The organism is Embleya sp. NPDC001921, from assembly GCF_053594475.1.
Genome location: NZ_JBSFEO010000033.1, coordinates 1 through 57,068, shown reverse-complemented (window position 1 = coordinate 57,068; position 57,068 = coordinate 1). Strand labels below are relative to the sequence as shown.

49 protein-coding genes and 3 pseudogenes (1 of these 52 running past the window's edge) are annotated in these 57,068 nt (G+C 68.6%); 26 read left to right on the top strand and 26 right to left on the bottom strand.

Annotation, left to right across the window (positions count from 1 at the left end; all coding sequences use genetic code 11):
* The 4 genes from ACWCPW_RS32795 to ACWCPW_RS32780 all read left to right on the top strand — a co-directional run.
* Positions 1-108: the 3' portion of a rhomboid-like protein gene (locus ACWCPW_RS32795; protein WP_449765188.1), read on the top strand. Its footprint begins 1,167 nt before the window's first position; only the last 108 of its 1,275 coding nucleotides appear in the window; its start codon lies off the left edge, out of view; the stop codon is at positions 106-108.
* Positions 109-1,167: 1,059 nt separating this feature from the next.
* Positions 1,168-1,842, top strand: coding sequence for a peptide deformylase (def, locus tag ACWCPW_RS32790; RefSeq protein WP_449765187.1), 675 nt, complete (start codon positions 1,168-1,170; stop codon positions 1,840-1,842).
* 148 nt (positions 1,843-1,990) lie between these two features.
* Positions 1,991-2,182, top strand: a complete 192-nt coding sequence (locus tag ACWCPW_RS32785) for a toxin-antitoxin system HicB family antitoxin (protein WP_449765186.1) — start codon at positions 1,991-1,993, stop codon at positions 2,180-2,182.
* Positions 2,179-2,475, top strand: coding sequence for a hypothetical protein (locus tag ACWCPW_RS32780; protein ID WP_449765185.1), 297 nt, complete (start codon positions 2,179-2,181; stop codon positions 2,473-2,475). The genes ACWCPW_RS32785 and ACWCPW_RS32780 overlap by 4 nt, the downstream gene beginning before the upstream one ends.
* A gap of 306 nt (positions 2,476-2,781) precedes the next feature.
* On the opposite strand, the gene ACWCPW_RS32775 is transcribed toward ACWCPW_RS32780, so the two are convergent.
* Positions 2,782-3,522 (bottom strand): DUF6585 family protein, encoded by a 741-nt coding sequence (locus ACWCPW_RS32775; RefSeq protein ID WP_449765184.1) that lies wholly within the window; start codon positions 3,520-3,522, stop codon positions 2,782-2,784.
* Between the two features lie 749 nt (positions 3,523-4,271).
* On the opposite strand from ACWCPW_RS32775, the gene casA reads away from it, so the two are divergent.
* From casA to cas6e, 4 genes are all read left to right on the top strand, one after another.
* Positions 4,272-6,563, top strand: coding sequence for a type I-E CRISPR-associated protein Cse1/CasA (gene casA / locus ACWCPW_RS32770; RefSeq protein ID WP_449765183.1), 2,292 nt, complete (start codon positions 4,272-4,274; stop codon positions 6,561-6,563).
* Positions 6,564-6,627: 64 nt separating this feature from the next.
* On the top strand, positions 6,628-7,758 hold the full coding sequence (gene cas7e / locus ACWCPW_RS32765) for a type I-E CRISPR-associated protein Cas7/Cse4/CasC (RefSeq protein ID WP_449765182.1): 1,131 nt from the start codon (positions 6,628-6,630) through the stop codon (positions 7,756-7,758).
* 41 nt (positions 7,759-7,799) lie between these two features.
* On the top strand, positions 7,800-8,543 hold the full coding sequence (gene cas5e / locus ACWCPW_RS32760; RefSeq protein WP_449765246.1) for a type I-E CRISPR-associated protein Cas5/CasD: 744 nt from the start codon (positions 7,800-7,802) through the stop codon (positions 8,541-8,543).
* Between the two features lie 4 nt (positions 8,544-8,547).
* Positions 8,548-9,306, top strand: coding sequence for a type I-E CRISPR-associated protein Cas6/Cse3/CasE (gene cas6e, locus ACWCPW_RS32755; protein WP_449765181.1), 759 nt, complete (start codon positions 8,548-8,550; stop codon positions 9,304-9,306).
* A 146-nt stretch (positions 9,307-9,452) separates the two neighbouring features.
* On the opposite strand, the gene ACWCPW_RS32750 is transcribed toward cas6e, so the two are convergent.
* Complete coding sequence (locus tag ACWCPW_RS32750) at positions 9,453-10,058, bottom strand: dihydrofolate reductase family protein (protein WP_449765180.1); 606 nt, start codon at positions 10,056-10,058, stop codon at positions 9,453-9,455.
* An 803-nt stretch (positions 10,059-10,861) separates the two neighbouring features.
* Positions 10,862-11,476 carry a TIGR03086 family metal-binding protein gene (locus tag ACWCPW_RS32745; protein ID WP_449765179.1) on the bottom strand — a complete coding sequence of 205 codons (615 nt, stop codon included), beginning with the start codon at positions 11,474-11,476 and terminating at the stop codon, positions 10,862-10,864.
* Between the two features lie 52 nt (positions 11,477-11,528).
* Here ACWCPW_RS32745 and ACWCPW_RS32740 point away from each other — a divergent pair, with 52 nt between their 5' ends.
* Positions 11,529-12,041, top strand: coding sequence for a MarR family winged helix-turn-helix transcriptional regulator (locus tag ACWCPW_RS32740; RefSeq protein ID WP_449765178.1), 513 nt, complete (start codon positions 11,529-11,531; stop codon positions 12,039-12,041).
* 377 nt (positions 12,042-12,418) lie between these two features.
* On the opposite strand, the gene ACWCPW_RS32735 is transcribed toward ACWCPW_RS32740, so the two are convergent.
* The gene (locus tag ACWCPW_RS32735; RefSeq protein ID WP_449765177.1) at positions 12,419-12,817 is read right to left on the bottom strand and encodes a hypothetical protein; all 399 of its coding nucleotides are present in this window, start codon (positions 12,815-12,817) and stop codon (positions 12,419-12,421) included.
* A 304-nt stretch (positions 12,818-13,121) separates the two neighbouring features.
* On the opposite strand from ACWCPW_RS32735, the pseudogene ACWCPW_RS32730 reads away from it, so the two are divergent.
* The 4 genes and pseudogenes from ACWCPW_RS32730 to ACWCPW_RS32715 form a co-directional block, all read left to right on the top strand.
* Positions 13,122-13,353 (top strand): annotated as a pseudogene (locus ACWCPW_RS32730) (IS110 family transposase); the annotation flags it as partial.
* 113 nt (positions 13,354-13,466) lie between these two features.
* Positions 13,467-14,153, top strand: a complete 687-nt coding sequence (locus ACWCPW_RS32725) for a hypothetical protein (protein WP_449765176.1) — start codon at positions 13,467-13,469, stop codon at positions 14,151-14,153.
* Between the two features lie 210 nt (positions 14,154-14,363).
* A complete protein-coding gene (locus ACWCPW_RS32720; protein WP_449765175.1) occupies positions 14,364-15,122 on the top strand; it encodes a DUF1266 domain-containing protein in 759 nt (252 codons plus the stop codon).
* Between the two features lie 211 nt (positions 15,123-15,333).
* Positions 15,334-15,828 carry a hypothetical protein gene (locus ACWCPW_RS32715; protein WP_449765174.1) on the top strand — a complete coding sequence of 165 codons (495 nt, stop codon included), beginning with the start codon at positions 15,334-15,336 and terminating at the stop codon, positions 15,826-15,828.
* Positions 15,829-15,879: 51 nt separating this feature from the next.
* Here ACWCPW_RS32715 and ACWCPW_RS32710 read toward each other — a convergent pair whose 3' ends face one another.
* The 5 genes from ACWCPW_RS32710 to miaB form a co-directional block, all read right to left on the bottom strand.
* On the bottom strand, positions 15,880-16,590 hold the full coding sequence (locus tag ACWCPW_RS32710) for an LOG family protein (protein WP_449765173.1): 711 nt from the start codon (positions 16,588-16,590) through the stop codon (positions 15,880-15,882).
* A 205-nt stretch (positions 16,591-16,795) separates the two neighbouring features.
* Positions 16,796-18,190, bottom strand: coding sequence for an FAD-binding protein (locus ACWCPW_RS32705; RefSeq protein ID WP_449765172.1), 1,395 nt, complete (start codon positions 18,188-18,190; stop codon positions 16,796-16,798).
* Positions 18,187-19,047: an SDR family oxidoreductase gene (locus tag ACWCPW_RS32700; protein WP_449765171.1), complete on the bottom strand. Its 861-nt coding sequence runs from the start codon at positions 19,045-19,047 to the stop codon at positions 18,187-18,189. Before ACWCPW_RS32700 ends, ACWCPW_RS32705 begins: the two co-directional genes overlap by 4 nt.
* An 85-nt stretch (positions 19,048-19,132) precedes the next feature.
* Positions 19,133-20,068 carry a tRNA (adenosine(37)-N6)-dimethylallyltransferase MiaA gene (gene miaA, locus ACWCPW_RS32695; RefSeq protein WP_449765170.1) on the bottom strand — a complete coding sequence of 312 codons (936 nt, stop codon included), beginning with the start codon at positions 20,066-20,068 and terminating at the stop codon, positions 19,133-19,135.
* Positions 20,069-20,075: 7 nt separating this feature from the next.
* Positions 20,076-21,587 carry a tRNA (N6-isopentenyl adenosine(37)-C2)-methylthiotransferase MiaB gene (gene miaB, locus ACWCPW_RS32690; RefSeq protein WP_449765169.1) on the bottom strand — a complete coding sequence of 504 codons (1,512 nt, stop codon included), beginning with the start codon at positions 21,585-21,587 and terminating at the stop codon, positions 20,076-20,078.
* Positions 21,588-22,186: 599 nt separating this feature from the next.
* Between miaB and ACWCPW_RS32685 the strand changes: the two genes are divergently transcribed.
* The 3 genes from ACWCPW_RS32685 to ACWCPW_RS32675 all read left to right on the top strand — a co-directional run bounded on the left by ACWCPW_RS32685 (position 22,187) and on the right by ACWCPW_RS32675 (position 25,623).
* Complete coding sequence (locus tag ACWCPW_RS32685) at positions 22,187-23,914, top strand: ankyrin repeat domain-containing protein (RefSeq protein ID WP_449765168.1); 1,728 nt, start codon at positions 22,187-22,189, stop codon at positions 23,912-23,914.
* A 154-nt stretch (positions 23,915-24,068) separates the two neighbouring features.
* Positions 24,069-24,776, top strand: coding sequence for a pentapeptide repeat-containing protein (locus ACWCPW_RS32680; RefSeq protein WP_449765167.1), 708 nt, complete (start codon positions 24,069-24,071; stop codon positions 24,774-24,776).
* 424 nt (positions 24,777-25,200) lie between these two features.
* Positions 25,201-25,623 carry a MarR family winged helix-turn-helix transcriptional regulator gene (locus tag ACWCPW_RS32675; RefSeq protein ID WP_449765166.1) on the top strand — a complete coding sequence of 141 codons (423 nt, stop codon included), beginning with the start codon at positions 25,201-25,203 and terminating at the stop codon, positions 25,621-25,623.
* Positions 25,624-25,956: 333 nt separating this feature from the next.
* Here ACWCPW_RS32675 and ACWCPW_RS32670 read toward each other — a convergent pair whose 3' ends face one another.
* On the bottom strand, positions 25,957-26,316 hold the full coding sequence (locus ACWCPW_RS32670; RefSeq protein ID WP_449765248.1) for a hypothetical protein: 360 nt from the start codon (positions 26,314-26,316) through the stop codon (positions 25,957-25,959).
* Positions 26,317-26,605: 289 nt separating this feature from the next.
* Positions 26,606-27,064 (bottom strand): annotated as a pseudogene (locus tag ACWCPW_RS32665) (DUF4158 domain-containing protein); the annotation flags it as partial.
* An 11-nt stretch (positions 27,065-27,075) separates the two neighbouring features.
* On the opposite strand from ACWCPW_RS32665, the gene ACWCPW_RS32660 reads away from it, so the two are divergent.
* A complete protein-coding gene (locus ACWCPW_RS32660) occupies positions 27,076-27,558 on the top strand; it encodes a hypothetical protein (protein ID WP_449765165.1) in 483 nt (160 codons plus the stop codon).
* On the opposite strand, the pseudogene ACWCPW_RS32655 reads toward ACWCPW_RS32660, so the two are convergent.
* Positions 27,546-27,975 (bottom strand): annotated as a pseudogene (locus ACWCPW_RS32655) (transposase); the annotation flags it as partial. The gene ACWCPW_RS32660 and the pseudogene ACWCPW_RS32655 sit on opposite strands and share 13 nt — an antisense overlap.
* Before the next feature lie 1,117 nt (positions 27,976-29,092).
* Here ACWCPW_RS32655 and ACWCPW_RS32650 point away from each other — a divergent pair.
* Positions 29,093-30,088, top strand: a complete 996-nt coding sequence (locus tag ACWCPW_RS32650) for a hypothetical protein (protein ID WP_449765164.1) — start codon at positions 29,093-29,095, stop codon at positions 30,086-30,088.
* 615 nt (positions 30,089-30,703) lie between these two features.
* Here the strand turns inward: ACWCPW_RS32650 and ACWCPW_RS32645 are convergent.
* Positions 30,704-31,891: a serine hydrolase domain-containing protein gene (locus ACWCPW_RS32645; protein ID WP_449765163.1), complete on the bottom strand. Its 1,188-nt coding sequence runs from the start codon at positions 31,889-31,891 to the stop codon at positions 30,704-30,706.
* A 110-nt stretch (positions 31,892-32,001) separates the two neighbouring features.
* Between ACWCPW_RS32645 and ACWCPW_RS32640 the strand changes: the two genes are divergently transcribed.
* From ACWCPW_RS32640 to ACWCPW_RS32625, 4 genes are all read left to right on the top strand, one after another.
* Positions 32,002-33,099, top strand: a complete 1,098-nt coding sequence (locus ACWCPW_RS32640) for a sensor histidine kinase (RefSeq protein ID WP_449765162.1) — start codon at positions 32,002-32,004, stop codon at positions 33,097-33,099.
* Positions 33,087-33,734: a response regulator transcription factor gene (locus tag ACWCPW_RS32635; protein WP_449765161.1), complete on the top strand. Its 648-nt coding sequence runs from the start codon at positions 33,087-33,089 to the stop codon at positions 33,732-33,734. The genes ACWCPW_RS32640 and ACWCPW_RS32635 overlap by 13 nt, the downstream gene beginning before the upstream one ends.
* Before the next feature lie 435 nt (positions 33,735-34,169).
* Positions 34,170-34,895: an ABC transporter ATP-binding protein gene (locus ACWCPW_RS32630; protein WP_449765160.1), complete on the top strand. Its 726-nt coding sequence runs from the start codon at positions 34,170-34,172 to the stop codon at positions 34,893-34,895.
* Between the two features lie 3 nt (positions 34,896-34,898).
* The gene (locus ACWCPW_RS32625) at positions 34,899-37,451 is read left to right on the top strand and encodes an FtsX-like permease family protein (RefSeq protein ID WP_449765159.1); all 2,553 of its coding nucleotides are present in this window, start codon (positions 34,899-34,901) and stop codon (positions 37,449-37,451) included.
* A gap of 178 nt (positions 37,452-37,629) precedes the next feature.
* Here the strand turns inward: ACWCPW_RS32625 and ACWCPW_RS32620 are convergent, their stop codons facing one another.
* The 9 genes from ACWCPW_RS32620 to ACWCPW_RS32580 all read right to left on the bottom strand — a co-directional run bounded on the left by ACWCPW_RS32620 (position 37,630) and on the right by ACWCPW_RS32580 (position 47,218).
* Positions 37,630-38,262 (bottom strand): hypothetical protein, encoded by a 633-nt coding sequence (locus ACWCPW_RS32620; RefSeq protein ID WP_449765158.1) that lies wholly within the window; start codon positions 38,260-38,262, stop codon positions 37,630-37,632.
* 209 nt (positions 38,263-38,471) lie between these two features.
* Complete coding sequence (gene gcl, locus ACWCPW_RS32615; RefSeq protein WP_449765157.1) at positions 38,472-40,259, bottom strand: glyoxylate carboligase; 1,788 nt, start codon at positions 40,257-40,259, stop codon at positions 38,472-38,474.
* A 1-nt stretch (position 40,260) separates the two neighbouring features.
* Positions 40,261-41,163: an NAD(P)-dependent oxidoreductase gene (locus tag ACWCPW_RS32610; RefSeq protein ID WP_449765156.1), complete on the bottom strand. Its 903-nt coding sequence runs from the start codon at positions 41,161-41,163 to the stop codon at positions 40,261-40,263.
* A gap of 108 nt (positions 41,164-41,271) precedes the next feature.
* On the bottom strand, positions 41,272-42,063 hold the full coding sequence (locus ACWCPW_RS32605) for an SDR family NAD(P)-dependent oxidoreductase (protein ID WP_449765155.1): 792 nt from the start codon (positions 42,061-42,063) through the stop codon (positions 41,272-41,274).
* Between the two features lie 12 nt (positions 42,064-42,075).
* Positions 42,076-42,966, bottom strand: a complete 891-nt coding sequence (locus tag ACWCPW_RS32600; protein ID WP_449765154.1) for a polysaccharide deacetylase family protein — start codon at positions 42,964-42,966, stop codon at positions 42,076-42,078.
* 50 nt (positions 42,967-43,016) lie between these two features.
* On the bottom strand, positions 43,017-43,931 hold the full coding sequence (locus tag ACWCPW_RS32595) for an NAD-dependent epimerase/dehydratase family protein (protein WP_449765153.1): 915 nt from the start codon (positions 43,929-43,931) through the stop codon (positions 43,017-43,019).
* The gene (locus tag ACWCPW_RS32590; protein WP_449765152.1) at positions 43,928-45,472 is read right to left on the bottom strand and encodes a purine-cytosine permease family protein; all 1,545 of its coding nucleotides are present in this window, start codon (positions 45,470-45,472) and stop codon (positions 43,928-43,930) included. The genes ACWCPW_RS32595 and ACWCPW_RS32590 overlap by 4 nt, the downstream gene beginning before the upstream one ends.
* Positions 45,473-45,515: 43 nt before the next feature.
* A complete protein-coding gene (locus ACWCPW_RS32585) occupies positions 45,516-46,394 on the bottom strand; it encodes a polysaccharide deacetylase family protein (protein WP_449765151.1) in 879 nt (292 codons plus the stop codon).
* Positions 46,391-47,218, bottom strand: a complete 828-nt coding sequence (locus tag ACWCPW_RS32580) for a hydroxypyruvate isomerase family protein (protein ID WP_449765150.1) — start codon at positions 47,216-47,218, stop codon at positions 46,391-46,393. Before ACWCPW_RS32580 ends, ACWCPW_RS32585 begins: the two co-directional genes overlap by 4 nt.
* Positions 47,219-47,357: 139 nt before the next feature.
* Between ACWCPW_RS32580 and ACWCPW_RS32575 the strand changes: the two genes are divergently transcribed.
* The 4 genes from ACWCPW_RS32575 (at position 47,358) to ACWCPW_RS32560 (ending at position 51,043) form a co-directional block, all read left to right on the top strand.
* On the top strand, positions 47,358-48,872 hold the full coding sequence (locus ACWCPW_RS32575) for a PucR family transcriptional regulator ligand-binding domain-containing protein (RefSeq protein WP_449765149.1): 1,515 nt from the start codon (positions 47,358-47,360) through the stop codon (positions 48,870-48,872).
* A 214-nt stretch (positions 48,873-49,086) separates the two neighbouring features.
* Positions 49,087-49,626: an RNA polymerase sigma factor gene (locus tag ACWCPW_RS32570; protein ID WP_449765148.1), complete on the top strand. Its 540-nt coding sequence runs from the start codon at positions 49,087-49,089 to the stop codon at positions 49,624-49,626.
* Positions 49,607-50,377, top strand: coding sequence for a hypothetical protein (locus tag ACWCPW_RS32565; protein WP_449765147.1), 771 nt, complete (start codon positions 49,607-49,609; stop codon positions 50,375-50,377). The genes ACWCPW_RS32570 and ACWCPW_RS32565 overlap by 20 nt, the downstream gene beginning before the upstream one ends.
* Positions 50,378-50,536: 159 nt before the next feature.
* Positions 50,537-51,043: a DUF6518 family protein gene (locus ACWCPW_RS32560; RefSeq protein WP_449765146.1), complete on the top strand. Its 507-nt coding sequence runs from the start codon at positions 50,537-50,539 to the stop codon at positions 51,041-51,043.
* Between the two features lie 455 nt (positions 51,044-51,498).
* Here the strand turns inward: ACWCPW_RS32560 and ACWCPW_RS32555 are convergent, their stop codons facing one another.
* The 4 genes from ACWCPW_RS32555 to ACWCPW_RS32540 all read right to left on the bottom strand — a co-directional run bounded on the left by ACWCPW_RS32555 (position 51,499) and on the right by ACWCPW_RS32540 (position 56,715).
* Positions 51,499-52,221 (bottom strand): mycothiol-dependent nitroreductase Rv2466c family protein, encoded by a 723-nt coding sequence (locus ACWCPW_RS32555; protein ID WP_449765145.1) that lies wholly within the window; start codon positions 52,219-52,221, stop codon positions 51,499-51,501.
* A gap of 836 nt (positions 52,222-53,057) precedes the next feature.
* The gene (locus ACWCPW_RS32550) at positions 53,058-53,237 is read right to left on the bottom strand and encodes a hypothetical protein (protein WP_449765144.1); all 180 of its coding nucleotides are present in this window, start codon (positions 53,235-53,237) and stop codon (positions 53,058-53,060) included.
* A 1,154-nt stretch (positions 53,238-54,391) separates the two neighbouring features.
* Positions 54,392-55,147, bottom strand: a complete 756-nt coding sequence (locus ACWCPW_RS32545; RefSeq protein WP_449765143.1) for a hypothetical protein — start codon at positions 55,145-55,147, stop codon at positions 54,392-54,394.
* A gap of 518 nt (positions 55,148-55,665) precedes the next feature.
* Complete coding sequence (locus ACWCPW_RS32540; RefSeq protein WP_449765142.1) at positions 55,666-56,715, bottom strand: terpene synthase family protein; 1,050 nt, start codon at positions 56,713-56,715, stop codon at positions 55,666-55,668.
* Positions 56,716-57,068: the final 353 nt, after the last annotated feature.

Below are 57,068 nucleotides of genomic sequence, written 5' to 3'. Positions count from 1 at the left end.
CTGGCGCCGGCATTCGCGCGATTGTTCGAGCGTGAAGTTCGCAAGGATTTGTCTGCCGGGCTCAGTCGAATCAAGTCCATCACTGAGAACGAGGCCGTCGGGGCGTGAGCCCTGCATCCCGCTCGGGGCGGATGTGCCGGCAGTGGTCGGCAGACGCGATTTCGCGAACGCCGACCGCGCGTTCACGGCGCCGAGCGCAATTCGAGGGGCCGTGTCGGGGCGATGTTTGCCTGCCCACATCGTGTGACATCGGCTCGCCGAGGTGGTCGCGGGTGCCCGCTCCGAAGCCGGCCCCGGCACGGTCGCGGTCGCTCGCCGCCCGGGCTCGACGGCTACGACTTCGATGTCTTCGCCGACGATTCGAGCCGTCACCGGTCGCGACGAACCAACAGGACCGAGGGAAGTCACCGGGAGAGAGCGTGCACCTTGGCGCTCCGGGTGCACCAAGTGATAGCTGACACCTCGAACAGACACGGCCCTGTCAACCTGCAGTTCGACTCGCGGTTGCCCCACCCCCGGATCTCCAACAGTTCCCCCTGGTTGGTGTGGGTGGCGTCCAACGGGAACGCGAACCCGACGCCGGCGGCGCCCGCTCCCTCGTCGAGTACCCCGTTGAGGAACCGGTTCGGGTACTGGTGGCTGACGAGCCGAGCGTCCGCACCGAAATGGACTTGTCCTCCGCCAAGTGGGCCCCGATGAGCACTGGCCCGGGCGGCAGCGGAGGCAAATCGATGGTGCTTCTGCCAGACTTGCCCGCAATCTCATGAAGTAGCGCTTCATTACGCATCGGCATCATGTTCGTCACGTTCTCAAGCGGACGCATGCCCGACCATGAATTCGGCGACGACCTGAGCGGCGGTCCATCGGCATCGATTCGTGTGCCACGACGGGTCGGGCCGCCGAGCTACGGCGGACCCGCGGTCCACTGACGCGCACGGCGCCTATTTCCAAGACAGGTGCGCTCGAACGGATTTGAATGAGATCCGAAACCGGAGCCCGTCGGTGATTGCCTCAAGGCGTCGACGTTCGAAGGCGGACATGCGATGGGTGCCCGCGTGTGCCGGCCACGATCCGTATGGCGTTCCTCGAGCGATTCCGCCGGAGAGATCAGCGAGCCCGGTCTTGTAGGCGCTTCTCCCGGAGCAGACATGAAACGGAACAGGTGACATGACAGTTCGGGTTGGCGACAGCGCTGACGTATCTCGGGATCGTCGGACGCGTGTGCAAGGTGAACCCGTCGACCACTACCCGCCTGTCCCTCCGGAGGCCGTGCGCGGAACGTTGCGCCGGATCACCACCGCGGGGGAGGAGATACTGCGTCGCCGGTGTCGCGAGGTCGTCGAGTTCGGCACGTCGGACCTGTCCCGACTGATCGACGACATGTTCGCCACGAACCGTGTTGCGGAGGGCGTGGGACTGGCCGCGAATCAGGTCGACGTGGACATGCAAGTGTTCGTGTGGGACATCACCGATGAGTGGGGCGTGCGGCATGTCGGGCACGTCGCCAATCCCGTCCTGGAGGATGTTCCGGTAGGGCAGCGCACACTGGTCGACGCGCCGAAAGAGGGATGTCTATCGGTACCGGGAGCGGGGCATCGAGCGGTGCCACGCTTGGACCGCGTTGTCATGCGAGGGCGTGACAAGGACGGCGCATCGCTCGTGATCGACGCTCGGGGTTATCTCGCGCGGTGCGTGCAACACGAGATCGACCATCTGCACGGCCATCTGTATGTGGATCGCCTCCCGGCGCGGGAACGCAAGGCCGCACTGCGCGAGATGGACGGGTCGCAGCACGAGGTCTTCGCCCGGCGCGCCGCCTTGGCCGAGCAGTTGGGCAAGTAGGACTCCGTCGCTTTGCTGGTCGAGGCGGGCTGGGCAGCGCGTTGACTGTGGCCGGTTGTGTGCGGGGCGGGAACGACGACTGGCCTGCCTTCCGAGGACTTTTTGCTACCGAGTGCCGCCACCGGACTGTGGTTGCTAGGCTGGTGGCATGACGGTGATGACGCTGCGAATCCCGGATGACCTGGACGCCTCGATCCGTGCCGGTGCGGCGGCGGCGGGCTTGTCCTTGAATGCGTACATCGTCCGAGCCGCCCGCAGGCAAGCCGTCCTGGACGCCGCCCGACACCTGGCCGAGCTCGGCTTGGGTGAGGATCTGTGCGACGAGGGCGACAGCCTGTGAGGCGAGGCGAGATCTGGACTCTCGGCGACGGCCGCGACGTCCTGATCGTCTCCCTTGACGGCCTCGAACAGGCCTATGCGGCGCTCCTGGCGATCGTGCTGCATCCTGCGGGGCGCTACCCGGATACGGCGATGTCCGTCGTCGTCGAGGATCCCTTGCCGTGCACGGCAGTGGCGGTCAACCTCCAACAACTGCGCACCACCCGCTTCGACGATGCGAAGCTCGTCGGTGCCGTCGACCCCGCGGTGATGGAACGCGTCGACCAGGCCCTGCGCGCGGTCCTGGACCTGTAAGCGGTCCTGGACCTGTAAGGCGACGCCCGGCGCACATTCCCACGTCCCGCCGGACGGTGCGCCGGATACGGCCGATCGGCCACGAGCCCACGCGAGAGGTGGAGCACTCGATACCACCGGCTGTGACGGAGTCATCCGTCGCCCTGACCTCGCCCGCTTCGGGAGGTGTCGCGGATTGACGAACCGGGCCGTGGGGCGCCGCATGTTGCAGCCGCCGTGACGGACCCCGTCCGCCGTCTTCTCGGTACGAGGTGGGTCGCCCGGGACGCCACAGTCCCGTTCGCGAGCGCCGGTAGAGGAACGTGCTCAACCTCGTCGGAGTTGCCTCACGAGGAGGAAGGCCACCGGGAAGTTCGGGATTCTTCGGACATGCATCCGCCACCAGGACGACGCCGCTCCCTTGCCCAACACCAGAACGCCGTTCTCGACGTCGGCACGGTGGATTTCATGCCACATAGCGGTGCCCTTGGGCGTGGTGACGCTGTTCCGGTCCATGACGAGTTGGCCGAATCGGAGCTGCTCTCCCCGGGCGAGCGCGTTCCGTGCGATGGGGAACTGCGTTTCCACCAGCCCCTGTTGCAGCAACCCCGCCCATTGTTCGGGGTGTTCGTAGAACCCCGTGAGCTTGAGCAGGGAGCCGTCCGCACGCGAGAGTCTGTAGGTGTGGAAGGTGCCGGTGTGGGAGCCGTCGACCTGTTGGGAGACCACGTCGGCGAACACCGTCACCGAGTCGTACCGGAAGGTGTCGGTGGGTCCTTCCTCGCCGGCGACGACGATGCCGCGTTCGAAGAAGTGAAGCCGCTTCGCCGCCTGTCTGCGGGAGAAGTTGGGGGTGTGTGTCAGGATCCGCCACAGCAGGAGGAGCCCCGGCACCACCAGCATCGCCATGCCGATGAGGACGCCGGTGAACATCAGGACCAAGAGGGCGTTGCCGACGCGTTTCGGCGTGAACGTCCGCCGATGCGCACCGAGTTGCTGCGATGAAGCCGCGGCGGCAATCTCGGGGGAAAGCAATCCGGAAGGAGCGGCTGAGCCGTATGCAGACATGAAGGATTTCGGGTCGAGGCACAGGGGATGAGGATCATGCGCCGGGCCTTCCCATGATCCGTGCGTCGAGCATAGAGCCCATGGTCGGACGGTCGTGCGGTCCCCACCACGTCTGGCCCCGTCGCGACACGTGCGGATAGCCGCATTCCGGTCGGCTGCGTCGTTTGGACCGCCCCAAGTGAGCGTGTGGGAGCGGCGTCGGCACTGGTAGAGTCCCGGGTCGTTCGGTGCCGGCCCTGCGTCTGTGGGGATGTTCCCTCGGCCTCGGCATCCAGGATGGGTGGCCTGTAGTCGGCCCCGCATGTGCGGGGATGCTCCCTCGAACGCGAAATCGCTGCGAGTCGTGGTTGCGTCGGCCCCGCGTGTGCGGGGATGTTCCCTGGTACGGCTGCGTGAGATGGCTGGAAGCCAGGTTGGCCCCGCGCTTGCGGGGATGGTCCCGGTCGACAATCGGCCGGGCCGTTCAACAGTCGCCCTCGGCCGGTGGGAAACCGCCTTCCGGCACGCCCGGCAGGCGCCGCCCGAGACGGTGACCCGGGTCGGCGACGCTGCTGCGCAGGCGCTCTCTCGTCGCGTCGGCGAGGCGAGTGAAGCGGGCTTCGTTCATGCGAGACACATGCTTGGGCAATCCTCGCCGGGGATTTCCGAGGCCGAGGAAGGTTGTCGCGTTCCGCCTATTCCTCCTCACGGATTGCGGCAGGCTTTTCCCGAAACTTCTTTCGAACGGGAACAGTTCGGCGGTCCTTCCCATGCCCACTTTCAACCTGCTCGACGAACCCTGGCTCACGCTGCGCCCCCTGAGCGGCGGAACTCCCCAGGTTCACACCGGCCGTCAGGCCCTGATCCGAGCGGCGGACTACGCCGGACTCGTGGTGGAGCAGCCCACTCACACTCCCGCCCTGCTCCGGCAGTTCTTCCTGCCCATCGTGTGGGCGGCCCTAGGTCCGCCCCGAGACCGCGACGACTGGCTCCGACGCTTTCGGGAGGGGCATTTCACCGACGAAGCGTCGAGCGATCTGGCCGAGTATCTCCGCGAGCACCACGACCGGTTCGACCTGTTCCATGCCGAGCACCCGTTCGCGCAGGTCGCGGGGCTGCGCACAGCCAAAGACGAGACGAAGGGCGCGGCCTTGCTCGTTGCCACGGCCGCCACCGGGAACAACGTGCCCCTGTTCGCGTCGCGGACCGAGGGCGACCCTCTCCCACTCACCCCGGCCGAGGCCGCGCACTGGCTGCTCCACACGCACTGCTGGGACACCGCCGCGATCAAGACCGGCGTGGTCGGCGACGACAAGGTCCGGGCCGGCAAGACCACGGGGAATCCGACCGGGCCCCTTGGTCGACTCGGGGTCGTCACCCCCCTCGGGCGTACCTTGTACGACACCATCCTGCTCAACCTGCCCCACCGCACGGGACGAACCCCCGACGACGAACCGCAGTGGGCACGGGACGCGGGGCCCGAATGGAACGAGCGGGCGGCCAAGGGTCTGCTGGACCTGTGGACGTGGCAGTCGCGACGCATCCGCCTCGTCCCCGAGGAAACCCCGAAGGGCCCGCGCGTCACTCGGGTCGTGATCGCCGCAGGCGATCGCCTCGGGGAGATCCCGGACTACGAACCCCACACCACGTGGTCGCTTCCCCCGGTCGGGAGAAAACCCGAGGGTCCGGCGGTCCGCAGACCTCGCCGGCACCAACCCGGCAAGGCCGCCTGGCGGAGCCTCGACGTCCTCCTCGAAAGCACTCGACATCGAGACGTCGAGGACGGGAAGGAGGCGGCCGGCTACGCCACCAGCGTCCTCCTCGACCAACTCCGCGACGTGGCACGTTATATGCCCGCCGGCTACCCGATCCGGTTGGAGATGACCGGCATCTCGTACGGCACCCAGTCCGCGGTCGTCGACGACGTCCTATTCGACACGATTCCCCTGCCGCTGACCGCCCTGCCTTCCGACGGCCCCACACACAAGGCGCTCTTGGACGCCGTCGACCAGGCCGAGGAGCTGGCCCGCGGCCTGAACCACCTCTCGGGCGACCTGCGCAGGGCCGCGGGCGCCGAACCGATCCCCTGGGACAAGGGCCAACGCCCCGGGGAATCCCTCCTGCACGCCCTCGACCCCGCCATTCGACGACTCCTGCGGAGTTTGCGCGACGCGGGGGAGGAGCCCGACCGGGTCGAACAGCGGATCCTCACGTGGGAGCAACTCGCCTGGCGACACGCGGGCGAGATGGCCGACCAGGTCGTGTCCGCCGCCACACCCGCTGTGTTTGCAGGGCGCACGATCACCGACAGGACCACCACGGGTCGCAATCGCGCGTATCGGCTCGCCACCGCTGACGACCATTGGCACCACCACCTGCGGCGCACCCTCGCCCGCGCCGCCGACACGGCGGCCCGCGAAGCCGCCGAGAGACCCGAGGCAGCCGTGAAGCCCACGGAGGAAACCACGATGCCTGACGCCGAACAGCGCGAGCGGTACTGGGACACCCGGATCGGCGTCGACGGCCGCTGGCGCGTCGACCACGCGACCGGGTACGTCGGGCCGCCGCCCGGCGCGGACCTCGCGGCGATGCGTACCGGCCTCGGGCCGCCGCCCGGGGAGGCATGGGAAGTGTGGGCCTTCTGCGTATCCGAGGTCGACGAACGCCTCGCCCACCAGGACCGCATGTCCCCGGAACAGCGGGCGGAGCATGCCGCGTTGGCCCTGTTCGGGCTGCATCAGCAGGCGCAGTCGACACCGATGCACAAGGCCGGCGTACGTCCGGGCCAAGCCCTGCGCGCGCTGCGGACCTCCCGGAGGTTCAACGAACGGGCGGTCGACCGACGCGTGGACGCAGCCGCGACCGCGGCGGGGCCCGAGGCGCTGCGCGTCCATCTCCGTGGCCTGGTCACCCAACTGCGCACCGCGGGCCAACCGCTCGACTACAACGCCCTGTTGGAGGACCTGCGCGAGTTCGAACTTCCCGACGGTCGACGGCGGGTCCGCCGACGCTGGGGGCGCGACTACTACGGCCGGAAAGCGGGCGCGGAACCCAAGCCTTGAACACCGGCGCCGGCCTCGACCAACCGGCACCCGCCCGCACCCGATCCGAATCCCGGAGCAACCGATGACCCTCGCCCGCACGTACGTCGACGTTCACATCCTGCAGACCGTTCCGCCCGCCAACCTCAACCGCGACGACCAGGGCAACCCCAAGGAGGCCTACTTCGGCGGCGTCCGCCGCGCCCGCGTGTCGTCCCAGGCGTGGAAACGCGCGACCCGCATGGAGTTCGCCTCCCACCAGCCCGAGGGCGGGCGGGGCACCCGCACCAAGCGCATCGCCGCAGAGCTCGCGCACCGTCTGGGCCGCACCGGAGTGGACGCCGAACAGGCACAGCGACTCGCGACCGCACTGCTCACCCCACTGGGCGTCAAACCCGGCAAGAAGGCCGGCGACACCGCCTACCTGCTGTTCTACGGCCACCGCCAGGTCGAGGACATCGTCGACCTGGTCGCCGACGACGCCAAGGCTCTCGTCGCGCTCGACGACGCGGCCCTGGTCGCGGCGGTGAAGAACCTGCCGGTCGCCGACCGCCTCCGCAGCGGGCACCCCATGGACGTGGCCCTGTTCGGCCGCATGGTCGCCGACATCCCCTCCCTCAACGTCGACGCCGCCACCCAGGTCGCGCACGCCCTGTCCACCCACGCCGTCGAACTCGAATTCGACTACTACACGGCCGTCGACGACCAGAACACGGCCGACGAAACCGGCGTGGGCATGATCGGCACCGTCGGCTTCAACTCCGCCACCCTCTACCGCTACGCCACCCTCGGCCTCCACCAACTCGAGGCCAACCTCGGCGACCCCGACGCCGCGATCGAGGCTGTCGGGCTGTTCGTCCAGGACTTCGCACGGGCCGTGCCCTCCGGGCACCAGAACACGTTCGCCCACCGCACCCTGCCCAGCCTCGTTGTCGTGGCGATCCGCGGAGACCAACCCGTCAACCTCGTCTCCGCGTTCGAGGAACCCGTCCCGGGCACAGACGGCATCGCCGCCGAGTCCGCCCTCCGCCTCGCCGACGAATACACCCGCATCAGCGAGAACTGGCAGGCCGCCGACCACGTGAGGGTCTGCCACACGTTTGCCCCCGAATCCACTGCCGGTGTCCGTCTGGCCGAAGTCTTCGGCGACGGACACGCATTCCCGAAACTGCTCGCCGAATTGACCGGCCGACTCGAGGCGAGGAACGCCCGGTGACCGCCGACCGCCGGGTGCTGTTGCTGCGCCTTGCCGGGCCGATGCAGTCCTGGGGCGACCGCAGCGCCTTCAACCGCCGCGAGACCCGCCCCGAACCCACCAAATCCGGAATCGTCGGCCTGCTCGCCGCAGCCGCCGGGCGGCCACGCGAGGCGGACATCACCGATCTCGCCGGGCTTCGAGTGGGCGTGCGGGTGGATCGGGCGGGATCTCTTCTGCGTGATTACCACATCGTCAGCGACTACCGCGGGCAACCGCTGCCCCAGGCGGGGGTGACGGCCAAGGGTGTCCAGAAGCTCACTTCGCCGGTCAAGCACACCCACGTCACACAACGCTTCTATCTCCAGGACGCCGCGTTTCTCGCGGGCGTCGAAGGTCCCACCGAACTGATCACCACACTCGATCGGGTCGTCTCGAAGCCGGCCTTCCCCCTGGCTCTCGGCCGCCGGTCGTGCGTACCCACACACCCGATCACCCTCGGCGTCAGGGACACGACCCTCGAGGAGGCACTCCGAAGCGAGAAGTGGCAGGTCGGCGAATACACCCGCAAACGCCACACCCAGGGCGGAAGACCGCTCCCCACCCACCTGTCGGCGACCTTCGAGGACCCGGCAGGCGACGACGTGGCCCACGACCAACCCCTCTCCTTCCACCCGCTACGCCGTGCCTACACCAGCCGACGCATCCGCCAGGAATGGATCCCGATGCCCACCGACCCGGACACCGCCGAACCGGCGGCCGACGAGAACACGGGCCACGACCCCTTCGCACTCCTGGACCGGTGACCCCATGCCCTACCTGTCCCGCGTCCGCATCAACCCGCTGCGGGGAGAGAGCCGCGCCCTCCTGGCGAACCCGCGAGCGATGCGCGGCGCGGTCATGGGCGGCGTCGCCGACCGACCCATGGACGAGCGCGTCCTGTGGAGACTCGACACGGACAATCCGCGACGACCCACGCTGTTCGTCCTCACCGAGTCGAAACCAGACTGGACCCACATCGTGGAACGCGCCGGTTGGCCCGACGCGGACGGCGAACACGCCGTCGTCCGCGACTACGCACCCTTGCTCGCCCGGATCGCGGCCGGCCGCGAATTCGCCTTTCGCGTCACCGCGAACCCGGTTCAGAACACGAGCACCCCACAGGCGCCCACCACGGCCCAGGAAGGACGTCGATCCGAGACCGGCTCTCGATCGTTTCGGATGGGGCACCGCACCGCTCATCACCAACTGAAATGGTTCCTTGAGCGCTGCGCACGCTGGGGATTCGCCATCCCGGAATCACGAACCGACCCCGTTGCCCCCGGGCTCGAACCGTTGGAAGAGAACCAAGCGGGACACGACGTACGCATTGCGGGCCGGCGACGGCAGTCGTTCGGCAAAGCCGGCCGAGGCGAGCCACCCGTCGTCCTGACGACCGCCACCTTCGAAGGAAGGCTCCGCGTCACCGACGCCGACCTGTTCACCGCACGCCTCCTCGGCGGCCTCGGCCCGGGAAAGGCCTACGGCTGCGGTTTGTTGACCTTGGCCGCCACCCGACAGGACGACTGATGACACGGAGCGCTCCATGCGTGGGCGCCGATCGCCGCAGCCGTCCAGGCAGGATCGCATCGCCGCCCGGCGGCCCCGCTTCGAGCGCATTGCGTTTCGGCGTCGATGCCGTCGCGGCCGACACCGGAGTGTTTGCCTTCCGTGTGTTACTCGGTGGCCTGCGGGAGGTGGGTCTTGACGTCCTCGTACGTGGCCTCACCGCCCGAGTCGGCTCGGGCGTAGATGAGGTGGAGCACGCCGGTCGCGAACGCGCGGGACGAGAGCAGTCGCAGCGGGATCGGGGTGTCGGCCTCGTCGAACAGGCGCATGCCCGAGCGCAGGGCGATCGGGTGTACGAACAGGTGCAGTTCGTCGAGCAGGTGGGCGTCCAGGAGCTGGCGGACGATGGAGACCGAGCCGCTCATGGAGATGTCCCCGCCCGCTTCCTTGCGCAGGGCGGTGACGGCGTCGACGAATTCGCCGTCGAGTTGCTCGGAGTTGCGCCAGGTGAAGTCGAGCTTCCGCTTGGACACCACGATCTTGCGAGCATCGCCGAACATGCGTGCGAAGCCTGCGTCGTCGCCGCCGGCCGCCTCCCGGTCCGGCCACGCGCCGGCAAAGATTTCGTAGGTCTTGCGACCGAACAGCAGAGTGTCGGCCGAATTGGCGATGGCGGCGGCCATCTCGTCGTCGTAGTACGGGAAGTGCCACGTTTCCGGCGCCTCCACGACTCCGTCGAGCGAGATGAACAGGCCGGCGGTGATCTTCCTCATGACGTTCCTCCTGGCGAGTGGCGGACGCTCCGCTTCGTTCGACTGCGTGAGTCGGTCGAACTCATCGGTGCCCGAGGAGCAGGAACTCCGGATCCCCTTGGTCGAGGAGCGGCTCCGGCAACCCGATGGAATCTTGGCATTTGGGAGAAAGGTTCACATTTACCGCCTTTCCTGACAAGAGTCTCGAAGATCAGGCTCCGAAAGGGCGTCGACCCTGTCCGCCCGCAGGGTGGTGTGTGCCCACGGCGACGGAAGTCCTCGTGTGGACCGGCAGGCGAGGTCGGGTCGCTTCCCGCAACGCGTCAGGACAGTGGGAGGGGCGGCTTCGTGGTGGGCGGCTGCACTGGTAGCGCTCCGTCGCCCCGGGGAGTCGCGTATCCAGGGCGGTACGGCCCGGTCCGGGTGATCGTGGCACGCGGACTGTGGGGCCCGGATGGATAAACACGCCGTCTTCGCAGGCATTGGTCGGGGCGCGATGTCGGACAGCCGGCGGCGGCGACGGTGCTCCGCGGTTGTGGGACTCGCCCACCCGGCGCGAAGCCGGCGACGTGCTGGTCACCTGCCTCGTCGATGTGGGGGCGGCGGTGGTCTTCTCCCCACATGGCACCCTGCTCGCATTGCCCCATGTCGACTCTTGATCGACGGGTCGAGGGACCCATCGCGCGTTCCCCGTCCCGGCCTCCGCCCGGAAGAGACCGGCGACGAGTCCCGAGCCGGCTCTCACGCGCGTATATGCCCAGGCGCGCCGTCCCGGAAGGCCGCGTCGGGAATTCGCCCCTTCTTGTCGGCGGCGCTTCGCGATGTCATCCGGTCGTGGGCCGCCACTGTGGCGAGCGCCCCAGGTACAGAAGGATGCGGTTCAGCGTTTCGGCCTGGTCCCAGGTGTCCAGGCTCGGCGCGAAGGCGGCGCCCGGCCGCAGTCGGTGGTCGTCGTCCGGGACGGCCAGGGCCACCGGCAGGCCCGCCGCGACGAGGTCGTCGTCCGGCTCGAACGCGATGTCCAGGGCGCGTGCGACGTCCCAGCCGTGCACGAGATAGTCGATGAAGTGGAAGCCGATCGCCTGGTCCGCCGGGAAGCCGTGGGCGACCCCGAACTCGGGCAGGTCGAACTCCGTCTCCTCCGAGGGTACTTCCGCGAAGGCGGAGATCACCGCGGCCGCCGATTCCCGGTAGGTGGCGGCCGCGTCCGGCCCGCGGGATGGAAGCGCCCAGTGCGCCCGATCCTTGCCGTCCCCGGCCGCGGCCTTCGCGAAGCCCCGGTGTTGGGCGGTCATGTGGGCGAGGAGGTCGGCCAGCGCCCACCCCGCGCACGGGGTGGGGCGGTCGAGATCGTCGGCCGTGACCCGTTCGACCAGCTCGACGCTGTAGCGCACGGCCCGGGCGTCGACCTCTCGGATGTACTCCAATTTAGTGTGCATGAGCTTATGATAAGCACATGACTATCATTGTTTCGACCCGTATCTTCGTGCCATGGCCGACACCGCAACCGACAGCGATGCCGAAGACCGGGGCGACGACCCGCGCGTCGCGGACGACGCCGCTCCTCGCGACTCCGCTCGCCCGGACCTGGCGGCGATGGTCGTACCGCTCGGGCGTGCCCTGATGGCCGCCGAGCTCCCGGTGCTGCGCCGGCACGGTCTGACGATGTGGGCATACACGGTGCTGCTCGGGCTCGACGCCGAACCGGTGCGTTCCCAGGCCGCATTGGCGCAGGCGATCGGCGCCGACAAGACCCGCCTGATCGGCGTGCTGGACGACCTGGAACTGCGCGGGCTGATCCGCCGCCGTCCCGACCCGAACGATCGGCGGGTGCGACTGCTGTCGCTGACCGCCGAGGGACGCGGCGTGCGCGCCGCCGTCCGATCCGGGATCCGCGCGTGGGAGGAACGCCTGCTGGCCGGGCTGCCCGAGACGGACCGGGTCGGCTTCCTCCGAGCGTTGCAGACATTGTCCGAACTGCCCCCCGACAGCATCGGCGACTGATTTGGGCGGCGTTTCGCGGTGGTGCAGGAAGATGCCACAGAGGCGCCTGGGCCCGGGCGGGCGAGCCTGCCGTGTGGGCACTCCGTCGCCCCGGCCGGGAAGCCGGCGCTCGCGCGTAGCGTTCGAGGTCGTCCTCGGAGCGAGCGATGCCGTGTCGGTGCGCGACGCTCGCACATCCGGAATCGCCCCCCGCCGGTCGAAGGAGGAGTGATGACCAGTACGCCGGTATTGGTGTCGTGGTCGGTCGTGCGCCACCGGACAGGGCCTCCACCAGCATGCGACCTCGAACGCGTGGACTGTGTTCGATCGCGCCGGTGGGTGCTCCCATCGTCCGGGTCGACCCGGCCCTGGGGACGCGGCTGGGTTTCCTCCCTTGGTCAATGGCTCAAGAGGACGATCAGTCCACGTCCTGCGTCGACCGCATCCTCCAGCCAGCTTTCTTGTATCCCTACGATGACGCGAAAGTGCTCGATGTCACAGACGTCGTGCCGAGTGATGCGCGCCGGTGGCCGTGCTCGCGTGGCGATGTTCTCCATCGCGGGCCACGGCACCGATCTCGCGTGTGCGAGCACAGCCCTCGCCGTCTCGGGACGCATCGAGTAGAACGTTCCGGAGACCGCGAACTCGATGGCCGCGTCGTCGTCCAAGTCCTGGGAGCGCTCGGGACAGTCCTGCCCAAGGTCGTCGAAGATGCGGCCGAGGAAGGCGTCGGCTTGGGTGCGCAGTCGATCCGGCAACTCGTGACGCAGGATCTCGTAGTAGAAACCGGCCTGCATGAAGTCGTAGCCGCGATAGTGGCGTTCGATTGCGAACGGAAGGTCGTCACCATGCGGATTCTCGGGCGCGTCCCAGAAGAAGTCGGTGCCACGGGACTCTCGATAGGCCGCGACGGCGGGTTCCCATTGAGCGATCAGGCCGAATGCGTCGAAGCCCGCACTTCCTCCGTAAGTTGTTACGTGGCCCGGAAGGGCCGGGTCTGGCTCACGGTTCCTTGCCTTCGGAGCGCCCGGCAGTAGACGCTACTTCAGGAGTTTGGTCGGGGGTCGGCTGCCCTGGACCTCGGTGCGACTCGGGGTTGTCGTCATCGCCGAAACCGCCTGTCAACGAGGGAACTGCGCCACGATCGACGTCCCCGCCCGGCCGGCGGCCGACCTCGCGCTCCCGACTGCTCACCGTAGCGACTCGGTGGCCGGCCGGGTGCGGATGATCAACCGACTGCGGGACGTGCTGACCGGCGTCGTCCCGGGCGCTGGAGCGGGCCTTCGACTACAGCTCCCACAAGGACGCGCTGGTGCTGCCGACCGGATACCGGAGGTCGAGTCAAGGGTGGCCTTCATCCGCTGTTCGTGCGATGGACAGCTTCGTTGGTGGGCGTGATTTTCCTAGCTGTCCACGTCGAGTCGGCATTGATCATGGTGTATGAAAATGCGAATTGTGGTGGCCGCCTCGGTTGCCGTACTGAGTGTGCTTGCCTCCGGCTGTGGGAGTAGTGGGGATGGCGGGAAGCTGGTCGACAAGAGCCACGAGCAACCCGAGGAGACACAGAGTCCGACCGTGGCGGAGCGCAGTGACGCGCCTGCCTCGCCTTCCTCCGTCGCGCCGCCGAGTTCCTCGTTGTCGGTGCCTTCAGGAGGCGCGTCGTCCGGCGACACCACGCTCACCAAGGCCGGAACCCGGTTGAAGTTGGGCGAATCAGCCGTCGCGGAGGTCAAGTCGGGCGCCAAGAAGGGGTCCGTGCGGATCAAACCCATCTCGATCGAAAAGGGATCGATCCAAGATCTCGTACAGGCCGGGTTCGCCCTGAAGGAGGAACAAAAGGGTTCGGTCCCGTACTACGTGCGGGTCTCCTACACCAACGTCTCGGACAGCGACCTTTCCTTCACCTCACCGAATTCCCACGTCGAGGGCCTCGACGATCGCAAGCAACGAATCTCGCCGGTGCTCCTGTTCGGGAGCCTCGAGAAGTGTCCGACCTCCACCTTTCCCTCGTTCACGAAGAACGTCACGCACGAGGACTGCAGAACATTCCTGTTGCCGGCAGCCGCGTCGCTCGACGCGGTCACCTACCGCGGGTCGGATCTCGCGGCCGCGCCCATCGAGTGGCGTCGCTGATCGCCTGGTGATCGGGGCTGTGCTCCAGAGCCCGGTGCCGGTACACGGCCGCGCGTGCCGTGTCCGCCCCTCACGCCGAAACGATTGCCCGTGAGTGGAAGGTATCCGAATACCTCCGCCGGCTCTGCGACATCACACGCTTGTGCCGATCACCCTTCGTGGGGCCCGAAGGTGGCGTGGCCTACCTGGGAAAGAGCGGGAGGAGAGATGATGTTCGGACGAAAGAACAAGCAGCCCAAGCAGGAAGCCGTGATCACCGACGACGACGGGTATCAGCAGGGCCCGGTTGCGTTCGGGCTGGGTTGTGGGGTGCATCTCTCGATCGTGAACCGGGTCGCCTGGAACACGATCGGGCCGCACTTCGAGGGACCGCGCCGTGACCGGAGCTCACTGGAACTCACGTGGGGCGTGCGCGATACGCACGGATGGGAACGGGCGACCGCGAGCCTGTTTCAGGCCAACCACATCCCCAAGGATGCGGAACTGGCCTTGGACCTGCGCAATCGGCACCACTATGCGGATCCGGCGCGCTGGCGACTCGAAACGGAGAGGGTGCTCCCCACCGCGGTACCGGAGGAGTCCGACCGTCAGGAGTCACCCGACCCGATCGGCCGTATCCTTCGCTACGAGGAGCGTTTCCGAGCCGACGGTCTGCTCGCGTCGGGCGAGGTGGTGACCTCTGTGGCGGCGTTCGACTTCGCCCGCGCGGTGACCATGGCCCGGTGGGCGGTGGGCGCGGGCTACTGCACATCAGCCGAGGCAGTGCCCAAGGTGGCCGAGGCGGGTCGTTTGTGCCGCGCCGTTTACGCCTCGTGGGAGGCGTTCTCGGCAGGGTACGCACTCGGGCGCGTGTTGTGGTTCGACGGCGACAAGTACGGATCTTGGTACCAAGAGGTACTCGCGGCCCACCACCGCCTCATGAGCGACCCACGCAGTCCGTGGGTGACCCTGCCGTGGACACCGCTGTGACGAACGGGCGGGTCTCGATCGATGTGGATCGGCGCCACGAGAACGGCCACGACCCCGAAAGTGCAAGGTCGCGACCGACACACGCCGCCGAGCCCGTCCCGCCACTCGTCGAGGGTCTTCCGCAGGCCGCTTGCTCGACGACCGGGAATCGTATGCCGCGACCCTCGACGTTCATCGAAGTGCATCGCGCGGCCTGAGACTTCTCCCGTAGGTGATCGTGGAGGGCGCAAAATGGCAGCCTCGACGATTCCGAGAGGCCATCCTCGCGCCCACGCCCGCCGACTACCTCGAACTGGCACGTACCGCGAAGGACAGCGCTGTCCTGCATCGCCTCGCGCGATGTCCGTACGCCTTCGTCTGGCACGCCCTGGCCGGCAATCCCGACACCCCGCCCGCGGCGCTCCTGGAATTGACCAAGGCCCGCGAGAGTGTCTGGAACGACAACAGGCTTCTCCACCTGTTGGCGGAACATCCCGGCGCTGACCGCATCGTTCTTCGAGCCGTCCTGGACGCCGTGGCGACGAGGCTCGAGTACGGTGAACGGCCCTATGCCGCCGTGCTCGCCCTCGCGGCTCGGCCGGAGCTCGAGACGGACGAGGTGAGCAGGCTCGGGACTCTTCGGGGGGCCTCCGCTCGCCTACGCCGCGGGCTGTCCCTGCGTCTGAGTTCCCGCCTCCGAGGAGACTCGCCGCCGGCGGTGCGCTGATCTCGATGCCGAGTGGCCGCAGGGGAGATGGTGGTGATGAGGCATGCGCACCTATCCACTCGCCTCGCGTTCGTTGCGCTCGGTGAGGAGTTCGCCTATGTGCTGTAGAGGGTCGAGTGTCGGCGCATCACCGGCTGCGGCGGCTCGCGCGAGCATGTCGTCGACCAGTTGTTCCGGTTGCTCTCGGACGATGACGAGGTCACCGGACCGCGGCGGAACGAAACCGGCGTCGACGGCGGATTCGACCAACCGCAGCAGAGGGTCGAAATATCCGTCGACGTTCAGGATGCCCAGGGGACGTTGGTGGAGGCCGAGATGGGCCCATGTCCATATCTCGAACATTTCCTCGAAAGTGCCCAGCCCGCCCGGGAGAACGAGGAAGGCGTCGGCAGCCTCCGCCATCCGTGCCTTGCGTCGGTGCATGTCCGACACCACCTCGAGCCGCGTCAGCCCCGGGTGCGCCAACTCGGCGATCACCAGGGGCTCGGGGACCACGCCGACGACCCGCGCGCCCGCTTCGAGAGCCGCGTCCGCGACCGCACCCATCAGGCCGGCCGCCCCACCCCCGTAGACGAGTTCGGCACCTCGACGAGCGATCGCGTGGCCTGTGCGGCGCGCCGCCTCCAAGTCCGTGGAACCGCGCCCGCGGGCGGATCCGCAGAAGACGCACAGTCGCGGCCTTTGGGGTGTGAGGGAGGCGGGCGCGTGATCGTCGGTGCGGAGTGGCCCCGTGGAAGCAACGGGTCCCGTGTCATTCCTCATTCCGGGCACGGCTCGTCGTCCTTTCTGAAATGCGCACCGTCGCAGGCAATTTCGCGCCGCGGCGGGTGATGACGGCATGCGCACCGAATCTCTTGACGTCGGTGAAGTGGACACGGCGGGGGCTTCGCGGGCCGTGACCCGCGATTCCTGTCCGAGGGGTGCGCCACGCGGGTCTGCCACGTCGGGCCCATCACGTCTCGGAGCGTCACCGGCGTGGCCCGAAATCAGGCCCACCGAAAACGCGATACGGGTCGTATCGCTCTTTTGCCGCGCGGTGTTGCGGCAGGAGCGGACCGAGGTGTCGGCGCTCGTCGGCATCGGTCATCGGCAATGATCCGAAGGGGTAGAGCGTGCCGCCCGCGCGACGGGTGGCGTCGTAGATGAGGCGGTTGCCGGTCAGCAGGGACTGCGTCCGGGCCGAGGTGGGAGGGTGTGTATTGGGGAGAAGGCTGAGTAGTACGTGGTGTTCACCGAAGGGCAGACGCAGGTTCGGGGTCCGCAGGGCGCGATCGGCCAAGACTTGAATCGTGATGGGTCCGTGGTGTTGCTCCGTTGGTGTTCTGATGCCGAGGAAGGTGTTGATCAGGTGTGGTGCCCGGTCGGCGGGTAGGAAGACGCTCAGGTACGGATGCGGAGCCTGCCAAAGCCCGAGGCCACGCATGACCCGGATCTCGGCTGCCATGCGATCCGCGAACTCGAACGTTCTCCGCGTCTCGACCGTCCATCGGTCGGGGGTGACGGCCAAGCCGTCCAGTGAGTCCCTGACCGCTCGATCGGATCCTCTGTCGTTCCACGGAATCGCGATCTTGATCTGGTACAGCCAGGGCTGAGCCTTCGACGAGGGCACCCGGTGGGTGGTTTCGGTGCCGAATCGTCGGCGGAGCAGGGGCCCGCTGTTCGGGACGGCGAAGCCTTGGACGAAGCCGACGCCGTTTCGGGCGGTCAATCTTCGCTGGTCGTCGATCATGTGGCTGATGTCGGTATAGAGCGCCTTGCAGGTGTAGATCGCGTTCGGCGCCGGCACCAGGGGAAGCCGGGCGGACGCGATGACCCCGAACCGGCCGAGGCCGGCGCGGGTCGCGTCGAACAGGTCGCGGTTGTGTTCCCCGGAGCAGGCGAGGGTCTGCCCCGTTCCCGTGACCACGGTCAGTTCGTTGACGTTGTCGGTTTGGCTGCCCGCTCGGAACGAGGATCCCCCGATGCCACCCATCGACAGTGTGCCGCCGACACTGAGACCGAGAAAGTCGGTGAGAACGGGAGGGATCAGGCCGTGCCTGAGCGTATGCCTGGTCAGCGTGTCCCATCGCGTGCCCGCGCCGACGTCTACCTCCCGGGAACCCGCGTCGACGCGAACGTGGTCGAGGCCGGTGGTGGACAGCGCAAGGCCGTCGGGTGCCTGTGCCTGTCCGTGGGTGCTGTGTCGTTGTCCTTGCACCGCGATTCTCCAGCCGCGTTCCGCGGCCAGTCGCACCGCGGCCGGGATCTGATCCGGGTCGGTGACCTCCACTACGGCGGCGGGTCGGTGACGGATGATGCCACCGAAATCCCCTGTGGCGGCGTCCTTGGCGGCGTCATCGGTTCGAATCGGTACAGCGGTCATGGATGGGCCGCCAACCCTTGGACGAGCTCGACGGCGACCGTGTCGAGTGAGCGCGGTGGCCGACGGGTCAGGTCCGCGACCGTGGTGGTGGGCTCCGCCGCCCAGCCCGTCCGGTAGGCGCGATGCAGGTCGGCGAGGGAATCGGCCTGCCACGATGGAAGCCCCCGCGCGAGCCAGTGCTCGCGCGCCCGTGCAAGGGGTACGTCCGAGTAGCGGACCCGGCGACCGAGAGCCGTCGACAGTCGTGCGGCTACATCGATGAAAGACAGGGCCTCGGGGCCGGTCAGCGTGTAGATCCGGTTGTCATGGCCGTCTTCGGTCAAGACAGTGGCGGCGACCGCGGCCACATCCCGATGGTCGATCATGCTGATCCGACCGTTTCCCATGGGCGCTCGCAGGACGCCCTCGTGGAGTGATCGCGTGTAGAGACTCAGGTTCTGCATGAAGAAGTTGGGTCGCAGGTGGGTGAAGGCGATCCCGGTCGCCGCGATCTCGTCTTCGGTCCGCGCGTGCCACCGGCCCTCCTGCTGCGGACAGTCGGGGCCGGCTCCCATCGCCGATACCTTGACCAGCCGACGGATTCGGGCCGCTGCGGCGGCGACAACGATGTTGTGCTGAAGCCGGATCTGTGCCGGTTCCCCCTTCGACAAGAGGAACACGCGATCCACCCCGCGCAGGGCGGCTTCGAGACTTTGCGGATCGTTCATGTCCCCGACGGCGACCTCCGCGCCCCGGGCCCTGGCCGGCTCCGCCTTCGAGGCCGCACGGGTCAGGACCCGAACCGCTGCGCCCAACCCGGTCAGTACGCGGACCAACTCCGTGCCGACTCGTCCGGTGCCGCCGGTCACCAGGATCACATTGCCGGACTGTCCGCGGTGGCCGTCCCGGGCTCGGGCGGTTCGGCACACATTCGCCCGAGTCGGCTGTAGCGCTCGGAGATCGCTATGTTCGACCACGAAGCGGCGTCCCGGCGTCGGCGGTCAGGAGGGACAGCGCGGTGTCGACCAGGTCCGCGCGATCGTAGGCCAGCCAATGGATCCGGGGGTCGCGTCGCCCCCACGCGAGTTGGCGCCGGGAGATGCGCCGTGCCGAGTCGACGGTCTGCGTGTACGCGCGTCGCTCGTCGAGTCGTCCGTCCAGGACGGCCAGCGCCTGCCGGTATCCGCACACGCGCGCGGCGGTGGCACCCCGGCGCAGGCCAAGGGCCGCCAGGCGCCGGACTTCCGTGAGGAGGCCGGAGTCCCACATGCGTCGATGCCGCAGGGCGATCCGCCGATCCAACGCGTTTCGGTCGCCGGTCAGCCCGATCTGCACGGTGTCCCGCATGTACTCGAAGGTGGGCAGGCTCGCCGCGAAGGGACGACCGGTCAACGCGACGACCTCCAGCGCCCGCACGATTCGGCGGCCGTCGGTGCGCGGAATCAACGCGGCCGCGTGCGGATCGGCCTTCCCGAGTCGCCGATGCATCGCGGCAGGGCCGATCTCGCGCAGGATGTCCTCGAGTTCCGCGCGCAAGGACGCGTCCGTGTCGGGGAACTCGAAGCGATCCAGGACGGCCTGGGGATACAGGCCACAACCGCCGACCACGATCGGTGTCCGGTCGCGGTCGAGGATCGCATCGATCTGCTCTCGTGCCCGGTGCTGGACCTCGCCGGCCGTCGCTCTGACGGTGACGTCCCACAGATCGAACAAGTGGTGGGGTACGCCGCCGCGTTCGGCTTCCGACGGTTTCCCGGAACCGACGTCCATGCCCCGGTACATCTGGTTCACGTCGACGTTGACGATCTCCCCGCCCAGCCGCTGGGCCAGGACGACGGCGAGGTCCGATTTCCCGGTCGCCGTCGACCCGACCACCGCGACCACGCGCCGCCGGTTCATCGCGGCCTCAACGGGTGGTGCCGCAGCCGGACGTGGTCGTCGGCCGGGTGCCGGGTGCCGCGGGCATCCCCAGCAGCGTGGCCTGCCGCGACGGTTGGACGGGTGCGACCGGGGTGCGGGCCAGTCGGCCCTGCCAGGCGTCTCCGGAGCGGGTGCGGCGTACCTTCATCAGGCCGCCGTCCGCGAGCAGATGGTGGGGTGCGGCGTGCGTGATGCCCACGGTGACCGCGTCACCGGGACGCAACGGGCCGCGCCCGTCGCCGGCGTCGGCGCCCGGGTCAGGGGGCATGAAATGCACGAGTCTGTTGTCGGGCGCGCGTCCGGACAGGCGTCCGGTCCTGTCGTTCTTGCGTCCCTGGCCCTCCGCGACGATCAACTCGACGGCCCGGCCGACGTGGCGTCGGTTCTCCGCGAGGCTGATCTCGTCCTGCACGGCGACCAGTCGTTCGAACCGCTCCTGCACGACGGGGGCGGGAACCTGATCACCCAGAGTCGCGGCCGGAGTCCCCGGGCGCTTGGAGTACTTGAACATGAAGGCGCGGGCGAAGCGCGCCTCGCGGACCAGGGTGAGGGTGTCCTCGAAGTCGGCGTCGCTTTCCCCGGGAAACCCGACGATGATGTCGGTGGTGATGGCCGGATCCGGCAGAGCCGCCCGACAACGCTCCACGATTCGCAGGTAGCGGTCGCGGCGATAGGAACGCCGCATCGCCCGCAATACGCGGTCCGAACCCGACTGGAGGGGCAAGTGCAACTGCGGCATCACATTCGGGGTCCGGGCCATCGCGTCGATCACGTCGTCGGTGAACTCCGCCGGATGGGGACTGGTGAACCGCACCCGTTCCAGGCCTTCGATATCGCCGCAGGCGCGCAGCAGTTTGGCGAAGGCCATGCGGTCGCCGAACTCGACACCGTAGGCGTTGACGTTCTGACCCAGGAGCGTTACCTCGAGTACACCTTGGTCGACCATCGCACGAATTTCCGCGAGCACGTCACCGGGTCGACGATCGGATTCCTTGCCACGCAGGGCCGGCACTATGCAGAACGTGCACGTGTTGTTGCAGCCCACCGAGATGGCCACCCAGGCGGCATAGGCCGACTCTCGCCGCGTCGGCAACGTCGAGGGAAATACTTCGAGTGCTTCGCGGATTTCCACTTGTGCCGCGTCGGCGACACGGGAGCGTTCCAACAGGGCCGGCAACGAGCCGAGATTGTGGGTTCCGAACACCACGTCGACCCACGGGGCCCGGCGAACGATCTCGTCCCGGTCCTTCTGGGCCAGACAGCCGCCGACGGCTATCCGCATGCCGGAATGCTTCTTGTCACGCAGGGCCCGCAAGGCGCGGTACAGCGTGTTGTCGGCGTTCTCTCGCACCGCGCAGGTGTTGAACACCACGACGTCCCCGACGGTGCCGGCCCGGGAGGCGACGTAGCCGTCGGCTTCCAGCATGCCCGCGATACGCTCCGAGTCGTGCACGTTCATCTGGCATCCGAACGTGCGTACTTCGTAGGTATCGGTCATCGTGAGGACTCCCCTGCCTTCGAACCACCAACCGAACGGTAGTCAACGAGAGCTCTCCACCCGTAGAGCGACGGGGCAGGGAGGTTTTGATCCACCGGAGACGATCGGCTCTTTTGAGAAGCGGATCGCCGTATGTGCTGCCGTTTTGAGCGGCTGGGTGCGAGCCTTTTTTGAGAAGGCTCCGCTCGGCTCTTTTGAGGAGCCGTTCGTCTTGTGTCGAGCCCTTTTGACGGGCTGTGGTCGGGCCTCTTTTGAGAAGGTCCCGCTCGGCTCTTTTGAGGAGCCTGTCATCTTGTGTAAGACCCTTTTGAGGGGTCGTCGGCGGCGTCGTTCGAAGAAGCGCCGCCCGGCTCTTTTGAGGAGCCGGACAGTCGGTCCCTTCAGGGGGCCGACTGTCTTGATGATCCTTTGAAGATCTGTGACGCGAGGCTAGTACGCCCGGAAAATCCTCGTCAATCCCCATCCGAAAGCCGGCGCGATTTTACAGTCGGCAGGCATGCGACGGACCTTCGGCGCTGGTCACCTCGTGCCGAGCCGTACAGCGGGTGCGGGAGGGTTCGCGCAGAGTGTTGTCCGGGCCGGCGGTTACGGTGTGGCCCATGCGTACGGCGGAGCTGTTCGACAGCGGTGAAATGGCAGCGATGTTAAAGATGGAGGCGCCGGGCGAAGTCGGGCGTGTGTTGCAGTCCGCGGCACAGGGTGATCGTCTGGACGTCCTGGAGTTCGTGCTGCGGCACGAGCCGCCGCGATGGCACCTCGATGTCGCGATGTCGCGTGCGGCCGAGCGTCGGGGGAACGCCGTGTTCGTGCGAACGCTCCTGGCCGCCGGGGCGCGACCGGTCGCGGAATCGCACGCGTTCCCGCTGTGGGTTGCGGCCACGGCGGCGGACGAGGACATCGTGGTGCTGCTTCTGGAGGGCGGCGCGGACCCGAATGCGCGCACGGACGCGCGTCCGTACGATCGCGACAGCCAGGACGACTGCCGCCTTCCGTTGATCGCGGCCATCCGCGCCGGGGCACACGCCGTGCTGACGGCCCTGCTCGACGCCGGCGCGGACCCGAACGTCCTGACCCACGCCCTGCGTCGCCCGCTGGACGTGGCGCTGGAGACGGGCGACACCGCGATGGTGGAACTGCTGCGTGCGCGGGGGGCCGAGGTCTTCGCGCCCGAGGATGCCGACCTGGTCCAGGCGACCCGGCGGGGTTTCCTCGCGAGGGTGCGGGAGTTGCTGCCGACACAGGATTCGGGCACGTTGGGCGACGCGTTGATCGTCGCGGTGCAGGAGCGGCAGACCGACGTCGCCGTGGCGGTCCTGGATCACGGTGGCGTCGAGCCGAGGGACCTCTCCGTGGCGTTGGGGCAGGTGATCGCCTTCGACGAGCCTGTGGTCGTGCCGCACCTGATCGCCGCGGGGGTCGACCGGGACGCGCCGGACAATCACTACCGCACCCCGCCGATCGTGCTGGCCGCGGATCGAGGACGTGTTTCGGTGGTGCGGGACCTGCTCGCCGCCGGGGTCGATCTCCAGGCCCGGGACGAGGACGGTCGCAACGCGCTCGCCGCTGCTCGGAAGCAAGGGCGGACCGCGATCGTGCGACTGCTCCGAGCGGCCGGCGCGAGCGCGCGTACGCCCGAGATGATCATGCGGGCCACCAAGGCGAAGCTCGCCGGGGTTGCGCGTCCCGCCTGGAGCCCGCTCGTTGAGGCAGCGCACGGGGAAAACCGGTCGGACGCTTCGCGATTCGGTGGCCCGCCCTGGCTGGGAACGGATGAGCCATGGCCCGTCTGTGGCGATTGCGCGGCCTCGCTGACCTTCTTCGTGCAACTCGACCTCGCGACGGTGCCCAGGCGCGCCCGAGCGGACCTGGGCTCGGGGTTGCTGCAGTTGTTCCACTGCATCGCCTGCAACCCGTACCGGGCCTTCTCCAGGGGTCACCTGGTCCGGATCGTCGACGCGACCGGCGGACGTTCGGGTATACCGCCTGCGGGCGTCGGGCTGTTCCCCGAGCGGCCGATAGTCGGATGGGCGCGCGCGGTCAAGGACTATCCATACCGTGAGGCCGACGAGTCGGCGCTGCTTCCGGAGGAACGCGCCGTGGTGTTCGGGCTCAACCGCCAAGGCGACAAGCTCGGCGGGTGGCCGAACTGGGTCCAGGACCCCGCGTACCCGAAGTGCCCTCGCGGTGACCATCGCATGACGCAGCCGGTACTCCAGATGGATTCCGGGCACGGTGTGCCGCACCGGTGGGGCGACAACGGCGCGGGCTACATCGTGCAATGCCCCACGCACCGCGACGAGGTCGCCTTCCAGTGGCAGTCGGCATGAGCCGCGTCCGCCGGGCCGAGGCAGGAGCGCCCGGCCCGGCGGCGCGAAGGGTGTTGCAGGCCTTGTCGGTCCGCGGGGGTGATGCCGGTGTGGTGTCCGGTGGGCGGCTCCCGGTGACGGGCCGGCCACGCCTCGGCGTTTGCGCGTGCGGCGCATGACGCTCCCGGCCTGGCCGCACTGCACGCGCGAGGCACTCCCGCCCTCGGACTCCGTTCCGTGTCCCGGCGCGCGCGTGCCCGGGCGCGATCGCTGTCTCGCCCACCTCGAGGCTGCCGAGCGCGCCGCGTATCTTGCGACGCTCGGGCCCGGCGTCGCCATCGACCACCGAGGGACCACGTTCGACGACGATCTTCTGTGGCCACTCCTGTACAGGTTCGAGGAGGCGGACCATGCTCGCTTTCGCCTCGGCTCCGCTCGATTCGACCACGCGACGTTCACCGACGATCCGTGGCTCGCCGGCGTGGCGTTCGCCGACGTCGCGTTCACCGGCGCGAGCTTCCTCGACGATGCGTGGTTCGGCAACGCGTCGTTCGGTGGGGAAACCCGCTTCGACGGCGTGATGTTCGGCGGTGACGCGAGTTTCATCTGCGCTTCGTTTGTGGGCAAAACCCGCTTCGACGGCGCCACCTTCGCAAGCGCTGCGCGGTTCGGCGATTGCGAGTTCATCGGTGATGCCAGGTTCGACGGCGCGACCTTCGCGGCGTCGGCCGACTTCGGTATCGCGGTGTTCGCGGCCGGGGCACGCTTCGATGGCGCGAGCTTCGCGGCCGGTCCGGACTTCGACCCTATGGAGGACACCCTGAATGCCCGGTGGGCCTGGATGGACAGTGGGGAACACCCGCCCTGGGCCGATCCACGTTGAGCAAGCCCAACTCGCGGCGGCCGGCGGCGCCGGGACGCCCACCGTGCTCCGGATGTTCGTGATCGGCGTATTGGGCTTCTTGACCTTCCCCCGGGATGCGGAATGCAGGCCCGAAGCCTGACCGCCGCCGAGGCCCACCCTGGCTATGGCGCAGAACGCCTCCGCGTACCAACTCGCCGCACTGGCCCCTGGTACGGCCGATCGGGCCCTCAACGACAGCCCGCCCTGGGCGCGTCCGACCCAGCTCGCGGCCCGGGCACTGACGAAAGGGAATTGCTTGCTTGTGCATGCATAAATTGGCATTATGGGCAACCGGGCTGTCAATAGTGGTCGCATGTTCGGCCGGTCCAACCACCGGAGCCCGCCCGGTCGGCGAGTCGACCGAATGGGTCACTCGCCTGTAGCGACGAGAAGGGACGAGGTCATGGACGTGAAACTGTGGGACCAGGTCGTCGTGTTGCACGCGCGCGTCGAGCACGACCTCGGCCGGACGCTGCAGCGGAGGCACGGGATCGGCCTGTCCGAGTACCGCGCGCTCTCCCGGCTCGCGGTCGCACCCGAGGGCGGGTTGCGCATGCAGGAGCTCGCCGATTCGATCGGTCTGAACCAGAGTTCGGTCAGCCGCCTCGCGATCCGCCTGGAAACCGACGACCTCACCCGACGCGACCTGTGTCCCGGCGATCGCCGAGGGGTACGCACCGCGATCACCGCCGAAGGGCGCACCCGTCTGGTCGAGGCCGACACCACCTACGCGGAGGCGCTGACCATCGCACTGATCAAGGCCGCCGCCGATCCGCACCTGGCAGACGCGGCAACGGCCCTGGGAGCCACGCCGGTCGCGGCCTGACACCGTCGGGCGGGACGCCTGCAGCGCTGCACTCGTCGCTGCCGCCTGGTGCGGGTGAGAATCCGGACGGGGCCCTGCCGTGTACGGGGGAGGTGGGCGGGTCGTGCCGTTGACGGCGGTGCATGCCGGGCTGGGCCTGGTGGACGCGGCGCCGGACGACCTGGGGTGCGGGGCGCGGTGGGACGACATCCACCAGGTGCGGCCGCGGGCGCCGTTGACCTGCCCGGGATTTTTTGGCGCGGTGGGTGCCTGGCGGTCCCCGAAGGGCCTGCGGTATTTCCGGCACGACGCGAAGACCCCGGACCGCCCGCACGCCGGCGAGGGGCCGGCACATCACTTGCTCAAGACCGAACTCGCGGGGATCGCCCGGCGGCGGGGTGGGTGTGCGCGTTGGAGGTCGCCGGCAACGGCCGGCGGGCCGACGTGCCGGCCAAGCACCCCACGACGGGCCGCGCGCCGGCGTGGGAGGCGCAGTTGGCGGAGTCGATGCGGGCGACCATCCCCCGCGGTGGAGTTGACCAGCTCCACCAGGGTGTCGGTGATCTCCCGCTCGCGCCGGAACAGCAACGCGGCGAGCAGCACGTGACGCACCTTGGGGTCGAAGCGCCGCAGGTGGCTCGGGGACGAGGCGAACGCGTGCGCGCCACGCGTCGATGACCTGCGGGCGATGCCGGCGAACGCTGTGGCGGGCACGCCGACCGCGCGGACCCGGCGCAGCCTGGACTCCTCGCAGCGAGTCGAGGCTGACGTTGCCCGGGTGCGCCTTGATCTGCCCGAGCACCGACTCGACATCCGCCTCCGCCGCTTCCTGTGTGTCCACTGCTTCGGTTTCCGCCGCGTCGCCGCTGTCGTCATCGGTAATGGTCGGTGTCGGTGTCGACCAGTGCGTCGAGGCGGCCGGTGAAGGCCGCGTCCGCCGGCCGGGCCGCGCGACCTCGGCGACGGCGAGCTGGTCGGCCTGGTGCAGCGCGCGCCGGATGATCAGCGCGAAGCGGTCCGGGGCGGGCGGTTCGGTGGCGGCCACCCGCAGGTAACCGAGGAGTTCGGCACGGACGACCTCCTCGCGGCGCTCGTCCCACCACAGGGCGCCGACCAGGTGGGCGGTGGCCTTGGCGGCGTCGTCGACCGTGCACTCGTGCCAGCCCGTGCGCCGGCGGATCTCGGAGCGGTGCCGCTGCGCGGTCCGCTCCGCCAGGTCGTGGAAGGCGATCTTCGAGGCAGCCACGTCGACCTGGCCCGCGACGTGCGCGATCGCGTCGTCGGAGATCTCGCCACGGCCTTGGTACCTGTTCCTGATCCCCGACGAATCACGGGACGGGGCATGTGCTGCGGGGTATGGAATGGCACGAGCAGAGCCCTTGATGCACCGGCGTGGTGGAAGCTTGGTGACCGCGGATGTGTCGGATGCCGTTGCTACATTGGCTGCTCGTTGAACACACAAGGGAGCGGCGCGTGCACGACTTCGACGACATGCCCCAGGAGATTCCGCAGCTTGCCCTGCTGAGTTACGGCGTGGACGGAACCACCTTTCAGATAACGGCCTCCATAGCCAAGGGCACCGCGTTCGTCGGGCCGCTGTGCCTGGCTGCGCCGCTGTTGTCCTCGGTCGAGATCGTCGGGCCGGGTGGGCGGATCGCCTGGGCCGAACGCGTCCCGGTGTCCGTTCGGGGCAGTGCCCACGCCGACGACACGATCGAAGTCGGTGGGAACCTGCCTTTGATCTTCGATCTGGTGGTTCCCGACGATGCGTTTCTTGGCGGCTTCACCTCGAGGATGGCCGTACAGGCTCTCAATACATCGGCGACACAGCTCCACGTGACGGTCGAGGACCCGGGAATCGCCCGGTTCCGTTCCGCAGCCGGTGCTGCCAACGGAGAGCGGGACGGTCGCCTGGTGGGTTCATCATGGCTGCCGGGGCCTGGTCAGGTTGCTTGAGTGCCGGCAGAACGAGTGGTTCCGTCACTGGCATGAGGAGCGTCGACGTGGCGAGAACGGTCCGCAAGCGGGCCCGGACGGGTCAACCTCCTTGTCATGAGGGTGATCGCGGCCCACGTGATCAAAGCCTCGCTGTGCTGAGGCAGGCGCTCGTAGTCCCGAGCGTGTCGACGGGCGTGCATGATCCGGCCCAGTGAGCGTTCCACGACCCAACGGCGGGGCAACAGGACGAAACCGACCGCGTTCTTGGGCCTGCTGATGGTCTTGATGGTCAGCCGCAGGTAGGTCTTCGCCCACTCGACAAGAGCGCCGGCGTATGCGGCGTCTGCCCAGACGATGGTGATCTCGGGGTGCATCAGCCTGAGTCTGAAACAGCACTTCCCTGGCAGCGTCGCGGACGCTGATGTCGGCCGGGGTTCGGCGACGATCTGTTCGTAGTGTTGCCGGCTGACGCTTCCGACGTTCGTGATCTCCTCGGTCACGGCATTCACCACCATGTGGGCCGGGGCGCGACGCTTCAGGCCGTGACGGAACTCGGTCCGCCTCACTCACACGGTCGATCCGAAAATCCCATGATCACAACGAATGCACCACAAGTGACCGTAATTGGTGAAAAGTCGCCTGTTCGACGTGTTCGCGATGCGGTTACCGTGACCGTTCGTCGAACGGTTCGGTACGGGATCGCCAAGCCTTCACCTTGCATGCCCCCGAGCAGTAAGTGGCGTTCGATCGCCGGTCCACCCCGGCCGGCCAACGGGCCCCGCAGACCGGGCATTCCCTTTCGCCGGCACCTTCGCGCACGGCTGCCACACGCCTGCGCAACCGTCGCTCCCGACGCCACTGCCTGGCACGACACGCCGATGAGCAGTAGATCGCGTCGGGCCGCGCTCCCCGCGGCAGCCGCTTGCCGCAGCCCCGACAATCCCGCTCCCCGACCCGCTCAATCCTCTCGGACACCCAGCCGGCCTAGGCCGTGAAATCACTCCGAATCCGGGATCGGAAACAGGTTCTTGGGAAACCGGCCGCGCCAGTGCAGGAACAGCAGCTGCACCGCGAAGCCGAGCCTGGTCCCCCGGACTTGTTCCGCAGCAGCGCCCACTGCTCCTCGTCCAGGTGAAGTGGTCGACGACGCCGTCGGGTCCCAAGTCCCGGCCCACCACAACACCCCCGTCCGCTCGGCCGGCCGCCCCCTTGCGGCTGGTGATCGGAGCGACCGTAGAACCGCGGGACGGCGTAGCAGGCGGGGGCTGATCTCCCCATCCTTCGTGGGGTGCTGTTCCCCGGGCGCGTCGGCGTGCGGGCTGTCGGTTCGGTCTGCGGGGCTCAGGTGCCCTCGTGGGAGGAAGGCGTGGATACTTACGCACTGTGGCGGTTGGTGGATCTCAGTGTTCGCGTTGGTGGGCCGGACGAGGTCATCGAGTCCGCCGCGTTGCGTGTTCGACCACCGAGGTAGAACGGATCCATGCACACCACTGTCCCCGCCTCCGCCGGGCACATCGTCGAAGTCGGCGTCGCCGTCGGGTTGGTGGCCGCGATGGATCCGGCCGGCCGATTCGTCGCCATGGAAGACCGCGGCCGGCTCACCGTGCGCGACTCCCACAGCAGCCTCACCGCCGTCATGTCCTGCCCTTACGGCGCCCCAGGCGAAGCGCTGGCGGTCGATCCCGACGGCACACGCGTCGCGGTTCTGCGTGCAGACCTGACGATCGAGCTGCGCGGCCCGGACGAGCACGTCCGCCGCAATGCCCTCCCCGTCGCGGAGGGACAACCCGTCATGAGCGCGCTCCAATTCACCGCCGACGGCTCTTTTCTGGTACTCGCGTGGCAGGCCCGGCGGGACGCGTCCGCACAGCTGATCCTGCTCGACGCCGCGACGCTGGAGCCGGTGGACAGCGCGGCGCTCGAATCTCGCGCGACCCGCCAACCGGCCGTAGTGGACGAAGGAGTCGAGATCGCCGTCCGGCCCGGCGCAACCGCAACGATCGCCTTGGCGGCATGCTGCGGTGACGACACCACCCTGCTGGCCGTCGCGGAGGCGGCGGACGGCGTCTTGCGGTTGCACGGTCTCGAAACCGATCCCGCGGCCTTGGCCGAAGGCGTGGCCGGCGAACGCGTCATGGCGATCGACTTGTCGGACACCGCCGGCCTCGTGGTGCTCGACTCAGACGGTTTCGTCTCAACCGTGCCGTGGCGGACCCCTGGGGTGAGCGCGCGCATCGTTGCGCACAGCGGCGAGCTGCTTCGGGACGAGAACGCGGCATGCAACGGGCCGATCTTCACACGCGGCCGACTGCTCGCCGCGGTGGTCGAACACGAGTACCTGAGGTGCGGCCGTTACGAGTGGGAGGCCACGGCCCTGGCCGTCCTGGACCTGTCGACCGGTCAGTGGCGCGGCCTGCTCCAACTCCCATCGCGGCAACGCGGAGAGGCAACAGTCATCGAACACGGCCTGATCTGCCGAAGCGCCGGGGGCCGGACCCGCATCGCCCGATGGGTCCCGCCCGCTGCGGACGCAGCCTCCCTGTCATGACCCCACGCCGGCCCCTGCGACGCCGACTGTCCGAATCCGCCTCCGCCAGAGGCGGACACGGCCAATGCCGGGGGACTGCAACGAGCCACCGCGCCCATGCTCCCCCTTTCCGTGGCTGCTCGACCAAGTGGGGAATGAGAGCGGAGCCGGCCGAATTCGCGGGTCCTCATCAGTCCCGCCCGTCCCCGGGCCCAAGGTGACGATCGCGCTGTTCGACACCGGCGATGTGTCGGCAAGCACAAAGGTGAGGCCACAACAGGAACTGTGGCCTCGTCGGAACAGTCAACGTTTTTGTGATGCTATTTGATCACCAGCAAGTCGGCTGATACGTCACCTTGAGGTAATACGAAAGCACATATCCGGAGATCGAGCCGTTCCAAACGTAGGTCCGGCCGTACGATCGCGCTCCGAAACAAACGAACGTCCCTCGAGCGACAGACCCCTTGTAGGTCCAACCGGTCGGTGTCCGAAGGAGTGTCGCGTTTCCCGTGAGGACCCCTCCATTTGGCACACGACGTCTTCGCTGTCGATGACGTCCGTGCCGGAGAACTTACCCGTGGGGTGGGTGCCTTGCTGGTTGATCCAGTCTTCGGCGTTCCTTGGGGCAGCTTTCGCTCACGACTTGCACAGGGCGTGGTCGATGAGGGTGGCGGAGGCTTTGTACTGCTGGATCGGGGACTGGTCGGGCCCCAGGTTGCTCGTGTAGAAGACGGTGGCGGCGCGGCGGCCGTCGGGACTCACCGCGTTGTCGCTGATGTAGTTCCAGCCCCCTCCGCCGTGGAACCAGACCCATTCGCCGCAGGACGACCGGCGCTTCATGATGCCGAGACCGTATTCGGTGTCGCTCCAGATGGCCTGGAGCGGTGGGGCCGGGACGGTGCGCTGCATCGCCGCGAGCTGGGCCGGCTGAAGCAGGCGACCGCCGAGGAGTGCTTGGAAGAAGCGGTTGACGTCGCCGGTCGTGCTGATCAGCGACGAGTCGGGCTGGCCTCCGGCGAAGGTGGATACGTTTGTCTCCGGTCCGCCGGGGACGAAGCGCTTGTACGCGGTCATGTGGGGCCGGGGGAGCTGGGCGGAGGTTCCCGGGATGAGCGTGTGGCGAAGGTCGAGGGGCTCGATGATCCTGTCGTGGACCTCCTGCTGCCAGGGTCGGCCGGTGACCTTCTCGATGATCATCCCGATGAGTACGTAGTTGGTGTTCGAGTAGGTCCAGCCCTTGTCCGGCTCGAAGGTCGAGGGGTGCCGCAATGCCATCGCCACCAATTGCTCCGGCGCGTAGGTGCGGAAACGATCGCGCCGGAACTCCTCGGCGTTGTGGGCCTGCTCCATAGGCACGTCATCGGCGTATTCCGGGATACCGCTGGTGTGACCGAGCAACTGCCGCACGGTGATGTGGGTGCCGTCGTTGCCGTTGCCGCGGACCAGGCCGGGCAGCCAGCGGTCCACGGTGTCGGTCAGGGCGAGTCGTCCCTCGCCGACGAGCTGCAGGGCGACGGTGGCGACGAACGTCTTGGTGGTGCTGCCGATCCGGTGATAGGAGTCCGGCTGAACGGGGGCGCGGGTCTCCTGGTCGGCCACGCCGCTGCGGGCCACCGCCCGGTCACCGGCTGTCCGCGCCTCCGCCAGCACCCCACCGGCGCCCGTGGCCCGCAACGCGTCGGCGTCGCGTTGCAACCTCGTCGGCGTGTGGTTGTTGCTCGCGCTGTACGCCGCGGTGCTCGCAGTCACCGCGAGCAGCGTGACAACGGGAACCAACAGGCGCCGCAGTGACCGTCGGCCCGCATTCTTCTGGGAATCGTTCATGTTCGCCACGCTAGATTCGGCGACACCTCGAGATCGATACGGCCTGCTGCCGTACACAGCTACAGCCTGCTGTACCGCCAAACCGGGGCCGCAGGCGCATAATCGCGGCCATGGATGGCTTGAAAGGGCTGCGTGCCTGCGTCTACCTGCTCGGTGGCCTCGTCCCCGCGCTGGGCGGGCTGCTGTTCCTCGCCCAGCCGGCGGTGGCCGGTGAGTGGGCGGACCGGCGTCGGGCCGCCGCCGGCCGATGGCTCGGCGTGCCGGTCGATTCGTCGCCGACCACGCGGCGTTGGTTGGTGCTCAACGCGCTCACCGCGGTCCCGTTGGGACTTCTGGCGGTATTCGTGGTCGGCAACATCGTCGTCGGCGTGGTCGGGATGGTCGCATGGTGGGCGTTCCCGCCCGGGGCCCGACTGCGGTTGTTGCTCGAGGTGCCGATCGACGGCTGGGGTCGCGCGGTGTCTCTCGGCCTGGTGCAGGTGGTCGGTCTCGGCATGGTGACGTGTTTCGTGCTGCCACCGCCGGCACGGGCACAGGCGCGCCTCCTCGCACCGTCGAAGGCGGAGCGGTTGGCTCTGCGCGTGGCGGCGCTGACCAGGACACGGGCCGAGGTACTGGATGCCCATGGCGCGGAGCTTCGCCGGATCGAAAGAGACCTCCACGACGGCATGCAGGGTAGGCTCGTGGCGGTGACCATGCAGCTCGCGTTGGCCCGCCAAGCGGTGCACGAAGACCCGCACGCCGCCGAGGAATCGATCGAACGCGCGCACGACGGTACGGAGGCGGCACTGGCCGAGCTCCGTGACGTGATCCGTACGATCTATCCCCCGATCCTCGCCGATCGTGGGTTGGCCGGCGCGCTGACGGCGGTCGCGGCCCGATCGGGGATGCCCACCGACATCGAGATGGGTGAACTGGGCCGGGTGCCGGCCGCCGTCGAGGCGGTCGCCTATTTCGCGGTCGTCGAGGCGCTCACCAACGCGGCGAAGCACAGCCGCGCCTCCGCCGTCGCCGTCGGGGTCGTTCGCAACGGCGACAACTTGCGCATCGACATCACCGACGACGGCATCGGCGGCGCCCACGAGGCGCGCGGTACCGGTATCACCGGAATCCGGCGTCGGGTCATGGCTCTCGACGGCGATGTCACGGTGGACAGTCCGCCCGGCGGCCCCACGAGGATTGCGGTGGAACTGCCGTGCGGCTGGTGATCGCCGAGGACAACGTGCTCCTCGCGGAGGGGTTGCAGCTCATCCTGGCGAGAAACGGCTTCGAGGTGTCGGCCGTCGTCGATACCGGGGACGCGTTGCTTGCGGCCGTGGACGAACACGAGCCCCAAGCGGCGCTGATCGACGTACGCCTACCGCCGTCGTTTCGCGACGAGGGCCTGCGCGCCGCGGTCGCCCTCCGGCGCCGCCACCCGGGATTCCCCGTCCTCGTCCTGTCCCAGTACGTCGAGCAGACGTACGCCACCGAACTCCTCTCCACCGGCCACAGCGGTGTCGGCTACCTGCTCAAGGACCGGGTGGGGCGCGTCACCGAGTTCCTCGATGCCCTGCGCACTGTGATCGCGGGCGGCATGGCGATCGACGCCGAGGTCATCGCCCAGGTCATCCGCAGACAGGACGATCCCCTCGCCGCCCTGACCAACCGTGAGCGAGAGGTCCTCGGCCTGATGGCAGAGGGACTCGGCAACACGACGATCGCGGCCCGTCTGCAGGTGACCGACAACGCGGTCCACAAGCACATCGGCAACATCTTCACCAAGCTGGGCCTGACCCCCGGCGACACCGGTCACCGCCGGGTTCTCGCGGTGCTCTCCTACCTCGACGCCTTGCCGCGCTAGGCACGTGCGGGCCGGCGCGCCTGGTGACCGGTGCCGATGAACGCGCAGGTGCCGGGGGTGCCACCGCCCCGGCACGTCTTGATGGCGCCAACGGCCGTCTCCTCGTCGATCTGCGCCATGTACGACGCGGCGTGGAACTACGACCGGCTGCGGCCGGGCGGCACGGAGCCCCTCTGGCCGAGCCCATGGGCACTACCGGGTTCCCTACTCGCCTCACACCCACTGCGCGAACCACCGACTCCATGGCTACAGGGGGCAGCGCGCACGCCGGGGAAGGTACGGCCTACTCCACCGATGACCCGGTAGTCCGCTGTATCGACCGGGGCACGCCGGACGGACAGTCTGGTTGTCGGGTCCGGAGTGCCCGGACCGTGAAAGCCGGAGGCCCGCACCATGTCCGAGCGCACCGCACCCGTCCTGGAGTTCCCATCGACGGTGGTGCCCGCGGTGTCCCTTGTCGGCGTCACGAAGGTCTACGGGCGGGGGACGGAGGCCGTACATGCCCTGCGCGGAGTCGACGTCGACATACCGTCCGGTACCTTCACCGCCGTCATGGGCCCTTCGGGGTCGGGCAAAAGCACTTTTCTGCACTGCGCGGCAGGGCTCGACCGACCCACCGGTGGCCGTGTACACCTCGCCGGCAGCGACATCACCGCGCTCTCCGAGACCAAACTGACCCAACTGCGGCGCAGCCGTGTCGGGTTCGTCTTCCAGGCCTTCAACCTGGTCGGTTCGCTCACCGCCGAGCAGAACGCCGCGCTGCCGTTGCGGCTGGCCGGTGAGCGTCCCGACAAGGCGCGGGTGCGTGAGGTACTCGGTCGAATCGGCCTCGCAGACAGGGCGAGACACCGGCCGGCCCAGCTTTCCGGGGGCCAGCAACAGCGCGTCGCGATCGCCCGTGCACTGGTCACACGTCCCGAAGTCCTGTTCGCGGACGAGCCCACCGGTGCCCTGGACACCCGCACGGGGCGCGAGGTTCTGACATTGCTGCGCTCCGTCGTGGACGCGCACGGCCACACGGTGGTCATGGTGACCCACGATCCGATCGCCGCCGCGTATGCCGACCGGGTGCTGTTTCTGGCCGACGGGCGCCTTGTGAACACTCTGGAGCAACCCACCGCCGAGGCTGTCGCCGACCGCATGATCCGGTTGGAAGGCTGAACGGTGCTGCGCCTCGCCTTCGATACCTTGCGCACCCGACTGGCCGGATTCGTCGGAGCGTTTCTCGCCGTCGCCCTGGCATCGGTCCTGATCACCGGTGCGGGGGTGATGCTGGAGTCCGCGCTGCGGACCCACGCTCCGCTGGAACGTCTCCGTGGCACGGACCTCGCGGTGGCAGCCTCCGACCATGTCGAGCGGACCACCGTCGCGCCCGATCCCACCGGCGATGAGGCCGCGGAGTCGGCCCCGCTCGGCCAGGCCGCACGTGTTCCCGCCGAACTCGCGTCCCGCATCGGCGTGTTGCCGGGTGTCGCCGTCGCCGTACCGGATCGCGGCACCGCGGTCGCCCTCCCGGGCGGCAGGGTGGCCCACGCACGCGGCTGGGACAGCGCGCAACTGACGCCGTACCGCGTCGTCGACGGGCACGCGCCACAGATCGACGGTCAAGCCGCGGTCGACGCGCGTACCGCCGCGGCCCTCGGGCTTCGGCCCGGCGCGCGGCTCGACCTCGCGACGCCGCGTGGCACCCGAACGGTAGTCGTCACCGGGATCGCCGAAGGGCGCGGCGCGCCCTCGGTCTTCCTCACCCCGGCCCAGGCCGCCGGAGTGAGCATGGCGACGGACCGCGCCGATTTCATCGGCGTGCTGCTCGCACCCGGTGTGGACGCGCAGCGGGTTCGGGCAGCCGTCGAGGACGTTCTGACCGCGGCCGGACCACAGTTCGGCGACGCTCGGCGGGCACAGCCCCGGCTACAGGTGGTGCGCGGGAAGGCGCTCGCTCGATTGGAGGCGCCCGCGCAGACGGCCGCGCAACAGGCCGCGATTCCCGTGGTCAGCGTCTTCGGCAGCAGCGCGGCCTTCGCGGCGATCTTCGTCGTCGCCGGAACCTTCGGCCTCTCGGTACGTCAACGCGTCCGCGAGATCGGCCTCCTTCGAGCCGTCGGCGCGACGCCCCGGCAGATCCGCCGCATGATCTCGGCGGAGGCGCTGCTGGTCGCACTGGGCGGGTCGGTGATCGGCGTACCGCTGGGTTACGCCTTCGCCCGGGTGCTGGAGACGCTCTTCGACAGGGCAGATGCCTTGCCGACCGGATTTGCCATCGTCAACTCCTGGATCCCCGGTGTGATCGGCGTCGGTGCCGCCGTTGCGACCACGCAGGTCGCGGCACTGGTGGCGGCCGGCCGCGCGGCCAAGGTGAAGCCGACGGAGGTCTTCGGGTCAACGGGCAGACGCCGCATCCTTGTTCCGATGCTGCGCTACGTTCTCGGGCTCGCCGCGACGGCCGGAGGGGTCGCGGTGGTCACGGTCTCGGTGAACATGGGCGGCGACGACGGCGCCTCCGCGGCCATCGGCATCGTGTTCACCTTCATGATCGCGGTCGCGCTGTTGGCCCTGCCCATCGCCCGGTGCGGTGTCGCGGTCATCGGCAGGCTGTTCGCCCCGACGGGTGACGCGATCGGACTGCTCGCTCGGGCCAACAGCGCGGCGGAGCCGGGACGGGTCTCGGCGGTCGCCGTGCCGGTCGCGCTGACCGTCGCCTTCAGTGGTTCGATCCTGTTCATCGGTACGACCGTCGCGGACACCACGATCAAGCACAGCAAGGCCCGGACCACCGCGACGTTCATCGTCGACGGGTCCGACCGCGCGGGGCTGCCGGAGGACGCCCTCGCCCGCATCCGGGGCCTGCCCGGAGTGGCGGCGGCGTCCGGAACGGTGGCCACCACCGTGCTGGACGACTCGTCGGGCAGCGCGCAGGAAATGGACGCACGCGGAGTGGGCGACGACGCGGAGAAGGTCCTGGACCTCGGCATACGGTCGGGCAGCCTGGCCGACCTCGCCCGCCCCGACACCGTGGCCCTCGGTTCCAGGCATGCGGACGCCGGGGGAAGGCACGTCGGTGACCGCATCCGGTACTGGCTCGGCGACGGCACGCCGGTGGAAGCCCGCGTCGTGGCCGTCTACGACAACGCCTTCGGCTTCGGCGACTACCTCGTGCCGCGCGAACTCGCCGCCGCGCACAGCACGGTCGGCGCCTACGACAAGGTGTACCTCACCGCCGCTCCGGGCGCCGACCGCACGGCACTGGCCGACGCGTTGCGCCGCGAGGGCCGAGTTCTCGACCGGGCCGCGTACCTCGACGAGATCGCCGACGAAGCCGGCGAAGACGCCTGGACCAACGCCCTCATCCTGGGCGCCATCGCGGTGTTCACCGCGCTCGGCGTGGTCAACACGATCGTCATGGCCACCCGCTCGCGATCGCGCGAGTTCGCGGTGCTGCGCCTGGCCGGAACCACCCCACGACAGATCACGGCGATGCTCGGGCGCGAACTCGCGATCGATACCGCCTTGGGCGTGGGGCTGGGCACGGCGATCGCGTGGGTCACCCTCGGCGCCTTCGCCAACGGCATCACCGGGTCGTTCGCACCGTTGATGCCCGCGGGCCTGTATCTGGCGCTGGTGGGCGTCGTCGTGGCCCTGGTCTACGGCGCGGGTCTGCTGTCCGTCCGAAGCGTGCTGCGTCTGGACCCGATCGCGGCCCTGGGCTCGCGGGAGTAGCGAACGTATGGCCCGCCGCGTCGTAACCCGCGCCGCCGCCCAGCCGTGCTCGCGCAACCGCGCTGCGGGCCGGGCTGCCTTCGAGAATTCGTCGGTGTGCCGGGATCACCCGTCAGCCGTGCTCGCGCAACCGCGCTGCGGGCCGGGCTACCTTCGGAAAGTCGTCGGTGCGCCGGGATCACCCGTCACTCCCGACCCCTTGTCGACCGATCGCCGAACCGAGTGGGGATCGCACCGCGTTGCGCAAGGCCGCGACGCGACGGTAATGGTACGTGGCCGCGATCCGCCGGCGTATCGCGTGTCCGGGAAGCGACGTCGTCTGGCCCGCGTACTTCCGGTATCCGTACACGGGCTCGCCGTCCAGGTAGTAGCCCTCGTGCACCTCGCTCGCGGCCAGGATCAAAGCGCTGTCCTCACAGGCGGGCAGCGCGGGCCGGCCGCCCATCTCCCACAACGTCTCCGTCCGCCACACCATCGCGGCGCCGACGAACGGGATGAACCCGAGCAGTTCGCTTGCCTCGAACACGGCTCCCGGCGCCACGGGACCGCGGGGCAGGTGATCGGGGAAATCCACCCTGCGCCCGTCGACCAGGTCCACGGACCGTCCGGCGCACCAAGCGGCTCCGGTGCGCACCGCGGTTTCGAACAGAGCGTCGAGGCCGCCGGGGAGCCAGACGTCGTCGGCGTCCAGTACCGCGGTCCACGGTGTCCCGACCCGACCCAGCGCCACGGTGCGTGCCGTGGCCGCTCCGGCCAAGACGGCGATGGTCGAGTCGACGACCGGAAGAACGGCGATTGCGTCGGCGACCACGAGTTCGGTGCAGGCCGACGACGGCCCTCTCGTAGCTCTCGCCCTGCTCGGCTACGGAGCGAGCCGCGCCACAGAGGCGATGCCCAGGCGGCCCATCGCCGCAAGTGTTGTCCACCTCGACAGTGGCGTCGCGCAGTTGCAGCGTGGGGTGCGCGACGAGGTCGGGGTGGGCTTCGGGCGGCGGTACTGGGGGACCGTGCCGACGTGGTTCATCGCGGGGCGCTCCACCGGCCGTCGTTGCCGCCGATGAGGGGTGGATCGGTGTCGGTGAGTTCCTCGAATTCGGTGATGGCGTGCAACTCGCTCCCCATCGCCACGTTGGTGACCCGCTCCAGCACGATCTCGACGACGACCGGGACACGATGCTCGGCCATCAACACGAGGGCGTCTCGGAATGCGGCGGCGATGCGTCCGGGTTCGCGGACCCGCAGTGCCTTGCAGCCGAGTCCTTCGGCGACGCGGACGTGGTCGACGCCGTATCCGTCGATCTCGGGGGCGTTGATGTTCTCGAACGACAGTTGTACCGCGTAGTCCATGTCGAACTGCCGCTGGGCCTGGCGGATCAGACCCAGGTAGGCGTTGTTCACGACGACGTGCAGGTACGGGATGTTGAACTGGGCGCCGACCGCGAGTTCTTCGATCATGAACTGGAAGTCGTAGTCGCCGGACAGGGCGACGACTGTTGCGTTCGGGTCGGCGGTGGCGACGCCGAGCGCGGCGGGTCCGGTCCAGCCCAGCGGGCCGGCCTGGCCGGCGTCGATCCAGTGGTGTGGTTTGTACACGTGGAGGAATTGCGCGCCGGCGATCTGCGACAGCCCGATGGTGGACACGTAGCGCGCGTCCCTTCCGAACACCGCGTTCATCTCCCGGTAGACGCGCTGCGGTTTGATCGGGACGTGATCGAAGTCGGTGCGCCGGTGCATGGTCTGTTTGCGGGCCAGGCACGATTTGGCCCATACGGAGCGGTCGGGGAGTTCATGTCGGTCGCGTTGTTCGCTCGCGATGCGGTGCAGACCCTCGAGGGCGTGCCGCGCGTCGGACACGATGCCCAGGTCGGGAGGGAAGATGCGGCCGATTTGTGTGGGTTCGATGTCGATGTGGACGAAGGTCCGGCCCCGGCGGTACGTGTCGAGGCCTCCGGTGTGCCGGTTCGCCCAGCGGTTGCCGATGCCCAGGACGAAGTCGGATTCGAGGAAGGTCGCGTTGCCGTAGCGATGAGAGGTCTGCAGGCCGACCATGCCGGCCATGAGTGGGTGGTCGTCGGGTATGGCACCCCATCCCATCAACGTCGGGATCACCGGGACGCCCACGGTCTCGGCGAACTCGACGAGCAGGTCCGCGGCTCCGGAGCCGATCACGCCGCCGCCGGCGACGATCACGGGTTTCTCGGCGGTGCCGAGCATCTGCATGACCCTGGCCAGTTGGGCGGTCGAGGCGGTCGGCCTATACACGGGAAGCGGCTGATAGAGGTCCGGATCGAACTCGATGTCGGCCAGTTGGACGTCGAGTGGCAGATCGATCAGGACGGGCCCGGGGCGCCCGGATCGCATCAGGTGGAATGCCTGCTGCAATGCTCCGGGTACTTGAGCGGGTTCGCGTACGGTCATCGCCATCTTGGTGACGGGGGCGGCGATCGCCGCGATGTCGACGGCCTGGAAGTCCTCCTGGTGCAGCTTGGCCACCGGTGCCTGGCCGGTGATGCACAGAATCGGAACGGAGTCGGCGATCGCCGCGTACAAGCCGGTGATCATGTCCGTGCCCGCCGGACCGCTGGTGCCGATACAGACGCCGATGTTGCCCGGCGCGGTGCGGCTGTATCCGTCGGCCATGTGCGCCGCGCCCTCCACGTGCCGGGCGAGGACGTGGCGGATTCCGCCATGGGAACGCAGCGCCGAATAAAGGGGATTGATCGCCGCGCCCGGAAGCCCGAAGGCGTGGCGCACGCCTTCCCGGGCGAGGACGGCCACGGCCGCGTCGACGGCCCTCATCCTCGCCATCTCAGTCCTCCTTCGTCGGGGTGGCAGCGCCGGAGAGGCGTTCGACGGTGCGCAGCAGCGCGCCGTGGTCCAGGGCGCCGTCGCCCTGCGCCTTCGCGGAGGCGATCAACTGGGCCACGTGTGCGCCGAGGGGAATGATCACGCCGGCTTCGCGGGCCGCGGCGGTGACGATGCCCATGTCCTTGTGGTGCAGGTCGATGCGGAAGCCGGGAGTGAAGTCGTGTGCCAGCATCGGTCGTGCTTTGCGCGCCAGCACGGCGCTGCCCGCGAGGCCGCCCGCGAGGACGTCCACGGTGGCGTCGACGTCGACGTCGTGTGCCTTCAGGAACACGAGCGCCTCGGCGACGAGTTCGATGGTGCCGGCGACGATCAGTTGGTTCGCCGCCTTGACGGTCTGACCGGCACCGACGCCGCCGACGTGGGCGACCGTCGCGCCCAGGACGTCGAGAATGGGCCGGGCCCGCTCGACGTCCGGGGTCGCGCCGCCGACCATGATCGACAATGTGGCGTCACGTGCCCCGTCCTGTCCGCCGCTGACGGGCGCGTCCACCGCGCCGATCCCCAAGGGCGCGGCGATGCCGGCCAGCGCGCGGGAGACGTCGGGGCGAATGCTGGAGCAGTCGATGTGCAGCGTGCCCGGGGACAGGCCGGCGTAGATCCCGTCGTCCCCCGTCGAGGCGGCTTCGACATCGGGGCTGTCGGGAAGCATGGTGATCACGACGTCCGCGTCGGCCACCGCCCGCGTGATCGTCGTCGCGCCCCTGCCTCCTGCGGCGACCAGTGCTTCCACGGCGAGGGGGTTGTGGTCGCATCCGATCACCCGGTATCCGGCACGGACCAGGTGGGCGGCCATCGGGGCGCCCATGATTCCCAGTCCTATGAAGGCGATGTTCGTGTCGCTCATCCTGTGTCTCCATTGCTGATGTGGGGGCATTGACGCGCTCGGGCGCCCGGTCAAGGGCGCGTCGGTGCGGGGAAACGGCTCGGTGCCAGGGCCGTCGCGGACGAGGGGTCAGGTGTGGGCGATCGTTCCGACGGAGAAGCAGCCGACGCGTCCGCCGTCGACGAGTAGCTGGGTCCCGGTGATGTAGCCGGCCTCGTCGGAGAGGAGGAACAGGGCCGCCTGCGCGATCTCGAGAGGACGGCCGATCCGCCCCAGGGCGATGGACCGCTCGTTCTCGGCTCGTTCCGCCGCGGGGTTCGGCGCGAGTTCGAACTCCGCCGCGAGCAAGGGGGTGTCGATGGCGCCCGGGCACACGGCGTTGACGCGGATGCCGCTGCGGGCCACCTCCGCGGCCAGTGCGCGGGTCAGGGCCAGGACCCCGCCCTTGGTGGCCGAGTAGGCCGAGTATCCGCCCTGGCCGGTGAACGCCAGTTCGCTCCCGGTGTTCACGATGGCTCCGCGCCGCCTGGGTCGCATTCGTCGTACCGCTGCCCGCTGTACGAAGAAGCTGCCGGTGAGGTTCACGGCCAGTTGGCGGGCCCACTGCTCGTCGTCGGTCTCGGTGATGGGGGCCACGGAGGAGATGCCCGCGTTGTTGAACACCCCGTCGATCGGCCCCAGTTCGCGTTCGGCCAGGTCGAAGGCCGCCTCCACGTCGTGGGAGTTCGAGACGTCGCACGGTGTCGCGAGGGCTCCGGGGTCCCGCTGCCGGCAGGCGTCCGCGGCGGCGTCCAGGCCGGTGCCGGGCAGGGCCAGGAGTGCCACTCGCGCGCCTTCGCGGGTGAACAGTTCCGCGGCGGCTCGGCCGATGCCGGAGCCGGCGCCGGTGACGAGGATGGTCTTGCCGTTCAGGCGTCGCATGACCGTTCCTTGCTACTCGAGGGGGTACGTCCGGGGGTCCACCAGCAGTGGCCGGTGGCTGCGGCGGGTCGCGTGGGGGTCGGCGAGGATCCGGTCGGCGGCCTCGCCCGCAGTCAGGATCGCGACATCGCCCCAGTCCCGTGCCTGCTCGACGAGGGTCCGCAGGGCTTTGACGCGGGAGGCACGCCCGGACAGGAACGGGTGCGCGTTGAGTACGAGCGCGCCGCCGTAGTCGCGCAGGGCGTCCAGTTCCTCCGACCAGACCTTCACGGCGGTGCTCGGTGGAACGACGGTCTTGCCTAGATCCGGCTCCCACATATAGGCGTACTGCGGAAAATCGTCCCAGCTCCAATGCGGAGGAATCTCGGCCAGGGTTCCGCGGTCGGTGTCGAGCAGGTACGGCCGATCGTCGTCCATCTGGTTGGATTCGTAGACCAGGCCGAATCCGGCGACGAGTCCGGCCGTCGTCCACTTGGTCGACCATAGGGCGCTGCGGTGTCCTCGCGGCCGGACACCGAGCCGGTCCAGTGCCTCCAGCCCTTGTTCGAAGTCCCGTTCCTCCTCGGCTTCGGTGAGCAGTTGTGGTGGTCGGTGGCTGTGCGAGTGATGGCCGACCTCGTGCCCTTCGGCATCGATGCGGCGCACGAGGTCGGGATAGCGTTCCGCGGTGACGCCCGGGACGAAGAACGTCGCCTTGACCCCCAGATCGGCGAGCATCTCCAGGATCCGAGGGGCGCCGACCAGGGGACCGAAGGCCTGGTGACTCATGACATTGGGATGTTGTGCGTAGCGTCGGCCCTCGGCGAGCACACACGACTCGGCGTCGATGTCGAAGGTCAGGACCAGCGCGGCTCGTTGCCCGCGCAGCCAGTCGCGGTCGGGGGCGTGGGTGTCGGACGTCATGACTGCTCCAGGGTGGGGCGGGCGTGGGTGGCCCGGGATCGAGGCCCGGTTCAGTGCTCGTGCTCGGTCAGCCAGGACGCGTAGTCCGCCAGACCCTGCTCGAGCGACCACTGGGGCGTGTAGCCGAAGTCCCGGGCGGCGGCGGAGATATCCCAGGGGCCCTGGCGATCCCACCCCGTCCAGTGACCCGGGCCGAGGTCGATGCGGGCGTGTGGATGGTTCCCCCGCACGAGGTCGGCCAACTCCCGCAGCGTCACCTGCCGCCCTCCCGAGACGTTGTAGACGGGCCGCAGCGGGGTGTCGGTCGAGGCGGCCAGCGTCGCCGCGTGCGCCACGTCGCGTGCGTGCACGAAGTGGAAGCGGTGATCCGCGCCCTCGGGCAGGGAGAAGGCCGTTCCACGGACGGCCGCGGTGAGCATGTCCTTGAGGACCTCGGGCATCCGCAACCCGGGCCCGTACACCTCGCTGACCCGAAGGGACACCACGGCCAGCCCGTACAACTCGCCGTAGACCCGGCCCAGATGCTCGGTGGTGACCTTGGTGACCGCGTACGGGGTGTTGGGCATCGGCACCGCGTCCTCGGTCACGACCACATCCGCCGGCTGGTGGCCGTAGGCGCACTCGGAGGAGAAGTTCACGATGCGTGGCGATCCCGCCATGCGTGCCGCCTCGAACAGCTTGAGGGTCCCGTCGACGTTGGCGGCGAACGTGGTGATGGGGAGTTCGATCGAGATTTCGGGATGGGACATGGCCGCCGTGTGCACGATCGCGGTGACGTCGTGGTCGCGGATGGTGCGCACCAGCGCGGGGATGTCGAACAGTTCCCCTTGTACCGAGTGGACCAGCGGGTGCGGGTGTTCGGTGTAGTCACGGTTGTAGCTGACGGTGGCGATGCCCTCGCGGATCAGCGCGTCGACGACGTACCTGCCCACGAACCCTGTTCCTCCGGTGACGAGGATGCTCATGTCAGACCTCTTTCGCGGGCGGGTGTGTCGTCGCCGGAATCCGTGACGTTCACTGGTACGGGCGACCTGTGTTCGTCCGAGTGGCTCCGCAGGCCGGATGATTCGGCCGGCTCGGTTTCGACGTCCGGCGAGGTCGCTGCCTCTGCGGCCGTGGAGCGCCCGGCGATGGCGACGTACACGGCGGCGCTGACGAGGAAGCCGAGGAACCAGCTCAGGTCGGCGCCGTCGAGGGCGCGGCTGAGAGGTCCCTGGTACACGGGGGCGTTGACGGTCAGCAGACAGGCGCCGACGCCCGCCGCGAGGGCTGCCCATCCGCGGGGTTCCACCCCGTGCCACCCCCAGTAGCGGCTGTTCTGCTCCCTGCGGGTGGCGTGCGCGGCGACGGGGTCGTACCGCCACCTGCGCAGCAGTCCGTCGGTCATCCACACGCCGGCGAACGGGCCGAGCCAGACGATCAGCAGGGCGACGAAGTCGCTGAGCACCGTGGTGAAGTCCCGGACGAACAGGACGTACAGCACCAGCGCGGTGCTGAGGACCGTGTCCGCGGCGGTCGCCGTGTAGCGATGCAGCGGCACCCCGACGGCCTGCAGGGCCAGGCCGGAGGAGTAGTAGGTGACGACGTTGTTGGCGATGGATCCGCCGACGGCGGCGAGGATGTACACGACGAAGACCCAGGTGGGCACGAACGCTTCGACACCGCCGACGGGGTCGGACATGTCGCCGCGCGAGGCGAGGAGGGCGCCCATGCAGCACAGGAAGAACGCGGACAGCCCGGAGGCGCAGGCGACGTTCCAGAAGATGCGTCTGCTCGGTGTGCGGCTCGGAAGATAGCGGACCCAGTCGGGGCTGTTGTACAGATAGGAGATGGGCCCCGACGCGATGGTCGCGCAGGCGACGAGGAAGACGGCGAGAGCCGTCGTGCCGGAGACCTGTGCGTGCAGATTCCAGTCGATGCCTTGGATGCCGAACGCGAGGACGAGCACCAGCGCCGAGCTGAGCAGGACGGCGAAGAAGCGCTGCAGGTAGACCATGGTCGCGTGTCCGAGTACCGCGATGCCGCCTCCCAGCAGGAGTTGCGTCAGCACGGCTATCAGCTTTCCCGGGGTTCCGGGGTGGTGCCAGCCCAGGAGCGGGAAGAGCGCGACGAGGGCGTAGACGCCGAAGATCGTGTTGATCGCCTCGAAGGCCACCGACGCCACCCACGCGAGGAAGGCGTTGAGTCGATTGCCGCGGACCCCGAACACCGCCCGGGTGAAGGTGACCGTCGGCAGTCCCGCCCGGGTGCCGCCGATCGCGGCCCAGCCGACGAGTGCGAACAGCAGGTTGCCGACCAGACACGCGAGCAGCGCCTGCCACAGGCTGAGCCCCAGGCCGACCGCGATGGCGCCCACCGACACGAAGAAGAGGTTGGCGTTGGTGCCGACCCAGAAGAACCGAGTCTCGCGGAACGTCATGGTCCGGTCCGCTTCCGGGATGTGTTCGAATCCGTGCGTCTCGACGCCGAAGACCGGATTCGCGCTGTTTTCCTGCGAGTTGGTCATGTGGTTCTTCCTTCCTGGTGCGTCGCATGGCGTGCTCGCATGGCTACCAGCGCGGGTAGACCTGGGCGTCCGGCACATAGGGCTGATGGGTCCGCCGCAGGGCGGCGGGATCCGCCAGGCATCGGTCCGCGACCTCGGCGGCGGTCGCGAATGCGACGTCGCCGGTCCCCAGCGCGTGTTCGATCAGGCCGCGCAGTCCCTCGACACGTCCCGCGCGACCGGAGAGGAAACCGTGGTTGGTCAGGACGAACAGGCAGTGGTGGCGCCGCATCGCGTCGAGTTCCGCGCGCCACATCGCGAGCGCCTTGTCCGGCCCCTCCACGTTGTAGCCGATCTGGGGGTCGGGAAGGTACGCGTACTGCTCCCAGTCGTCCAGGGACCAGTGCGGGGGGATCTCGGCGATGTCGCCCAGGGGTGTGTCGATGATGTAGGGGACGTCGTCGTCCATGAGGCTGGAGTCGTAGCGGAGGCCGTACTCGCGGACCAGCCCCGGGGTCCGCCACGTCGCGGCCCACATGGGCGCCCGATATCCGACCGGCTCGATGCCCAGTGCGCCCAGTGCCCGCAGGCCCCGTTCGAATTCGGCGCGGTCCTCGGCGTCGGTGAGTTCGGTCGGCGGCCGATGGCTGTAGGAATGGTGTCCGATCTCGTGGCCGGCCTCGGCGATGGCGGTCACCGTGTGCGGCCAGCGTTCGGCGGTCAGGCCCGGGACGAAGAAGGTCGCCGTGATGTCGTACTCGGCGAGCAGACGCAACAACCTCGGGGCGGCGACGCGCGATTCGAACTGCTGATGCGTCATGGCCATGGCGTTGTCCGCGTGGCGTCGGCCCGCGGCGAGGATCGGTGTCTCGCCGTCGAGGGCGAACGTCAGTACGGCGACGCAGGAGTTACCCGCCGGCCAGTTCGAGCGCGGCGTGGTCATCGTGCGCTCCGCGGCAGCCGATGCAGCCAGGCGAGGCCGCCGGTGGTGTTGGCCAGTGGGCGGTATTCCGCCGCGAGGGCGCCGTGGTAGTCGTGGCGGTGCAACTGGGCGTAGACGGCGGGGAAGTCGATGTCGCCCGTTCCGGGCTCGTGCCGGCCCGGGTGGTCGGCGAGCTGCACGTGTGCGATCAGGGGGCCGTGTGCGGCGGTGGCCGCCGCCGGGTCCTCACCGCCCGCGGCCCAGTGGTAGACGTCGGCGAGCAGCGCGACGTTGGGTGAGCCGGCAGACCTGGCCGCGGCCACCACGTCGGCCGCGTCGGCGGCGGTGGGCAGCAGGTAGTGGGGGTTCTCGACGCCGTTGAGGGCTTCGACGAGCACCGTTGCGCCGATCTCGGCGACGGCTTCGGCGGCCCAGGTCAGGTTGGCGGACGCCGTCTCGTGTTGGGATTCGTCGGCCACGTCCTGGAGCCGGTTGCCGTAGAGCGCGTTGAACAGCCGACACCCGGTCTGCGCCGCCACGTCGACGGCGATCGCGACACTGTCGCGAAAGGCTGCGGCGCCGGCGGGATCGTTCATCAGGCCACGCTCTCCCGCCGCCATGTTCCCGGCCGCGAAGTTGAGCGCCACGAGGTCGATCCCCGCGTCGTTGACGGCCGAGACGAGTTCTCGGACGTCCCGACGAGACGGCGAGGTGGTGGGGAAGGGCCACCACATCTCGACGGCGTCGAAACCCGCGCCCGCGGCCGCGGCCGGGCGTTCGAGGAACGGCAGGTCGTGGAACAGCAGCGAGACGTTCGCCGCCGTTCGCCAACGTGATGCTTGCACGGCGCTCCTCCGGGTTGTGGAGTGGTGCACCTCACAGTGCAAGGACCTGTCCGAAAAGTCAGCCTTCCGGTACGTCTATTCATCCAGCGGCGCTTGTACGTCGCGTACATCCACCGGGTGGCCCTGCATGGTCTACGTCATGGATCTCGTCGAGACGGACGAACTCTCGATCCGACTGGTCGCGGGTGTCGACGCGGCATACCGCTCGCTGTCGGGGGCCGGCGCCAACGAGCACGCCGACCCCACGCCGTGGTTCCACGGCGGTGAACTGTTGATGACCGACGGCCTGGAAATGGGCCGGAGCAAGGCCCGGATCACCGGTTACGTCGAACGAATCGCGGCGGCGGGCGTTGCCGCCCTGGCCCTGGGGATCGGCGAGGGTCTCCCCTTCGAGCGCGTCCCGCGAGCGCTCGTGCAGGCATGCGACGCGGCGGGACTTCCGCTGCTCGAGGTGCCGAGCAGCACGGCGTTCGCCCGGATCTCGGAAGCCGTGTACAGCCGTCTGGCCGAGGCACGGTTCGGCGAGGCGCCGCGGCTGGTCGAGGCACAGCGCGCGCTGACCCGAGCGGCGGCCAGGCCCGGCAGCAGCCCCGCCGTCGTCGGCGCGCTGGCACGTCTGACCGGTCTTTGGGTCGCGCTGAGCGATCCCAGAGGGGTGGTCGTCACTGCCGCGGACGATGTTCGCGACCTGCCCGAATCCGTCGCGCGGGCCGTGCGCGCGATGGCCCCGCGCGGCCTGCACGGGACGGCCGTCGTGCCGCATCGCGAGGGCTACGTCCGCGTGCAGGCGGTGGGAGCGGAAGATGTAAGAGGCTTCCTGGCCTATGGGACGGAACAGGGCGCCATCGACGAGTTCCAGGGAGCGGCGGCGGCGTTCGCGGTGTCCCTGCTGTCGATCGACCTCGAACGGCAACACGTCGTCCGAATGCTCAAACGCCGCCCGCGTGAAGAAGCCGCCGCCCGGCTCGTCAGGGGCATGAATCCGGCGGCGGCGACACGTCTGCTCGGCTCACTCGGACTGCACGCCGAACGGCTTCGGATCGTCGTCGCGGAGGCCGAGGCGGGCGCCGCGGAACTGCTGGAATTGATGGCCGACGCGTTGCCCGAGGCCTTGGTCGGCGTCGACCGTTCGTGCGTGACCCTCGTCGTGGCCGCGGACCTGCCGGACCTGGTCACCCGGCTCCAAGCCGTGGCGCCGGGACGTTCCGTCGGCATCGGTGGCCCGGTGCCCCCGCACCTGTGCCCGGCGAGCCTGAGACAGGCGCGCCGGGGGGTGCAACTCGCCCAGCGCAGGGGCGGCGGCATCGTGGATGTGATGACCCTGGGCAGCGCGCGCATGCTTCTCGAGTCCGTGCCCCCGGACATGCTGGAGTCGTACGCGGACGCGACGTTGCGGCCCATCGAATCGGCCGACGGCGGGGACGGACTCGTTCGGTCGCTGCGCGCCTGGCTGGACGCCGGCACCGCGGCGGACGCCGCCGCTGCAGCGGTGGGCGTGCACCGCCACACCATGCGCCATCGTTTGAGACGGATCGAGGAGCTGACCGGGCGGCGCCTCGACGACGCCAACGACCGCGGTGAACTGTGGTTGGCGTTCGAAGCCAGAGACCTCGCCGCCACGGCACACGTGCCACCGCCGACGCCCGAGGCGTAGAGCCCGAACGCGCTTCGGCTCGGTGCGCAACCCGCTCAGCCCACCACGGGATGACGTGTTCCGGTGTCGAGCCGGAAACGGTGCGCGCCGGCGACGCCGCGATCGGAGCCGAAAATTGGCCGGCCGAGGCGGCCAACCCGTCTCGCGTGTTGTTCGTTCTTTAGGGGTGTGACGGTGACGACGCGGGGCCGAGTGCACGGGTGGGGGAGGGCGGATGGGCGTTGACGGGGAAGCGGTGCAGTCCTTGGTGGCCGCTCGTGGCCAGGCGCTCAAGCGATACGCCTTTGTGCTGTGCGGGGACGACGATCGGGCCGACGACCTGGTGCAGGAGGCCTTGGTGCGCACCCTTGTCCGGCGGCACCCGCGCGACCCTGCGGAGTTGGAGGCGTACGTCCGCCGGGCGATCGTCAATCTCGTGATCGACGAGTCACGACGCGCGGGTCGATGGGCGCGATTGCGACCGATGTTCCGCACTCGGCAGGTGTCATCCGAGGTGGAGGGCCCGGAGTCGCAGGTGTCCACGCGGTTGTGGACACGCGAGTTGTTGGGATTGTTGCCCCCGGGACAGCGGACCTGTCTGGTCCTGTACTACCTGGAGGATCTTTCGGTCGCCGAGATCGCGAACGTTCTTGGGTGTGGTCAGGGGTCGGTGAAGAGCCAGTTGAGCGCCGCGCGGGGTGCTCTGCGGCGGATGTCGACGAGCGCGGACGCGACGAACACCGAGGAGGAAGATCATGAGTTCGAACGGAGATGACATCCGTCGGGCCCTGGACACCCTCTCCCGCGAGGCGAGCCCGCTCCGGGAGATGCCCCGGGAGATGCTGACGGCGGAGGCCGATCGGCGACGGGGTCGACGCCGGGTGCGCATCGCGGCGGCAGCCACCGCCGTGGCCGTGTCAGTGGGTGGTTTGGGCGTACTTGCCGCAGTGGTGCGCGAGTCCGGCTCTCCCGGACCGTCTGCTGCCGCGCCCTTGCCCGGCGGCGCCCCTTCGTGGGGAGCACAGGAGCCGGGCCTGTTCACCTGTGGCCGGCCGATCGGGCTTCCCACCACGACCGAACGGTTCGAAGGGTTCGGGTTGTTGCCGTTGACCGTGGAACGCCCCACCGAGACACCGGACGGCCCCCCACGCGTCACCAGCGCCCTGGGCCCGCGCTCGTCGACGGGGCTGAACGCCACCGAGGTGTATCCGACCGTGTTGGTGTTGCGCGACGGGGTGGTGGTGGGTGGCCCGGTCCAGGCCGGGGCGCTCCCGCCCGGACGTCCTCTGCCCAACGTGGACTGGTTCCCCTCGGATCAGACGATCCGGGCTTTGGCTCCGACCTGGTTGTGTGGTGCCGTGTCCTGGCAGCAGGTGTGGGCGGACCCGGGAAGGTACACGGTGGCCCTCGTGATGACGCCGCCGAAGACCCCCGGAAACCAAGCCGCCGATCGCCCGATCGACGCGTTCCACCCGTTGTTGATCTCGACGGCGCCGCTCGTGGACGCACGCGACTCGCGGTCGTGAGTCGGGGTTCGGGGCGGGGCGCCGGCCGAGCCCGTACAGACTCACCTCACCAGTGCGTGGACCGTGTGCCACGTGACGGAGTACCGCCGCGAGGTCGTCGGAGTGGTCTCAGTATCGCGAATTCGGAATTCTGAATGACGCATTTATCCTATCTGCCTCGTGCAAGTCGAGAAGCAGGGTGCCGCTCTTGCCTTCTTCGTCGGAATGCCGGGCAGGTCGACGAAGCGATCCGCGGGCGCAGGAGTGATATCGCTCGTTGTCGCCGTGCTCGCCTACTATCTGACGAAAGTGGCACAAGGGGAATACAGGCCGATAAACCCAGACCCCACTGCCGAACAGAATAATTTCGTCGCCTGGGGTGCAGTCTGGTCGGCGATTGTGGTCTGGTGGATAGTTGCGTGTCTGCTGGGCCCGGCCTTGGGATGGATCGGAAATATTTCAGTAAACGGGCCGTACCGTCTGCCCGCTCGGTTGCTCATCCCGATCATGGCCATCATCGAGACCACCATGCGGCTTCGTAGCGAAGCCGTGGCGCCGGATTCGCTCGTCACGACCACCTGGAGTACCGTCCGCGTCCTGGCGCTGGGTGTCACGATCGCAGTGGCGGCCCCAGCGGTAACGGACCGTTGGCGCCGGAGAAACACCCAGAAGACTCACGCCGGATAAATTGGGTTCCAAGCACGTTTTCCGAGTCATTGCAGGCGTCTCGGATTCGTAGGCTGCTTCACTCGGCAGTAGATCTCTATCGCGGATTTCCACCGCGTCGCGCCCGGTCGTGCATCCGCGCGGCACCTTGCGCGCTCGCCGCTCGAAGTACCGGTTGCTCCCGGTTTCGTGATCGAGGAGTTCCGTGCATCCGGAGGTTCGTGGTTGCGTGTGTCGAGCCCTACCTGTCTCCGGCGCGACCGCGATAGCGATCATGGCCGCGCCACCACCCGCACCGTGGGGGTCGACTCGTGTCGGCCAGTGGGCCGAATCATTATCGGCGTGGGCAAAGGGATACGGGATCCCGGTGGGACGGTCCTTGCCGAGATCGACCTGCCTCGGCCGGGATCGGACAGCAGGTCGTGTGCTACGAGGATGATCTTTGGGAACGCGGGTGACGTGGCTGCGCCGTGCGACTACTTCTTTTGTCTGCGGCTGCCACCGTGCCAGTCCTGCTGGATTCCGATGGCGTCCGGGTCGACGCCGAACGACGGGAGTTGGGGCATCTCGCGCAGGCTGCGCTTGAGTTCGGCGAAGCCGGCATAACGGGACAGCCCCACGACGTGGTCCCACAACTGCTCGGCCTGGTTCTCATCGGGCAGTCGGCTGATCACCGGGCCGAAGAAGGCCACGCCATGCGGCGGCTCGAAGTGCAGGATGGGTGTACCGACGTCCTTGCCCGTCAAGGCCAGGGCCTCGTCGGTCTCGGCCTGGAGTTCGGCGTCCCACGACGAGTCGTCGAGTGCGGCCGCCAGCGAAACGGGCAACCCGGCGTCCACGAGCACCGGCCGCACGAACTCCGGGGTACCTCGCCGACCGACTTCGATCGGGTCGTCGGCGACGAATCCCCGTTCGAAGACGTGCTCGCCCATCGCGGAATAGAGCGCGTCGATGGCCTCGCGACCGTGCTCCGCCCGCGCGCACGCGGCGACTCGAAGGAGCCGCAGTCCGGCCGTGTGACTGGCGGCGTACTCGGGCGGGAAGTGCGACTCGTAGTCGATGTGCGCGTTGATCAGGCGCAATGAAATGAATCGCCAATCGACCGAGTAGGCCCGGCGGGATTGCACGATGCGGACCCACTTGCTCGTGAGCCAGGCGAAGGGGCAAGTGGGGTCGAAATAGAAGTTGATGTCGCTCATGGTGGAAGTCTACGGACTCTCGGGCCCAACCTCGGCGTGCGGCCGATCACCTCCTGCGGGTACCTCTATTGCGACCGTCGCAAGTTCGAGTCGGGCTGGAACTGGCGCATTTCTACCGGGTCCGCGTTAATCGAGCGTGGAGCGAACAAGACAATCGGGCACGGAACCCGGTGGGCCGGCAAACCGACTCATGGTTGGTCTCGGAGTCCGCGTTCGTCGATTGACGCGTCGAAGCCCATGAGACGGGCGTGAATCGACCGTCGGACAGATTTCAGGAGAACCGTGCGCGCCGGGGAGTCCGGCATGGCCGTGAGGCCGAGGCAGGGAACCGCCAGGAGCGACGCGGTCTCCGGGGTTGTCCCGACGACGGCGCGTCCGGCGCGGAGCGTCGGCACGTCGGCACGTCGGCACGTCGGCACGCCGGGCATTGCCGACCTGGCGCCCCGCGGTGGTCTCCCGGACCGGCGTGACCAACGTGTACGTAATCCGATAGGCGACAGGTGCGAGGGCGATCAGCACGAGCGCCGGCACCCCTTCGACGACTCTCGTGAGCACCAAGGTCACCGCGACCGGGACGACCGCGAACATCACCGCGCCGGGGATGCAGGCCGGCAAGCGCGCCCCGGGAGAGGCGACGAGGCCGCGGTCGATCAGATTGCGCTGGGCGTCGAAGGCCGGCGAGTCGGAGCGTCGAGGGCGGCGACGACGTCGTGGCGTGTCGCTCCCACGCCCAGCGCGTCGAACACGTAGCGCTGGGCGGGGTCGTTCGGAGGGACGGTCTTCGCCGGCGTGATGCGTCCGTTTTGGTCCACGCGGATCCAACGCCGATCGAGCAGTCACGCGAGCGCTGTGTCGGCCACCCTGGCATAGCCCCCGGCCAGAAACGCGACGTCGTAGGCGTCGAGTTCGCTCACGTCGACGCGCGCGCCGGCACGACCGCGCACCAGGCGCCGCGCCAGGAGCCCGAAGACCCAAAGGACGATGGTGATGCCGACGAGCACGATCGCGATCGACACGCCGACCCCCGGGTCTACGGCTGTCATACACGTTGCGATCGGAGGGTAGCAACGAGTCCGCTCCTCGGGACACGGGCAGTCCCCTCCGATCGTGAATGCGGGTGTCACGGTCGCTTGACGTCATCACGCGACGGGGTTCCGACGGTCAAACGGAGCAACCGGGCGGGCGCGATCGCACGGCATGCGGCGGGGCCGGTTCACGGACTTCGACGACCACACGCTCACGTCATGTTCAAGGCTGCGGCAACCACCTCGACGCCGAGCCCGAAATGCTCCTGCCGGGGACGACTCTCGCACATCACCACTGACTCGTCGGTCCGGTCGCGGTGTTCACCCTCACGAACCGACGGATCCGGCGATCGGGGCACGCGACCACACTTCAGCGTGTTCTCGACAGCGAGGACGGCAGGGCGCATGGGGCACCGGGCTTGATGGGAGAATGCCTCCTCCACAACGTCTACGACCCTCTCGGCTGGGCCACGTCCCAGCCCCTGGACGCGATCCTTCGGGGACCGAGTCGCCCCAGCGCTCGTCGTGTCCGTGTAGGCCCGGCCGAAGTGTTCGTCATTTCGACACCCAGAAGCTTCGAGTGCCGGACGGCTCTCCCGAAGTGGGTTTCCCCGGTCGCCGCAGATCGTGCAAGTCCTCGACGAGCGGCACCGATAGTGGACGCTTCGTCGGAACCTTGCACCGACCGATCGCGAAGTGCCATGGCCCCCGTGCCCTTTCGACGATGCGGGTTCCGTCGATCCACTGCGCTGAATCCGCTCCGCCGGTGGCCGTCGCGGCGGTGCCCAGCCGCCACGGCACGCCGGATCAGGTTTCTCGGCGTTGCTCGACACCGCGCCTTCCGACGACCTCGTTGTGCACCGCTTCCCCCGGTCGTCGGGTCCATCGGCGAGTTGGGCGTACCCGGTCGCGACGAACTCGATCTCGGCCGGTCCCACCGGACTTCCGACCGGTGATCGGGAGCGCGGACGCACGTGACGTCACGGGGCCGCGATCCCGGGCCGTCTCGCGGCGATGCCTCGGGCGGCAGGGGGACGACGTGATCACGGCTCCAGGCTTCCCGTGTACACGCCGCCATCTGTCGCGGGGGGACAGCCCCGAGGGGCTCCGAGGGCTCGGTCACCGGACGGAGTGGCAGGCCCCGGTCACCCGATGGTGCTTTGCGCGGGATTCGTGTGGGACTGGGGGTGGTGCGACCCGGCGCCGACGGCAGCGGAAGTGCAATACCCGTCCTTGTATCTGGCGTCTTTCAAATTGAGGTTCTTGTCGAACCTGACCCAGATGAAGTCGTCGTTCTTGAACCCCTTGCGGCGCGCGCCGATGCGGAGGGTGCGATTGTCAGTGAAGTGCAGGTCGAGCGCCTCGACCTCCCAGACCGAGAAGTATGGCCATCCCCTCACGACCGTGGCGCGATCGAGGCCTGCGGTGGTGTACAGCCCGACGTGGAAGTACACATCGGTGGAACCCCTGTAGGGAACCTCCGCCACCGCGATGGCGTACACCCGTCCATCGGGGGAGACCGCCAGGGCTTCCTCGGAGTAGTAATCGATGCCCGCCCGGGGTCCCATAAGCCAAAAGAGAGTTGCAGCCGGCCCTCCGACGAGGCAGATGAAGGCCAGCACGGCGCACGAGAGGCGCCGGACGAACCGGTGGCGAAAGGAGAGAGCGCACTCGAGAACCGCCAGCGTCACCGCGAGAGCGACTACCCAGAACGGCCTCACGAACACGTCCCATAACACCCACTCGAAGATCACGAGGTTCCAGGGGTCCCAGTCCGCCAGCAGTATCCCGATGGGCAACAACATGACCGCGCCGACCATGACAGACCTGCGCACCGCGACCACGAGGGCGTGCCGCCGCCCTTCGTCCCGGACGCCCCCGCCCTCCGGACCCTCGCGCACCCCTGCCATCCCCATCCCGTCCGTCGTTGCTCCACAGCCGTGAGCGCACCACGGGGCGACCGTCGCAGCCGACGCGTGGAGTCCTGCGACCGGATGCATGCTCGCAGTGCGGAACAAGCTGCTACCAGGAGAAACACGACCCGCAGCGCATCCTGCGAGAGGAGGTCGCCGTAACTCAGTCACGAGCGGAACCGACATGGGCAACGTCACGGATCCGGCCTCGGGCGCGTGCACCGGGTCCTGGAAGGAGTTCTTCCCTCGCGTTGGCGTCTTCCTCATCCCTCACCGACACCCGAAACGCCTTCGCTAGGACCTTTTGAACCTGATCAAGTCATCCGGAATACACTCTTCGGGAACATCGCACAAATTGCGCAACTCGACCATATTTTGACCAGGTTGGCGCTGTTCCAGTGATAGAGGGAAAGGCTCCGAAATGGCTGCTAAAACAGGGTTGGTCAACCATCGCGAATCGTCTGTTCTTCCGAGGTGCCGGCGTGGCCGATGGCGGCGGCCGGCGGTCAGTGGTCGCCGAAGAGGTCGGCCACGAAGTCCGCTCGGTCGTGATGGAGGGTCATCCTGCCGGCGGTGGATCCGTCCCAGCCAATTCCACCCGGTTGGTAGCGGTCGCTGAGGTTGGCCCACCACAGGTTGGACGTCATGACGTGGCCGACTTCGTCGAGGTAGGCACGCATTCCCGGTTCGTTGCCATGGGGGCCGGTCAGTATTCGTTGCCGTAGTTCCAGGAAGCCGCGTTCGGTGTCGTCGATCAGGGCGCAGATTTTGTTCATCGCGCCTTCGACGTCGAGTTCCTCGGTCTCGCAGAGGTGGAAAACCAGGTTCACCCGGTCGTCCATGACCAGTTCCTTGCGGTAGGAGACGAGGTCGTTGATGAGGGTGTAGCCGTCGATCGCGGTGTCGTGGATCGCCGCGACGTCGGGGTGTTCGAACGCCTGTCGGGTGACCTCGAGGCCGCGGATGCCTTCCTCGGCGAAGCCGAACAGCCAGCGTACCCCCAGGCTGTGGCGGCGGTCGCGCATGTAGGTGTCGTAGTCCGTGACGCCGGCGTCCCGCCAGTCCTCCAGTTCCGTCGTGAAGCCGTGTGCGAAATCTTCCATGTAGGACACGAACCGCGTCCAGCGGTCGTGGGGCATCCGGTTGCGCAGCCATCCGAAGTCCTCGGACAGGGGCGTACGGGCGTCTCCCCAGCCGATCAGGTCGGCCATGAAGCGGCCGAACACGTCGCGGGTGGCGAAGGAACTGCCGCCCAGGCCCGCCTTGTCGACGAGGCTGTTCTCGATACCGATCAGGTAGTTCATCGTTTTCGCGGCACACAGCGCGAGTTCGTAGTCGGCGTGCGGCAGGGACAACGCGACAAGGAGTGTGCCGTCGACGTTCTTGTCGAGCCGGGTTGTGTCGCCGGCGTACGCGAAGCCGAGGTGGCGATGCGCCCACCACTGGGACTCTCGCATGAGGCGATCCGTGTCCGGATGGGACTCCCTCGGCAGCGCGTTGGCGAGTTTCGGAAGGTGAAACGTGATCGGGAGGTCGAGCACGGTCGGTGCGCTCACAGCTGGCTCCGCGAGGTGGTGGGCGACGAGGGCGCAAAGGCCGGCAACACGAAGGGATGGGATCGGGGCCTCGTTCCGAAGGGACCGCCCACCGCGCGAGGTGCGTGGCGCGCCCAGGTCGTGCACCGACACGTGGATCGGCCTTGCGACTTCGAAGTCGAAGCCCAGTGCCGACATGGCAGGGATTCTGGCAGTGATTTCTTCCCCAGGACCCACTGGCCAGGGCGACAACTCCTTGAGGTCAGGCTGCGCCACTCCTGAGCTGCTCTGAGTTTGGTGGAGTCCTTGAAGCCGGGTTATGGTGCCCGGCGTAAAGGAGCACCACAAGCTATGCCAGCACCACGCAAATACCC

What these genes read in the sequence shown, in the direction of transcription:
- def (WP_449765187.1), top strand. Translation starts at nt 1,168, where the DNA reads ATGACAGTTCGGGTTGGCGACAGCGCTGACGTATCTCGGGATCGTCGG.
- ACWCPW_RS32785 (WP_449765186.1), top strand. Translation starts at nt 1,991, where the DNA reads ATGACGGTGATGACGCTGCGAATCCCGGATGACCTGGACGCCTCGATC.
- ACWCPW_RS32775 (WP_449765184.1), bottom strand. Translation starts at nt 3,522, where the DNA reads ATGTCTGCATACGGCTCAGCCGCTCCTTCCGGATTGCTTTCCCCCGAG.
- casA (WP_449765183.1), top strand. Translation starts at nt 4,272, where the DNA reads ATGCCCACTTTCAACCTGCTCGACGAACCCTGGCTCACGCTGCGCCCC.
- cas7e (WP_449765182.1), top strand. Translation starts at nt 6,628, where the DNA reads ATGACCCTCGCCCGCACGTACGTCGACGTTCACATCCTGCAGACCGTT.
- cas5e (WP_449765246.1), top strand. Translation starts at nt 7,800, where the DNA reads ATGCAGTCCTGGGGCGACCGCAGCGCCTTCAACCGCCGCGAGACCCGC.
- cas6e (WP_449765181.1), top strand. Translation starts at nt 8,548, where the DNA reads ATGCCCTACCTGTCCCGCGTCCGCATCAACCCGCTGCGGGGAGAGAGC.
- ACWCPW_RS32750 (WP_449765180.1), bottom strand. Translation starts at nt 10,058, where the DNA reads ATGAGGAAGATCACCGCCGGCCTGTTCATCTCGCTCGACGGAGTCGTG.
- ACWCPW_RS32745 (WP_449765179.1), bottom strand. Translation starts at nt 11,476, where the DNA reads ATGCACACTAAATTGGAGTACATCCGAGAGGTCGACGCCCGGGCCGTG.
- ACWCPW_RS32740 (WP_449765178.1), top strand. Translation starts at nt 11,529, where the DNA reads ATGGCCGACACCGCAACCGACAGCGATGCCGAAGACCGGGGCGACGAC.
- ACWCPW_RS32735 (WP_449765177.1), bottom strand. Translation starts at nt 12,817, where the DNA reads ATGCAGGCCGGTTTCTACTACGAGATCCTGCGTCACGAGTTGCCGGAT.
- ACWCPW_RS32725 (WP_449765176.1), top strand. Translation starts at nt 13,467, where the DNA reads ATGCGAATTGTGGTGGCCGCCTCGGTTGCCGTACTGAGTGTGCTTGCC.
- ACWCPW_RS32720 (WP_449765175.1), top strand. Translation starts at nt 14,364, where the DNA reads ATGTTCGGACGAAAGAACAAGCAGCCCAAGCAGGAAGCCGTGATCACC.
- ACWCPW_RS32710 (WP_449765173.1), bottom strand. Translation starts at nt 16,590, where the DNA reads ATGAGGAATGACACGGGACCCGTTGCTTCCACGGGGCCACTCCGCACC.
- ACWCPW_RS32705 (WP_449765172.1), bottom strand. Translation starts at nt 18,190, where the DNA reads ATGACCGCTGTACCGATTCGAACCGATGACGCCGCCAAGGACGCCGCC.
- miaA (WP_449765170.1), bottom strand. Translation starts at nt 20,068, where the DNA reads ATGAACCGGCGGCGCGTGGTCGCGGTGGTCGGGTCGACGGCGACCGGG.
- miaB (WP_449765169.1), bottom strand. Translation starts at nt 21,587, where the DNA reads ATGACCGATACCTACGAAGTACGCACGTTCGGATGCCAGATGAACGTG.
- ACWCPW_RS32685 (WP_449765168.1), top strand. Translation starts at nt 22,187, where the DNA reads ATGCGTACGGCGGAGCTGTTCGACAGCGGTGAAATGGCAGCGATGTTA.
- ACWCPW_RS32680 (WP_449765167.1), top strand. Translation starts at nt 24,069, where the DNA reads ATGACGCTCCCGGCCTGGCCGCACTGCACGCGCGAGGCACTCCCGCCC.
- ACWCPW_RS32675 (WP_449765166.1), top strand. Translation starts at nt 25,201, where the DNA reads ATGGACGTGAAACTGTGGGACCAGGTCGTCGTGTTGCACGCGCGCGTC.
- ACWCPW_RS32650 (WP_449765164.1), top strand. Translation starts at nt 29,093, where the DNA reads ATGGATCCGGCCGGCCGATTCGTCGCCATGGAAGACCGCGGCCGGCTC.
- ACWCPW_RS32645 (WP_449765163.1), bottom strand. Translation starts at nt 31,891, where the DNA reads ATGAACGATTCCCAGAAGAATGCGGGCCGACGGTCACTGCGGCGCCTG.
- ACWCPW_RS32640 (WP_449765162.1), top strand. Translation starts at nt 32,002, where the DNA reads ATGGATGGCTTGAAAGGGCTGCGTGCCTGCGTCTACCTGCTCGGTGGC.
- gcl (WP_449765157.1), bottom strand. Translation starts at nt 40,259, where the DNA reads ATGGCGAGGATGAGGGCCGTCGACGCGGCCGTGGCCGTCCTCGCCCGG.
- ACWCPW_RS32610 (WP_449765156.1), bottom strand. Translation starts at nt 41,163, where the DNA reads ATGAGCGACACGAACATCGCCTTCATAGGACTGGGAATCATGGGCGCC.
- ACWCPW_RS32605 (WP_449765155.1), bottom strand. Translation starts at nt 42,063, where the DNA reads ATGCGACGCCTGAACGGCAAGACCATCCTCGTCACCGGCGCCGGCTCC.
- ACWCPW_RS32600 (WP_449765154.1), bottom strand. Translation starts at nt 42,966, where the DNA reads ATGACGTCCGACACCCACGCCCCCGACCGCGACTGGCTGCGCGGGCAA.
- ACWCPW_RS32595 (WP_449765153.1), bottom strand. Translation starts at nt 43,931, where the DNA reads ATGAGCATCCTCGTCACCGGAGGAACAGGGTTCGTGGGCAGGTACGTC.
- ACWCPW_RS32590 (WP_449765152.1), bottom strand. Translation starts at nt 45,472, where the DNA reads ATGACCAACTCGCAGGAAAACAGCGCGAATCCGGTCTTCGGCGTCGAG.
- ACWCPW_RS32585 (WP_449765151.1), bottom strand. Translation starts at nt 46,394, where the DNA reads ATGACCACGCCGCGCTCGAACTGGCCGGCGGGTAACTCCTGCGTCGCC.
- ACWCPW_RS32575 (WP_449765149.1), top strand. Translation starts at nt 47,358, where the DNA reads ATGGATCTCGTCGAGACGGACGAACTCTCGATCCGACTGGTCGCGGGT.
- ACWCPW_RS32570 (WP_449765148.1), top strand. Translation starts at nt 49,087, where the DNA reads ATGGGCGTTGACGGGGAAGCGGTGCAGTCCTTGGTGGCCGCTCGTGGC.
- ACWCPW_RS32565 (WP_449765147.1), top strand. Translation starts at nt 49,607, where the DNA reads ATGAGTTCGAACGGAGATGACATCCGTCGGGCCCTGGACACCCTCTCC.
- ACWCPW_RS32555 (WP_449765145.1), bottom strand. Translation starts at nt 52,221, where the DNA reads ATGAGCGACATCAACTTCTATTTCGACCCCACTTGCCCCTTCGCCTGG.